Annotated in this window: 54 protein-coding genes, 1 tRNA gene and 1 pseudogene (1 of these 56 running past the window's edge); 28 read left to right on the forward strand and 28 right to left on the reverse strand. The window is 69.2% G+C overall.

Annotated elements, in window-relative coordinates:
- Nucleotides 1–71 precede the first annotated feature (71 nt).
- Together MUN33_RS10075 and MUN33_RS10080 are read right to left on the reverse strand one after the other, a co-directional pair.
- The gene (locus MUN33_RS10075; RefSeq protein ID WP_244804784.1) at nt 72–290 is read right to left on the reverse strand and encodes a type II toxin-antitoxin system antitoxin; all 219 of its coding nucleotides are present in this window, start codon (nt 288–290) and stop codon (nt 72–74) included.
- Nucleotides 280–1,275 (reverse strand): SPFH domain-containing protein, encoded by a 996-nt coding sequence (locus tag MUN33_RS10080; RefSeq protein WP_244804785.1) that lies wholly within the window; start codon nt 1,273–1,275, stop codon nt 280–282. The genes MUN33_RS10075 and MUN33_RS10080 overlap by 11 nt, the downstream gene beginning before the upstream one ends.
- Before the next feature lie 151 nt (nt 1,276–1,426).
- On the opposite strand from MUN33_RS10080, the gene lysS reads away from it, so the two are divergent.
- The 3 genes from lysS to MUN33_RS10095 all read left to right on the forward strand — a co-directional run bounded on the left by lysS (nt 1,427) and on the right by MUN33_RS10095 (nt 5,972).
- On the forward strand, nt 1,427–3,058 hold the full coding sequence (gene lysS / locus MUN33_RS10085) for a lysine--tRNA ligase (RefSeq protein WP_244804786.1): 1,632 nt from the start codon (nt 1,427–1,429) through the stop codon (nt 3,056–3,058).
- A 261-nt stretch (nt 3,059–3,319) separates the two neighbouring features.
- Nucleotides 3,320–4,729 carry an acyl-CoA dehydrogenase family protein gene (locus tag MUN33_RS10090; protein ID WP_244804787.1) on the forward strand — a complete coding sequence of 470 codons (1,410 nt, stop codon included), beginning with the start codon at nt 3,320–3,322 and terminating at the stop codon, nt 4,727–4,729.
- 34 nt (nt 4,730–4,763) lie between these two features.
- Nucleotides 4,764–5,972 (forward strand): acyl-CoA dehydrogenase family protein, encoded by a 1,209-nt coding sequence (locus MUN33_RS10095; RefSeq protein WP_244804788.1) that lies wholly within the window; start codon nt 4,764–4,766, stop codon nt 5,970–5,972.
- A 304-nt stretch (nt 5,973–6,276) separates the two neighbouring features.
- Here the strand turns inward: MUN33_RS10095 and MUN33_RS10100 are convergent, their stop codons facing one another.
- On the reverse strand, nt 6,277–6,444 hold the full coding sequence (locus tag MUN33_RS10100) for a hypothetical protein (RefSeq protein ID WP_244804789.1): 168 nt from the start codon (nt 6,442–6,444) through the stop codon (nt 6,277–6,279).
- A 160-nt stretch (nt 6,445–6,604) separates the two neighbouring features.
- Entirely contained in the window at nt 6,605–8,371 is a 1,767-nt protein-coding gene (locus MUN33_RS10105; protein ID WP_244804790.1) for an AMP-binding protein, read from the reverse strand.
- Between the two features lie 336 nt (nt 8,372–8,707).
- Here MUN33_RS10105 and MUN33_RS10110 point away from each other — a divergent pair.
- Nucleotides 8,708–11,237: pseudogene (locus MUN33_RS10110) on the forward strand (ATP-dependent Clp protease ATP-binding subunit); the annotation flags it as partial.
- Nucleotides 11,238–11,402: 165 nt separating this feature from the next.
- Here MUN33_RS10110 and MUN33_RS10115 read toward each other — a convergent pair.
- A complete protein-coding gene (locus tag MUN33_RS10115) occupies nt 11,403–12,401 on the reverse strand; it encodes an iron-sulfur binding domain-containing protein (protein ID WP_439647852.1) in 999 nt (332 codons plus the stop codon).
- Between the two features lie 165 nt (nt 12,402–12,566).
- On the opposite strand from MUN33_RS10115, the gene MUN33_RS10120 reads away from it, so the two are divergent.
- Together MUN33_RS10120 and MUN33_RS10125 are read left to right on the forward strand one after the other, a co-directional pair.
- Nucleotides 12,567–13,169: a carbonic anhydrase gene (locus tag MUN33_RS10120; RefSeq protein WP_244804891.1), complete on the forward strand. Its 603-nt coding sequence runs from the start codon at nt 12,567–12,569 to the stop codon at nt 13,167–13,169.
- A gap of 91 nt (nt 13,170–13,260) precedes the next feature.
- Nucleotides 13,261–13,977 carry a hypothetical protein gene (locus MUN33_RS10125; RefSeq protein WP_244804902.1) on the forward strand — a complete coding sequence of 239 codons (717 nt, stop codon included), beginning with the start codon at nt 13,261–13,263 and terminating at the stop codon, nt 13,975–13,977.
- Here MUN33_RS10125 and radA read toward each other — a convergent pair.
- On the reverse strand, nt 13,964–15,358 hold the full coding sequence (radA, locus tag MUN33_RS10130) for a DNA repair protein RadA (RefSeq protein ID WP_244804792.1): 1,395 nt from the start codon (nt 15,356–15,358) through the stop codon (nt 13,964–13,966). The genes MUN33_RS10125 and radA overlap by 14 nt on opposite strands.
- Nucleotides 15,359–15,445: 87 nt before the next feature.
- Nucleotides 15,446–16,045: a hypothetical protein gene (locus tag MUN33_RS10135; protein ID WP_244804793.1), complete on the reverse strand. Its 600-nt coding sequence runs from the start codon at nt 16,043–16,045 to the stop codon at nt 15,446–15,448.
- Nucleotides 16,046–16,318: 273 nt separating this feature from the next.
- Here MUN33_RS10135 and MUN33_RS10140 point away from each other — a divergent pair, with 273 nt between their 5' ends.
- The 9 genes from MUN33_RS10140 to MUN33_RS10180 all read left to right on the forward strand — a co-directional run bounded on the left by MUN33_RS10140 (nt 16,319) and on the right by MUN33_RS10180 (nt 23,272).
- Nucleotides 16,319–16,909, forward strand: coding sequence for a CarD family transcriptional regulator (locus tag MUN33_RS10140; RefSeq protein ID WP_244804794.1), 591 nt, complete (start codon nt 16,319–16,321; stop codon nt 16,907–16,909).
- 5 nt (nt 16,910–16,914) lie between these two features.
- Nucleotides 16,915–17,811: an IspD/TarI family cytidylyltransferase gene (locus MUN33_RS10145; RefSeq protein WP_244804795.1), complete on the forward strand. Its 897-nt coding sequence runs from the start codon at nt 16,915–16,917 to the stop codon at nt 17,809–17,811.
- Nucleotides 17,808–18,290 (forward strand): 2-C-methyl-D-erythritol 2,4-cyclodiphosphate synthase, encoded by a 483-nt coding sequence (gene ispF, locus MUN33_RS10150; RefSeq protein ID WP_244804796.1) that lies wholly within the window; start codon nt 17,808–17,810, stop codon nt 18,288–18,290. The genes MUN33_RS10145 and ispF overlap by 4 nt, the downstream gene beginning before the upstream one ends.
- A 258-nt stretch (nt 18,291–18,548) precedes the next feature.
- A complete protein-coding gene (locus MUN33_RS10155) occupies nt 18,549–19,601 on the forward strand; it encodes an intradiol ring-cleavage dioxygenase (protein WP_244804797.1) in 1,053 nt (350 codons plus the stop codon).
- A 92-nt stretch (nt 19,602–19,693) separates the two neighbouring features.
- Nucleotides 19,694–19,933, forward strand: a complete 240-nt coding sequence (locus tag MUN33_RS10160; RefSeq protein WP_244804798.1) for a twin-arginine translocase TatA/TatE family subunit — start codon at nt 19,694–19,696, stop codon at nt 19,931–19,933.
- Entirely contained in the window at nt 19,930–20,736 is an 807-nt protein-coding gene (gene tatC, locus MUN33_RS10165; protein ID WP_244804799.1) for a twin-arginine translocase subunit TatC, read from the forward strand. Before MUN33_RS10160 ends, tatC begins: the two co-directional genes overlap by 4 nt.
- Before the next feature lies 1 nt (nt 20,737).
- Entirely contained in the window at nt 20,738–21,316 is a 579-nt protein-coding gene (locus MUN33_RS10170) for a twin-arginine translocase TatA/TatE family subunit (RefSeq protein ID WP_244804800.1), read from the forward strand.
- Complete coding sequence (locus MUN33_RS10175) at nt 21,303–22,601, forward strand: sensor histidine kinase (protein WP_244804801.1); 1,299 nt, start codon at nt 21,303–21,305, stop codon at nt 22,599–22,601. The genes MUN33_RS10170 and MUN33_RS10175 overlap by 14 nt, the downstream gene beginning before the upstream one ends.
- Entirely contained in the window at nt 22,598–23,272 is a 675-nt protein-coding gene (locus MUN33_RS10180; RefSeq protein WP_244804802.1) for a response regulator transcription factor, read from the forward strand. The genes MUN33_RS10175 and MUN33_RS10180 overlap by 4 nt, the downstream gene beginning before the upstream one ends.
- A gap of 171 nt (nt 23,273–23,443) precedes the next feature.
- Here the strand turns inward: MUN33_RS10180 and MUN33_RS10185 are convergent, their stop codons facing one another.
- Nucleotides 23,444–24,337 carry a fumarylacetoacetate hydrolase family protein gene (locus tag MUN33_RS10185; protein ID WP_244804803.1) on the reverse strand — a complete coding sequence of 298 codons (894 nt, stop codon included), beginning with the start codon at nt 24,335–24,337 and terminating at the stop codon, nt 23,444–23,446.
- Between the two features lie 28 nt (nt 24,338–24,365).
- Here MUN33_RS10185 and cysS point away from each other — a divergent pair, with 28 nt between their 5' ends.
- Nucleotides 24,366–25,784, forward strand: coding sequence for a cysteine--tRNA ligase (gene cysS, locus MUN33_RS10190; RefSeq protein ID WP_244804804.1), 1,419 nt, complete (start codon nt 24,366–24,368; stop codon nt 25,782–25,784).
- A gap of 6 nt (nt 25,785–25,790) precedes the next feature.
- Here cysS and MUN33_RS10195 read toward each other — a convergent pair whose 3' ends face one another.
- Nucleotides 25,791–27,176 (reverse strand): MFS transporter, encoded by a 1,386-nt coding sequence (locus MUN33_RS10195; RefSeq protein ID WP_244804805.1) that lies wholly within the window; start codon nt 27,174–27,176, stop codon nt 25,791–25,793.
- Between the two features lie 69 nt (nt 27,177–27,245).
- On the opposite strand from MUN33_RS10195, the gene rlmB reads away from it, so the two are divergent.
- Nucleotides 27,246–28,196 carry a 23S rRNA (guanosine(2251)-2'-O)-methyltransferase RlmB gene (rlmB, locus tag MUN33_RS10200; protein ID WP_244804806.1) on the forward strand — a complete coding sequence of 317 codons (951 nt, stop codon included), beginning with the start codon at nt 27,246–27,248 and terminating at the stop codon, nt 28,194–28,196.
- A 268-nt stretch (nt 28,197–28,464) separates the two neighbouring features.
- On the forward strand, nt 28,465–28,992 hold the full coding sequence (locus MUN33_RS10205; protein ID WP_244804807.1) for a hypothetical protein: 528 nt from the start codon (nt 28,465–28,467) through the stop codon (nt 28,990–28,992).
- On the opposite strand, the gene MUN33_RS10210 is transcribed toward MUN33_RS10205, so the two are convergent.
- Genes MUN33_RS10210 through MUN33_RS10220 form a run of 3 tightly spaced genes read right to left on the reverse strand, consistent with a single transcriptional unit; the run spans nt 28,971 to nt 31,594 of the window.
- On the reverse strand, nt 28,971–29,855 hold the full coding sequence (locus MUN33_RS10210) for a metal ABC transporter permease (protein ID WP_244804808.1): 885 nt from the start codon (nt 29,853–29,855) through the stop codon (nt 28,971–28,973). The two genes, MUN33_RS10205 and MUN33_RS10210, sit on opposite strands and share 22 nt — an antisense overlap.
- Nucleotides 29,852–30,556: a metal ABC transporter ATP-binding protein gene (locus MUN33_RS10215; protein ID WP_244804809.1), complete on the reverse strand. Its 705-nt coding sequence runs from the start codon at nt 30,554–30,556 to the stop codon at nt 29,852–29,854. The genes MUN33_RS10210 and MUN33_RS10215 overlap by 4 nt, the downstream gene beginning before the upstream one ends.
- Nucleotides 30,557–31,594 (reverse strand): metal ABC transporter solute-binding protein, Zn/Mn family, encoded by a 1,038-nt coding sequence (locus MUN33_RS10220; RefSeq protein ID WP_244804810.1) that lies wholly within the window; start codon nt 31,592–31,594, stop codon nt 30,557–30,559. It lies immediately after the preceding gene.
- Between the two features lie 77 nt (nt 31,595–31,671).
- On the opposite strand from MUN33_RS10220, the gene MUN33_RS10225 reads away from it, so the two are divergent.
- A complete protein-coding gene (locus tag MUN33_RS10225; RefSeq protein ID WP_255806743.1) occupies nt 31,672–32,853 on the forward strand; it encodes a LacI family DNA-binding transcriptional regulator in 1,182 nt (393 codons plus the stop codon).
- On the opposite strand, the gene otsB is transcribed toward MUN33_RS10225, so the two are convergent.
- The 5 genes from otsB to thrE form a co-directional block, all read right to left on the reverse strand.
- Entirely contained in the window at nt 32,795–33,748 is a 954-nt protein-coding gene (gene otsB, locus MUN33_RS10230) for a trehalose-phosphatase (protein WP_244804812.1), read from the reverse strand. The two genes, MUN33_RS10225 and otsB, sit on opposite strands and share 59 nt — an antisense overlap.
- 58 nt (nt 33,749–33,806) lie before the next feature.
- Nucleotides 33,807–34,388 (reverse strand): hypothetical protein, encoded by a 582-nt coding sequence (locus MUN33_RS10235; RefSeq protein WP_244804813.1) that lies wholly within the window; start codon nt 34,386–34,388, stop codon nt 33,807–33,809.
- On the reverse strand, nt 34,385–35,947 hold the full coding sequence (locus MUN33_RS10240; RefSeq protein ID WP_244804892.1) for an alpha,alpha-trehalose-phosphate synthase (UDP-forming): 1,563 nt from the start codon (nt 35,945–35,947) through the stop codon (nt 34,385–34,387). Before MUN33_RS10240 ends, MUN33_RS10235 begins: the two co-directional genes overlap by 4 nt.
- Before the next feature lie 130 nt (nt 35,948–36,077).
- Nucleotides 36,078–36,443, reverse strand: a complete 366-nt coding sequence (locus tag MUN33_RS10245; protein WP_244804814.1) for a hypothetical protein — start codon at nt 36,441–36,443, stop codon at nt 36,078–36,080.
- A 52-nt stretch (nt 36,444–36,495) separates the two neighbouring features.
- Nucleotides 36,496–38,073: a threonine/serine exporter ThrE gene (thrE, locus tag MUN33_RS10250; protein WP_244804815.1), complete on the reverse strand. Its 1,578-nt coding sequence runs from the start codon at nt 38,071–38,073 to the stop codon at nt 36,496–36,498.
- Between the two features lie 219 nt (nt 38,074–38,292).
- Here thrE and MUN33_RS10255 point away from each other — a divergent pair.
- Nucleotides 38,293–38,365 (forward strand) — tRNA-Thr (locus MUN33_RS10255).
- A 1,414-nt stretch (nt 38,366–39,779) separates the two neighbouring features.
- On the opposite strand, the gene MUN33_RS10260 is transcribed toward MUN33_RS10255, so the two are convergent.
- The 3 genes from MUN33_RS10260 to MUN33_RS10270 form a co-directional block, all read right to left on the reverse strand.
- The gene (locus tag MUN33_RS10260; protein WP_244804816.1) at nt 39,780–39,968 is read right to left on the reverse strand and encodes a hypothetical protein; all 189 of its coding nucleotides are present in this window, start codon (nt 39,966–39,968) and stop codon (nt 39,780–39,782) included.
- Nucleotides 39,969–40,249: 281 nt separating this feature from the next.
- A complete protein-coding gene (locus MUN33_RS10265) occupies nt 40,250–40,603 on the reverse strand; it encodes a type II toxin-antitoxin system PemK/MazF family toxin (protein WP_244804893.1) in 354 nt (117 codons plus the stop codon).
- Nucleotides 40,603–41,019, reverse strand: a complete 417-nt coding sequence (locus tag MUN33_RS10270) for a hypothetical protein (RefSeq protein ID WP_244804817.1) — start codon at nt 41,017–41,019, stop codon at nt 40,603–40,605. Before MUN33_RS10270 ends, MUN33_RS10265 begins: the two co-directional genes overlap by 1 nt.
- 258 nt (nt 41,020–41,277) lie before the next feature.
- On the opposite strand from MUN33_RS10270, the gene MUN33_RS14095 reads away from it, so the two are divergent.
- Nucleotides 41,278–41,409, forward strand: coding sequence for a hypothetical protein (locus tag MUN33_RS14095; protein ID WP_255806744.1), 132 nt, complete (start codon nt 41,278–41,280; stop codon nt 41,407–41,409).
- A gap of 166 nt (nt 41,410–41,575) precedes the next feature.
- On the opposite strand, the gene MUN33_RS10275 is transcribed toward MUN33_RS14095, so the two are convergent.
- Nucleotides 41,576–42,811: a Fic family protein gene (locus MUN33_RS10275; RefSeq protein ID WP_244804818.1), complete on the reverse strand. Its 1,236-nt coding sequence runs from the start codon at nt 42,809–42,811 to the stop codon at nt 41,576–41,578.
- A gap of 247 nt (nt 42,812–43,058) precedes the next feature.
- Here MUN33_RS10275 and MUN33_RS10280 point away from each other — a divergent pair, with 247 nt between their 5' ends.
- A complete protein-coding gene (locus MUN33_RS10280) occupies nt 43,059–43,337 on the forward strand; it encodes a hypothetical protein (RefSeq protein WP_244804819.1) in 279 nt (92 codons plus the stop codon).
- A gap of 24 nt (nt 43,338–43,361) precedes the next feature.
- Here the strand turns inward: MUN33_RS10280 and MUN33_RS10285 are convergent, their stop codons facing one another.
- The 3 genes from MUN33_RS10285 to MUN33_RS10295 form a co-directional block, all read right to left on the reverse strand.
- Nucleotides 43,362–43,778 carry an RNHCP domain-containing protein gene (locus tag MUN33_RS10285; protein WP_244804820.1) on the reverse strand — a complete coding sequence of 139 codons (417 nt, stop codon included), beginning with the start codon at nt 43,776–43,778 and terminating at the stop codon, nt 43,362–43,364.
- Between the two features lie 22 nt (nt 43,779–43,800).
- Entirely contained in the window at nt 43,801–44,172 is a 372-nt protein-coding gene (locus MUN33_RS10290; RefSeq protein ID WP_244804821.1) for an RNHCP domain-containing protein, read from the reverse strand.
- A gap of 300 nt (nt 44,173–44,472) precedes the next feature.
- Nucleotides 44,473–45,717: an MFS transporter gene (locus tag MUN33_RS10295; RefSeq protein WP_244804822.1), complete on the reverse strand. Its 1,245-nt coding sequence runs from the start codon at nt 45,715–45,717 to the stop codon at nt 44,473–44,475.
- Between the two features lie 199 nt (nt 45,718–45,916).
- Between MUN33_RS10295 and MUN33_RS14245 the strand changes: the two genes are divergently transcribed.
- On the forward strand, nt 45,917–47,041 hold the full coding sequence (locus MUN33_RS14245) for a DUF418 domain-containing protein (RefSeq protein ID WP_244804823.1): 1,125 nt from the start codon (nt 45,917–45,919) through the stop codon (nt 47,039–47,041).
- Here the strand turns inward: MUN33_RS14245 and MUN33_RS10305 are convergent.
- A complete protein-coding gene (locus MUN33_RS10305) occupies nt 47,014–48,120 on the reverse strand; it encodes a glycerol dehydrogenase (RefSeq protein ID WP_244804824.1) in 1,107 nt (368 codons plus the stop codon). The two genes, MUN33_RS14245 and MUN33_RS10305, sit on opposite strands and share 28 nt — an antisense overlap.
- Before the next feature lie 167 nt (nt 48,121–48,287).
- Between MUN33_RS10305 and MUN33_RS10310 the strand changes: the two genes are divergently transcribed.
- Nucleotides 48,288–50,021: a dihydroxyacetone kinase family protein gene (locus MUN33_RS10310; RefSeq protein WP_244804825.1), complete on the forward strand. Its 1,734-nt coding sequence runs from the start codon at nt 48,288–48,290 to the stop codon at nt 50,019–50,021.
- Nucleotides 50,022–50,050: 29 nt separating this feature from the next.
- Here MUN33_RS10310 and MUN33_RS10315 read toward each other — a convergent pair whose 3' ends face one another.
- Nucleotides 50,051–50,329 carry a hypothetical protein gene (locus MUN33_RS10315; protein ID WP_244804826.1) on the reverse strand — a complete coding sequence of 93 codons (279 nt, stop codon included), beginning with the start codon at nt 50,327–50,329 and terminating at the stop codon, nt 50,051–50,053.
- Nucleotides 50,330–50,623: 294 nt separating this feature from the next.
- Here MUN33_RS10315 and MUN33_RS10320 point away from each other — a divergent pair, with 294 nt between their 5' ends.
- Nucleotides 50,624–51,070: a hypothetical protein gene (locus tag MUN33_RS10320; RefSeq protein WP_244804827.1), complete on the forward strand. Its 447-nt coding sequence runs from the start codon at nt 50,624–50,626 to the stop codon at nt 51,068–51,070.
- Between the two features lie 10 nt (nt 51,071–51,080).
- A complete protein-coding gene (locus MUN33_RS10325) occupies nt 51,081–51,581 on the forward strand; it encodes a GNAT family N-acetyltransferase (RefSeq protein ID WP_369414954.1) in 501 nt (166 codons plus the stop codon).
- 4 nt (nt 51,582–51,585) lie between these two features.
- Here the strand turns inward: MUN33_RS10325 and MUN33_RS10330 are convergent, their stop codons facing one another.
- Nucleotides 51,586–52,935, reverse strand: a complete 1,350-nt coding sequence (locus MUN33_RS10330; protein WP_244804828.1) for an MFS transporter — start codon at nt 52,933–52,935, stop codon at nt 51,586–51,588.
- Nucleotides 52,936–53,001: 66 nt separating this feature from the next.
- Here MUN33_RS10330 and MUN33_RS10335 point away from each other — a divergent pair, with 66 nt between their 5' ends.
- Both MUN33_RS10335 and crtI read left to right on the forward strand, forming a co-directional pair.
- Nucleotides 53,002–53,940, forward strand: coding sequence for a squalene/phytoene synthase family protein (locus tag MUN33_RS10335; RefSeq protein WP_244804829.1), 939 nt, complete (start codon nt 53,002–53,004; stop codon nt 53,938–53,940).
- 8 nt (nt 53,941–53,948) lie between these two features.
- Nucleotides 53,949–55,562, forward strand: coding sequence for a phytoene desaturase family protein (gene crtI, locus MUN33_RS10340; RefSeq protein ID WP_244804895.1), 1,614 nt, complete (start codon nt 53,949–53,951; stop codon nt 55,560–55,562).
- On the opposite strand, the gene MUN33_RS10345 is transcribed toward crtI, so the two are convergent.
- Nucleotides 55,550–55,757, reverse strand: partial view of a GNAT family N-acetyltransferase gene (locus MUN33_RS10345; RefSeq protein ID WP_244804830.1) — the end only. 326 nt of this gene lie beyond the right edge of the window; 208 of the gene's 534 nt are visible here — the last part of the coding sequence; its start codon lies off the right edge, out of view — the gene reads right to left on this strand; it ends in the stop codon at nt 55,550–55,552. The two genes, crtI and MUN33_RS10345, sit on opposite strands and share 13 nt — an antisense overlap.

Consider the following 55,757-nt stretch of genomic DNA (forward strand, 5'->3'; position numbering starts at 1 on the left):
GCTGCACGGCGACAGACTTATCTCGGCGGCCTCCCCGGCGGAGTCCCCGGAGCAGGACCCGGCCCGCGCCGTCAGCCGGCCGTGTCGTCCCCGGGAGAGGACTGTTTCGGCGGCCGTCCACGTCGCGGCAGGCTCCCGGTGCTCTTCGGTAGCCGTCCTGCCTGGCGCAGTTGGTCACGCAGCATGACCTCGATCTGGGCGTTGACGCTGCGCAGGTCGTCATGGGCCCAGCGGGCGATCGCGTCGTAGACCGCCGGGTCGATGCGAAGTGGAACGTTCTTACGCGCCATGGAGACCACCGGTGTTGATCACCGGTTGGGTCGAGGAGTCGGAGCACAGGACCACGAGCAGGTTGGAGACCATCGAGGCCCGGCGTTCCGGGTCGAGGTCGACGATGTCACGCTCCTCGAGCTGGTCGAGGGCGGTCTGGACCATCGACACCGCGCCGTCGACGATCTGCTCACGGGCGTCGACCACGGCCTGTGCCTGCTGGCGCTGCAGCATCGCACCGGCGATCTCGGGGGCGTAGGACAGCGCGGAGATCCTCGCCTCGACGATCTCGAGGCCGGCGACGGCGACGCGCGCGGCGACCTCGTCGGCGAGCTCCTGCGAGACCACGTCGGTGGAGCCGGCCAGGCTGGTCGCGGCGGCACCGGTGGTGCCGTCGGCGTTGATGCGTCCCGGCACGGAGTCGTAGGGGTGGGTGGTGGCGACGTGGCGCAGCGCGGACTCGGACTGCGAGTGGATGAACTCCTCGACGTCCTCGACGGAGAAGGTGGCCTTGGCGGTGTCGGACACCTGCCAGACGACGATCGCGCCGATCTTCACCGGGTTGCCGTTGAGGTCGTTGACCTTGATCTCGTTGGTCTCGAAGTTGCGGACCCGGACGCTGACCTTCCGGCTGGTGGCCAGCGGCGGGACGAGGGTGAGCCCGGTGGTGCGGTTGGTGCCCAGGTAGCGCCCGAAGAACTGGACGACCTGGGTGTGCCCCGGGTTGATGACCCGCAGCATCGCCAGGACCACCACGGACAGGAGGATCACGACGACCCCCACGCCGATGAGCGTCCCCCCGGTCCCGGCGGCGAGCTTCTCCGTCCCCATGCCGACCGAGGACCAGACGATGAGGGCGACGGCGGCGAGGAAGGCGACGATCCCGCCGAGGAGGGCGAACACCGCGAGCCCGGTGGATCCCGACCACGCGCGGTGTTCGCTGATGTTGACGTTGGTGCCGTCGTGGCCGACGGGTGTCCCGGCGACGGCGGTCTCGGTTGCCATGGTGTCCTCTCCGTTCCCGGCGTCTCCGGAAACTGATATCACTTAACAGTAAAGTGATATCAGTTTGATGTCAACGGTGGGCCGTCCCCGCGGGTCGGCCGGTCAGGCTCGGGGCAGGTCCGTGCGCGGCCATGCAGTAGGCTGGGGCACCGTGACTGACGCGAAGAACTCCCCCCAGAATGCATCTCAGGTCCCCCCGGAGGTTGACGGCGGTGACCTCCCCGAGCAGGTGAAGGTGCGCCGCGGCAAGCGTGACCGTCTCCTCGCCGAGGGCCGGGACCCGTACCCGGCGGAGGTCCCCCGCACCCATGCACTCAAGGAGATCGTCGCGTCCTACGCGGTACTGCCGAAGGACGAGGACGAGGCCGCCGCGGTGGAGCGCGCCGGGGGCGTCACCTACCTGGAACCGGGCGAGGAGACCACGGAGCCCGTCGGCATCGCCGGCCGCGTGATCTTCGTGCGCAACACCGGCAAGCTGGCGTTCGCCCGCATCCAGGACGGCGACGGCACCCAGCTGCAGGCGATGCTGTCGCTCGCCGAGGTGGGGGAGGACGCGCTGGCGTCCTGGAAGTCTGACGTGGACCTCGGCGACTTCGTCTACGTCCACGGCCGTGTCGTGGCCTCGAAGCGTGGCGAGCTCTCCGTGATGGCGGACTCCTGGTCGATGGCCTCGAAGTCGCTGCGTCCGCTACCGGTCGCGCACAAGGAGCTCAGCGAGGACACCCGCATCCGGCACCGCTACACCGACCTGATCATGCGTGAGCAGGCGCGGACCAACGCGGTGACCAGGATCAAGGTCATGCGCGCCCTGCGCCACGCCCTGGAGCGGCGGGACTTCCTGGAGGTCGAGACCCCGATGCTGCAGACCCTCCACGGTGGTGCCGCGGCACGTCCGTTCGAGACGCACTCCAACGCCCTGGATATCGACCTCTACCTGCGCATCGCTCCGGAGCTGTACCTCAAGCGCTGCGTGGTCGGCGGCATCGACCGGGTCTTCGAGGTCAACCGCAACTTCCGCAACGAGGGCGTGGACTCCTCGCACTCGCCGGAGTTCGCGATGCTGGAGACCTACCAGGCCTACGGCACCTACGACACCGGTGCGACGATGATCCGCGAGGTCATCCAGGAGATCGCCGAGGAGGTGTTCGGTTCCACCACGGTCACCCTGGTGGACGGTACCGAGTACGACTTCGGCGGTGAGTGGCGGACCATGGAGATGTACCCCTCCCTGAACGAGGCGCTGCACCGCAAGTTCCCCGACCAGGACGTGGTGGACGAGGTCACCGTGGACACCTCGGTCGAGGACCTCAAGGCGCTGGCCGCCGTGGTCGGGCTGCCGGTCCCGGAGAAGGGTGGCTGGGGCCACGGCAAGCTCGTCGAGGAGATCTGGGAGGTGCTGTGCGAGGACCAGCTGTACGGCCCGGTCTTCGTCCGGGACTTCCCGGTCGAGACCTCGCCGTTGACCCGTCAGCACCGCAGCAAGCGGGGTGTGACGGAGAAGTGGGACCTCTACGTCCGCGGGTTCGAGCTGGCCACCGGGTACTCCGAGCTGGTGGACCCGGTCGTCCAGCGTGAACGCTTCGAGGACCAGGCGCGCCTGGCCGCCGGCGGCGACGACGAGGCGATGGTGCTGGACGAGGACTTCCTGGCGGCGATGGAGCAGGGCATGCCCCCGACGTCCGGCAACGGCATGGGGATCGACCGGCTGCTGATGGCACTGACCGGACTGGGGATCCGGGAGACGGTGCTGTTCCCGATGGTGAAGCCGGAACGCGACAGCTGAGCCGGCGGCGGGGACTGTAGGGGTCACTACGGGGGTGGGGTCCGGGGGTGCAGGGCAGGCGTTTCACCTGCCCTGATCTAATTGTTTCCCCGGGTGACTGTGTGACGGTCGTCGAATTCCGTCATTTGTGACGCGGATCATGGTTCGTGGTTATGATGTAATCATTATCTGTCCGACCCAACTCCATGACTGTCAATGACTGTCCGTCCGCCGGTGACCACCGGGGCGACAACGAGTACAGCGAAAGGTAGCTGCCTCATCATGAGTGACCGAAGCAAGCGGAACGACTCCACGCCGGGCCTCAACACCATCAAGCGTGATGCCATCGGCACCGCGATGCGTGTCCTGACCCGCTTCACCGGATCCGACCTGGCCGTCAAGTACGGGCTGAACGAGAAGGTCGACCGTGTGGCCTACGAGTCCACCAAGGGCGGGATGCGCACCCTCGGTGCCATCAACCGCCAGTTCAAGAAGTCCAAGGGCTCCGGGAAGCCGGTGCGCCTGGAGGCCCAGGGCGGCGAGGGCGACGCCACCACCGAGCCGAAGAAGCCGGCGAAGGCGCTCTTCGACCTGACCCCCACCGAGGACCAGGAGATGCTCGCCTCCGCCGTCCGCGAGTTCGCCGAGGAGCAGCTCCGTCCCGGTGCCCACGACGCCGACGAAGCCGCCGAGACCCCCAAGGAGGTCCTGGACAACGCCGCTGAGCTGGGTATCTCCCTGGTCAGCCTGCCGGAGGAGTACGAGGGCCTGGCCTCCGAGTCCGCCTCCACCACCTCCGCCCTCGTCGCCGAGGCCCTCGCCTTCGGTGACATGGGCCAGGCCGTCGCGATCCTGGCTCCCGCCGGTGTCGCCACGACCCTCACCAACTACGGCGACGACGCGCAGCAGAAGACCTACCTGCCGGAGTTCGCCGGCGAGTCGGTGCCCCAGGCCGCCGTGATCGTCAACGAGTCCCGTGCCCTGTTCGACCCCTTCGTCCTGCAGACCACCGCCAAGCGCGAGGGCAACGACATCGTCATCAACGGTGTGAAGACCCTGGTTCCCAACGCCGGTTCCGCGGAGCTCTTCGTCGTCGCCGTCGACCTCGACGGGGTGAACACCTTCGCCATCGTGGAGTCCTCCACCGAGGGTGTCGTCGTCGAGGCCGACCCGTCGATGGGTATCCGCGCCGCCGGCCTGGGCCGCGTCCTGCTCAAGGACGTCAAGGTGCCGGCCGCCAACCTGCTGGGCGGTGCCGACCTGGACACCGAGACCCGCACCGAGAACTACGCCGAGATCATCCGCCGTGCCCGTCTGGGGTGGGCCGCCCTGGCCGTCGGCACCTCCGAGGCCGTGCTCGAGTACGTCAAGCCCTACGTCAAGGAGCGCGAGGCGTTCGGCGAGCCCATCGCCCACCGGCAGTCCGTCGCCTTCATGGTCGCCAACATCCGCATCGAGCTCGACGGCATGCGCATGATCATGCTGCGCGGTGTCTCCCGTATCGACCAGGGCCTGTCCTTCAACCGTGAGGCGGGGCTCGCGCACCGTTTCGCCGCCGACCGTGGCATGCAGATCGGTCTCGACGGTGTCCAGCTGCTCGGCGGGCACGGCTACACCAAGGAGCACCCGGTGGAGAAGTGGTACCGCGACCTGCGTGCCATCGGTGTCGCCGAAGGCGTCGTGGTCCTGTAAGTCCCGTCAGTAACAACATCGAAGGAGCACTGAAATGATCAACCTCGAACTCCCGAAGAAGCTGCGCGGGACCATCAACCAGGCACACCAGGCCGCCGCAGAGATCTTCCGCCCGATCGCCCGCAAGTACGACCTCGCCGAGCACGAGCGTCCCATAGAACTCGACACGATGTCCTCGCTGGTCGAAGGCATGAGTGACGGCGGCGGAAACGTCGGCGGAGCATCCGGCGGCCGCGCCGACAGCAAGAAGAAGTCCGAGGGCGTCCGCAACGGCGGTAACATGACCTCCCTGCTCAACGTCATCGAGACCTGCTGGGGCGATGTCGGACTGACGCTCTCCATCCCCTACCAGGGCCTCGGGAACTCCGCGATCGCCGCGGTCGCCACCGACGAGCAGCTCGAGCGCTTCGGCAAGGTCTGGGCCGCCATGGCGATCACCGAGCCGCAGTTCGGTTCCGACTCCGCCGCCGTCGCCACCACGGCCCGGTTGGACGGTGACGAGTACGTCCTCAACGGCGAGAAGATCTTCGTGACCGCCGGTGACCGGTGCACCCACGTCGTCGTCTGGGCCTCGGTCGACAAGTCCGCCGGTCGCGCGGCCATCAAGTCCTTCGTCGTCCCGCGCGATACCCCGGGCTTCGAGCTGGCCCGTCTGGAGCACAAGCTCGGCATCCGCGCCTCCGACACCGCCCACTTCATCCTGGACAACGTGCGCGTCCCGAAGGAGAACCTGCTGGGTTCCCCCGAGGTCGACACGAAGAAGGGCTTCGGCGGCGTCATGGCGACGTTCGACAACACCCGTCCGCTGGTCGCCGGCATGGCCGTCGGTGTCGCCCGCGCCTCCCTCGAGAAGCTGCGGACGATCCTCACGAAGGCCGGCCTGGAGATCGACTACGACGCCCCGAGCTGGAACCAGCCCGCGGCCGTGGCCGAGTACATCCGCCTCGAGGCGGACTGGGAGGCCGCGTACCTGATGACGCTGCGCGCCGCCTGGATGGCCGACAACAAGCAGCCGAACAACAAGGAAGCCTCCGAGTGCAAGGCGAAGGCCGGCCGTATGGCCACCGAGCTGACCCTGCGCGCCGTCGAACTCGCCGGCACCTACGGCTACTCCGAGCGCTCCCTGCTCGAGAAGTGGTCGCGCGACTCGAAGATCCTGGACATCTTCGAGGGCACCCAGCAGATCCAGCAGCTGGTCGTCGCCCGCCGTGAGCTGGAGCTGTCCTCCGCACAGCTGAAGTAGCAGGTCACGCCGTTATCGCGGCCGTCGGTCACCATGACCGGCGGCCGCTTTCGTCGTCGCTGCCGCCGTTCCATCCTGCCTGCATCCCGCTTCCATCCCTTATGCGTCCCCCCGTGGGAGGGGGCGACGCCATTACATGGAAACTATTTTCGTTAGGATTGGCCGGGCGCTTCCAGTCTCATGGTTGCGCTCTGTGGAACGTCCCCGGCGTCGGCCGACACTTACGCCGGGGACCGTGCGGTGACGCCGCCTGTCGTCGTCACCGCGGTGACCCCCGTCGCACTGGCGTGAGGACGGGGGCTCATCACATCCGGAGCACCAGCGAGAGAATGAACAGCGCGGTGAACACGCCTCCCGGGACGGCGAGGAGGACGAGCACGACGCCGCCGATGACGAGCAGCGCGCGGGGAGGCGACTTCCGGTCGTCGGGGCTGTCTGGGGTGCCTGGGTTGCCTGGACTATCTGGGGCCATCGTGACCTCCGGCGGGGAGAGGTGGATTTGTGGTGTTGTCCACGGAGAATACCCCGCTGCAGGGCAGATGGGCCGCGACCCGGCACACGACATGACAGCGGCCCGCAGACGGGGTCTGCGGGCCGCTGTCGGGACGCGGAGGGGGTGGGGCGGCGCGGCTTTACGCGGCGTCGTCCTCCATCCCGTTGTTCACGGAGGGGAGCTCCCGGGGGACGATCTTGCCCACCGCGTTGCGGGGCAGGACGTCCATGAAGACGAAGTAGCGGGGGACGTTGTGGCGCGCGAGCTTCGCCTTGACGGCGGCCTTCGCACGTTCCTCGAAGCCTTCGCGGTTCTTCTCCTCGTCGGTGAGCACGACGTAGGCGGCGAGGGCCTGGCCGAAGTCGGGGTCGGCGACACCGTGGACGGCGACCTCGTAGACCTCGGGCATGTCCGAGATGACGTCCTCCGCCTCCTGCGGGTACACGTTCTCGCCGCCGGAGACGATCATGTCGTCGCTGCGTCCGGCCAGGTAGAACAGGCCGTCCTCGTAGTAGCCGAGATCGCCGGTGGAGACCAGGCCGTCGATGTTCTCCTTGTCCACACCCGGGCGGGTGTAGCCCTCGAACAGCAGGTCGTTACCCACGAAGACGCGGCCGACGACACCTTCCGGGACGTCGTTGCCGTCGTCGTCGACAATCTTCAGCACGGTCGCCATCGGCGGCTTGCCCGCGGTGGTCGGGTGCTCCTCGAGCTCGTGGGGCTGGGCGATCGAGGCCCAGCTGATCTCGGTGGAGCCGTAGAGGTTGTAGAGCACCTTCCCGAACTTCTCGTGCGTGTCCCTGATGACCCGCGGCGGGAGTGCCTCGCCGCAGGCCACGATGGACTTGACCCCGGGGCTGAAGTTCTCCGGCACGGCCTCGAGGAGGCGGCGCAGCTGCGTGGGGACGATGGCGATGTTCGCCGGACGGTTCGCCTCGATGAGCTTGACGGCCGCACGGGGGGAGAACTTGCGCTGCAGGATGAACGTCGCGCGTAGTGCCAGCCCCAGCTGGATCTGGCAGAACCCCCAGAGGTGGAACATCGGCGCAGGCACGTAGTAGCCGCGGTGGTGCTTCAGCGGGATCCTGGACATGATCGAGGACGCCGGGAGGTACGTCTTCGGCTCCGGACGCCGCGCGCCCTTCGGGGTGCCGGTCGTGCCCGAGGTCAGGATGATCGTGCGGCCGCGGCGGGGACGTGCCGGGATCTTCGACTCGGCCGGGCCCGTGCGCAGGACCTCGGTCAGCGTCGGCCAGTCGGGGTTCCTGGTGGCGTGGTCCTCGTTCTTCTGGGCGTCGGCGACGTTGCTGGCGTACTCGATGTCCGCCGCCTGCGCCTCGCGCTCCTCGGGGGTGAGGGGTGCGGCGGCGGTGTCCTGGTTCTCCTCCCAGTTGACGACCACCGGGCAGTCGTCGAAGCCCTTGGGGAGCAGCGGGATGAACTCCTCGTCGATGAAGAGCAGGTCGATCTTCTGCTCCTTCATCACGGCGCGGGTCTGCTCCGCGGACGCACCGGTGTTGAACAGCACGATGTCGGTGCCGAGACGTCCGTGGGCGCACAGGGTCATGATGAAACCGCGGTGGTTGCGGCTGAGCATCCCGATCTTGTCGCGCTCCCGGACCCCGGTGCGGTACAGGGCCTCGGCCAGTTTGTTCGTCTGGTCGTGGAGTTCGCCGTAGGTGATGGACCCGGCGTCGTCGAGGATCGCGGTGTGGTAGGGGTCCTGTGCCGCGCCGATCGCGAGCAGGCCGGCGGGCGTGAACGACCACTGGACGATGGCCTTCAGGGCCTTGCCCATGGCCACGGGGCTCATCGCTCCGAAGACGCCGGACTTGACCAGCGGGATCGCTCCTTCGGCGAGCTGCGGAAGTTGTTTCAGCGTGACTGCGGGTTCGGATCCGCTCATGGTTCTCCTTCGTGTTCGGCGAGGCTGCGACAGTGATGTGACAGACCATGCAGGGGGCTGGCTCGTGTAAGACAGGTTACAGATAAAAATGGTTCGTTTCGCCGGAATAGCCGGATGGGGTCGGGACGGTCCGGGAAACGCCTGTTCGCTGACGGCGTACAAGGCCGCGGATGTCCGCGAAAATGGTCGATGACCTGCATGTATAAGGGGTCGTGGGGGTGGTGTCGCCCGGGGAACAAGTTCAGGAGGGTCACCGTTGTACAAAGTGACTCAACGTGGCGACGCCGAATCACTAAGGTGGTCCCCACATCCGGACCTTGAAGCGAGGGAGAGCAAATGTTCGAGAGGTTCACCGACCGTGCGCGACGGGTCGTCGTCCTGGCGCAGGAAGAAGCCCGCGCGCTCAACCACAACTACATCGGCACCGAGCACATCCTGCTGGGGCTGATCCACGAGGGTGAGGGCGTCGCCGCCAAGGCTCTCGAATCCATGGGCATTTCCCTGGAGGCGGTGCGTACCGAGGTCGAGGACATCATCGGCACCGGTGGGCACCCGCCGAGCGGGTACATCCCCTTCACCCCCCGGGCCAAGAAGGTCCTGGAGCTCGCCCTGCGCGAGGCGCTGCAGCTCGGCCACAAGTACATCGGCACCGAGCACATCCTGCTCGGGCTCATCCGCGAGGGCGAGGGCGTGGCCGCACAGGTGCTGGTCAAGCTCGGCGCCGACCTGTCCCGGGTGCGTCAGCAGGTCATCCAGCTGCTCTCCGGTTACGAGGGCACCGAGCCGGAGGCGGCTCCGGACGAGCCCGCCACCGCGGGTGTCGGTTCGTCCTCGGACTCCGCGTCGGCCGGTAAGCCGGGCCAGAAGTCCAACTCGCTGGTCCTGGACCAGTTCGGGCGCAACCTGACCCAGGCGGCCAAGGACGGCAAGCTGGATCCGGTCGTCGGCCGTGAGAAGGAGGTCGAGCGCATCATGCAGGTGCTCTCGCGCCGCACGAAGAACAACCCCGTTCTCATCGGTGAGCCCGGCGTGGGCAAGACCGCCGTCGTCGAGGGGCTCGCGCTGGACATCGTCAACGGCAAGGTGCCCGAGACCCTCAAGGACAAGCAGCTCTACTCGCTGGACCTGGGGTCACTGGTCGCCGGTTCCCGGTACCGCGGTGACTTCGAGGAGCGCCTGAAGAAGGTCCTCAAGGAGATCAACCAGCGCGGCGACATCATCCTGTTCATCGACGAGATCCACACCCTCGTCGGCGCGGGTGCCGCCGAGGGGGCGATCGACGCCGCCAGCATCCTGAAGCCGAAGCTGGCCCGCGGCGAGCTGCAGACCATCGGTGCGACGACCCTGGACGAGTACCGCAAGCACATCGAGAAGGACGCCGCCCTCGAGCGTCGTTTCCAGCCGGTGCAGGTGCCGGAGCCGAGCGCCGAGATGACGATCGAGATCCTCAAGGGTCTCCGTGACCGCTACGAGGCGCACCACCGGGTCTCCATCACCGACGGCGCCCTCGCGGCCGCCGCCCGGCTGTCGGACCGCTACATCAACGACCGGTTCCTGCCGGACAAGGCCGTCGACCTCATCGACGAGGCCGGTGCGCGCATGCGGATCAAGCGCATGACCGCCCCGAAGGCGATCCAGGACGTCGACGACCGGATCGCCGAGGTCCGTCGGGCCAAGGAAGCGGCCATCGACGACCAGGACTTCGAGAAGGCGGCCTCCCTGCGCGACGACGAGCGCAAGCTCACCGAGGAGCGTGCGGAGAAGGAGAAGCAGTGGCGCGCCGGTGAACTCGACGACGTCGCCGAGGTCGGCGAGGAGCAGATCGCCGAGGTGCTGGGCACCTGGACCGGTATCCCGGTCGTCCGCCTCACCGAGGAGGAGTCCACCCGGCTGCTGCACATGGAGGATGAGCTGCACAAGCGGATCATCGGCCAGGAGGACGCGGTCAAGGCGGTCTCCCGGGCGATCCGTCGTACCCGCGCGGGGTTGAAGGACCCGAAGCGTCCGAGCGGTTCGTTCATCTTCGCCGGCCCGTCCGGTGTCGGTAAGACCGAGCTGTCGAAGGCGCTGGCGGAGTTCCTCTTCGGCGACGACGACTCGCTGATCCAGATCGACATGGGCGAGTTCCACGACAAGTTCACCGCGTCGCGTCTGTTTGGTGCACCCCCCGGATACGTCGGCTACGACGAGGGCGGCCAGCTGACCGAGAAGGTCCGTCGCAAGCCGTTCTCCGTGGTCCTCTTCGACGAGATAGAGAAGGCGCACTCGGAGATCTACAACACCCTGCTGCAGGTCCTCGAGGACGGTCGTCTCACCGACGGCCAGGGCCGGATGGTGGACTTCAAGAACACCGTCCTGATCTTCACCTCGAACCTGGGCACCAGGGACATCTCCAAGGCCGTGGGCATGGGCTTCTCCGGTGCCGGTGAGGCAGACGAGGAGGCCCAGTACGACCGGATGAAGTCGAAGGTCAACGACGAGCTGAAGAAGCACTTCCGCCCGGAGTTCCTCAACCGTATCGACGACATCGTGGTCTTCCACCAGCTGACCCGTGAGCAGATCGTCCAGATGGTCGACCTGCTGACCGGTCGGGTGCGTAAGGCACTGGCGGAGAAGGACATGGGCCTGGAGCTGTCCGAGAACGCGAAGAACCTGCTCGCCGTCCGTGGCTTCGACCCGGTGCTGGGCGCCCGTCCGCTGCGTCGGACGATCCAGCGGGAGATCGAGGACCACCTGTCCGAGAAGATCCTGTTCGGCGAGCTGGGTGCCGGCGAGATCGTCACCGTGGACGTCGAGAACTGGGACGGCACCGGCAAGGGTGAGGGTGCGAAGTTCGTTTTCGGCTCCCGTCCGAAGCCGCTGCCGGAGATCGCGGTAGAGCCGGGTGTCGACGCCGGGGACGCGCAGGAGAACGTCATCGAGGCGGCGACCGACGACGGTGACCTGCCCGAGACCCAGGACGTCACCGCCGGGGAGCACCGCGACTAGCTCCCGGGGCTGGACCACACAGGGCGCCGGTCCCGGCGGCCCGTTACCGGGGTAACCGGTACCGTGCCGTCGGGCCGGCGCCCTGCTGCGTCACGAGTCCGTCGGCGACCAGCGAGGTCAGTGCGCGGGCCCGCTGGTCGGCGTCCTCACTGGTGGCGGTGAGGTCGTCGGCGGTGACCTCGGTGGTGCCGTCGGCGCGCAGGATCGCCATGATCCGGCCGCGCACCTGGCGGTCGGTGCCCTCGAACTTCTGGACCCTCTTCTTCGCCGCGGCGGACTCCGCCGCACTGGGGGCGGGGCGCCCGAGGGCGACCCAGCGGCAACGGTCCGACACCGGGCAGGCGTCGCACCGCGGGGACCGTGCGGTGCAGACCGTGGCACCGAGCTCCATCAGCGACGCGCACATCCCCAGCGCCTCCCCGTGGGCCCGTGGGTCGTGCCGCGGATTGCGGTACCCGCGCTTGAGCAGCGCAGGGTCCTCGTCGACCCAGGGCATCAGGTCGGCGACGTCGGCCAGGTCCCCCGCCTTCGCCGGGCCCTGCAGGAACTCGCCGCGGGCGAGACGACGCTGGACACGGCGGACGTTCGTGTCGACGACCGGTACCGCCCGGCCGAAGGCGAAGGCGGCGACGGCGCGGGCGGTGTAGTCGCCGATTCCGGGCAGCGCGACCAGCTCGGCCACGGTGTCCGGGACCTGTCCGCCATGCTCGGCGACGACGGCACGTGCGCACTCGCGTAGCCGCAGTGCACGCCGCGGGTAGCCGAGGTTCGCCCAGGCGCGCAGGATGTCGTCGGTGGGGGCCTCGGCCAGGTCGGCGGGGGTCGGCCACCGCTCCAACCAGGCGGTCCAGAGGGGGATCACCCGGGCGACGGGGGTCTGCTGGGACATGATCTCGCTGAGCAGGACGGCCCACGGGGTGGTGTCCGGGTCCCGCCACGGTAGGTCGCGGGCATGGTCGTCGTACCACCGGTTGAGCACCGACCCCAGTGAGGCCGGACTGTCGGTGGGCGTAGGCGTCGCCTGGTTGTCGGGGGTCGTCACGGTGTCCACTGGACCCTACTGTGCCGTACGGACGGGCGTGCGGCAAAAGGCGGTGGCAGAATAGTCGGCATGACTTCTGACCACACCACTGCGAACGGCGGCACTGCCGGATACGGCGACGGCGACCGGGGCCACCTGACCCCCCAGGAGGCCGTCGAGCTGCTGATGGCGGGCAACCGCCGCTTCATGGACGAGGACTCCGCGCACCCGAACCAGGACCGCGGACGGCGCGAGCTGCTCACCGGCGGCCAGCGTCCCAACGCGGTCGTCCTCGCATGTTCGGACTCCCGTGTCCCCGTGGAGATCGTCTTCGACCAGGGCCTCGGCGACCTCTTCGTGATCCGTACCGCCGGGGAGATCACCGACCTGTCGGTGCTGGCCTCCCTGGAGTTCGCGGTGGTGTCCCTGGGTGTCCCGTTGGTCGTGGTGCTCGGGCACGAGAGTTGTGGTGCGGTCGCGGCCGCACAGACCGCACTGGCCACCGGCAGCATGCCCCCGGGGTTCCAGCGCGTGCTCGTCGAGAAGGTCACCCCGTCACTGCTGGCGGCCCGGTCGCAGGGCGCGGACACCGGGGAGGACTTCGAGAAGCACCATGTCGTGGAGATCGCCAACCACATCGTCGACCGTTCACCCGGGATCATGGAGCGACTCCGCGAGGGGCTCTGCGGTGTGGTCGGCATGCGGTACCGCCTGTCGGATGGCCTGGCGGAGCCCGTCGCCAGCTACGGGCTCGACATCGACGGGGTCCCCGCCACCGAGGTTCACTGACGGCCGTGTCTGACCGCCGTGTCTGACGGGGTGTCACGACGTCGGGGTGTCATGACGTCATGGCGTCGTCGGTGCTGGTTACACTGGTTGTGTGAGTCAGCGTAATGATCCCCGGCCGTTGCCCCCGGAAATCTACCAGCGCCGTCGTATCACGGCGGTGGTGGTTCTGGTCGTGGTCGTCGCGTTGTTGTGGTGGGTCATCAGTTCGCTGACCGGAGGGGACGACGCCCAGGACCAGGTCGCGCAGACCTCGGAGTCCACCGCCGCGACGACGGCGGGGTCGACGGCGGCGGCGTCGGGGTCGGCCGAGAGCAGTGCGACCTCGACGGAGGCGTCCCGGTTGGCCTCCCCGTCGGCGTCGGCTGAGCCTTCGGAGCCCCGTGGGGTGCCTGACGAGGTCGCGTCGAAGACGACGTGCGAGCTCGACGACCTCCAGCTGTCCGTGCGTCCCGGGGCCCCGACGTTCCGCGACGGCCAGCAGCCGAACTTCTTCCTGGAGGTCACCAACCCCACGTCCGGGGAGTGCGACATCGACCTGGGGGAGAATGAGCTGAAGTTCGAGGTCTTCACCATGGACTCCGGGTACACCCGGGTCTGGGGTGACACCGACTGCAACTCGCCGACGTCGACCGGGCGGCTGCGGCTGGACGCGGACCAGTCCCGCACCTTCGAGATGACCGCATGGTCGCGCACCACTTCCTCCCCGGGTTCCTGTGCGGACCGTCAGCCCGTCGGTAGCGGCGCGTACATGGTCTACGGCCACATCGGTGACAATACCTCGGAGTCGCAGACGTTCAACCTCGCGTGAGGCCGATCTTCGCCACCGCCTCCTGCACGGTCCCCACGGCGATGACCCGGAGGCCCGCGGGCGGGGTGGTGCGGTCGGCACCCCGGGTGGAGTCGGGGACGACCGCGGTGGTGAACCCCAGCCGACGCGCCTCCGCCAGGCGCAGGCGCAGGTCCGGGACCCGGCGTACCTCCCCGCCCAGGCCCACTTCGCCCACGGCCACCAGTCCGGTCGGCAGGGCCGTCCCGGAGGCGGTCGAGGCCAGGGCCAGGGCGAGGGCCAGGTCCGCACCCGGCTCGTTGATCTTCATCCCGCCGACCGTCGCCGCGTAGACCTCGTGGCCCATCAGGTCGACCCCGGCACGTTTGGCGAGCACGGCCAGGACGACGGCGACACGGCTGGCGTCGATACCGGTGACCACCCGCCGCGGCGTGTGCATCTGGGTCTCCAGGGCGAGGGTCTGGATCTCGCCGAGCATCGGCCGCCGGCCGTCCATCAGCACCGTCACGGCCGTTCCCGCCACCGGTTCGTCCCGGTGGTGCAGGAACAGCCCGGACGGGTCGGCGACGGCGCGGATGCCGTCGGAGGTCTGCTCGAAGCACCCGACCTCGTCCGTCGCCCCGAAGCGGTTCTTCTGGCCGCGCAGGAAACGCAGTGAGCTGCGCCGGTCGCCCTCGAAGTTGAGGACCACGTCCACGAGGTGTTCGACGGTGCGGGGGCCGGCGACATTGCCGTCCTTGGTGACGTGCCCGACGAGCAGGACGGGGACACCCGTGGACTTCGCCAGGGTCGTCAACGTCGCGGCGACGGCGCGGGTCTGCGCCACACCGCCGGCCACGCCTTCGACACCGGAGGCGTTGAGCGTCTGCAGCGAGTCGACGATGACCAGTTCGGGCTGGACGGCGTCGATCTGCCCGAGCGCGGTCTCCAGGTCGTGCTCGGCGGCGAGGAACAGCGACGGGCAGAGCGCGCCGGTCCGTTCGGCACGGTGACGCACCTGGCCGACCGACTCCTCCGCGGTGAGGTACAGCACGCTGCGGTCCTGCCGCGCCCACCGGTTGGCGACCTCGAGCAAGAGGGTCGATTTACCGACGCCCGGCTCGCCGGCGAGCAGCACGGCACTGCCGGGGACGACACCGCCGCCGAGGACCCGGTCGAGTTCCCCGATGCCGCTGGGGCGGTGCTTGGCGATGGTGGGGTCGATGTCGGTGACCGCTCTGGCGGGTGACGTCGGGGTGAGCCCGGTCGGGGTGGAGGTCCCGGTGGTGGGGGCACCGAGGGCGTCCATGGTTCCCCACTCGTGGCAGGAGGGGCAGCGGCCCACCCATTTGGACACCTGGTGGCCACAGGATGAGCAGCCGTAGGTGCTACGGGTTTTGCGGTTCGTGGTTTTCGTGGCCATGGCTCACAGACTAGTAGCGGGGTCGGACATGAAAAACGCGCATCGCCCCGGGGGAGGGGGATGCGCGCTCGGCGTCGGGGCGCGGGATCAGCGGATCTCTGAGCCCTCGTGCTCGCCGTCGATGGCGTCGGCGCCTTCGCGGTTGACGCCGTCCTGGTGGCGGTAGGTCTGGCCCGCGTCGGCGTACCAGGCCACGATCGGTGCGTTGACCTCGATGTCGCCGTTGTCGAAGGTGAAGGTCACCGTGCGGGCGGCGCCGTTGTAGAAGTTCTCGCCCTCCACCGTGGTCTCCAGGTACTGGGTGCAACCCACGGTGGCGTCGGACGGGTTCATCTCCGCGATGGCGGCCGACGAGTCGGCGACCACCGAGCAGTCCGGGGCGAGGGTGACCCTCTTGCCGAGGTCCACCGACGCGTCCTGCACCGACACGCTCTGCAGGGTGACGTCCTCGCCGTCGATGCCCTGGTTGGAGGCGTTGAACTTCAGTGCGACCGAGTTGTCCTCCTGGGTGACCAGGGTGACGTCCCGGACGACGGCGTCGCCGAGTTCGCCGTTCGTCCCGTTGACCGCGGCGACCTGGTTGGCGGTCTGGGAGACCTGGCCCGCACCGCAGGCGGACAGGGCCAGGGCCGCGCAACCGGCGGTGACGGCGAGCAGCCGACGAGCGGCGGGCTTCCGGTTCTTCACTGTGGTTCTCCTCCATCTGAGCCCCGTCCGGGGCCGTCAACTGCAGATGATATGTCCCGACACGTGTCAGGGCGGCGGGTTTCGTCGAGTCCACATTAACCCCTCAGGGGGCAGGACACCTAGTTCGCCCCACCCCTGATGGGCCCATACGGGGTGGACTGGGGCGGGCTGGGGTGGGGTTGAGGTCGGGTCGGGACGGATCGGACAGCGTGACCGGCACAGGAGTGCAGGTATGCGGCGAGGGCAGGTGCGGGGGTGCTAAACTGGCTCGTCATGGAGTTCAACATCGGGGACGTCGTCGTTTACCCCCACCACGGTGCAGCAGTGATCGAGGGAATTGAGCAGCGCGTTTTCAAGGGGGAGCCGGTCGACTACCTCGTGCTCCGGGTGAACCAGGGGGATCTGCTCGTCCGCGTGCCCGCAGCCAACGCCGAGACGGTGGGCGTCCGCGATGTCGTGGGTGAGGAAGGCCTGCTCAAGGTGTTCTCCGTCCTGCGTGAGACCGACGTGGAGGAGGCCGGCAACTGGTCCCGCCGCTACAAGGCGAACCAGGAGCGACTGGCGTCCGGTGACGTGAACCGTGTCGCCGAGGTCGTCCGTGACCTGTGGCGTCGTGACCAGGACCGTGGCCTGTCCGCCGGCGAGAAGCGCATGCTGGCCAAGGCGCGTCTGGTGCTCGTCGGCGAGTTGGCGCTGGCCGAGGGGGTGGACGACGAGAAGGCGGACGCCACCGTCCGCACGATGGAGGAGACCATCGTGCGGCACCGTGAGGAGTCCGCCGCCCGTCGTGCCGCCGGTGTCGCCGAGGAGGATGCGCCGCAGTCCGTCGATCTCGACGACGAGCTCGGCGAAGACGAGGACTGACTCCGGTGACCGGGCCAGGGGACGTGGCCGTGGACAGTCCTGACCGGGTCGTGGCCGTCGTGGCGGCGGCCGGTAGCGGGACCCGGCTGGGGGAGGTCCTGCCGAAGGCGTTCGTCGAGGTCGCGGGGCGCAGCATCCTGGAGCGGTGCCTGGACGGTCTCGCCGCCTCCGCGGCGGTGGGCCACACGGTGGTGACGGTCTCCACCGACATGGCCGACCATGCGAACGCGCTGGTGGACAACCAGATCGGCCTGTGGGCACCGATGGGGGTGTCCGTGGTCCTCGGGGGCACCGACCGCGCGGACTCCGTCCGGGCGGGCCTGGAGGCGGCGCGGGGGCGTTTCCCCGGCACCGGGGACGACCCGGATAACCCGGACGATCACGACGGCCAGGACGCAGGCACCGTGGGCGTCCTCGTCGCCGTCCACGACGCCGCCCGGTGCCTCACGCCTCCGGAGATGATCCGTGCGACGATCGCCACGGCCGCCGAGGGGGTCGCCGAGGGGACCTGGGCCGGTGTGGTGCCGGTCGTGCCGGTGACCGACACCGTCAAGGTCGTCGAGACCGAGCCCGGCGGGGCACTCGACGGCGCGGAGGTCATCCGCTCGACCCCGCAGCGCCGTACCCTGCGCGCCGCGCAGACCCCGCAGGTCTTCGCACTCGACCGGCTGCTCGCGGCGAACCGTATGCAGCAGGCGCGCGAGGAGCTGGATTCCGCGCACCCCACCGGTGAGCCTCCGTCGGCGCTGGCGCCGGTGGACGTCACCGACGACTCCTCGCTGATGGAGATGGCGGGGGAGACCGTCGTGGCGGTCGCCGGTGATCCACAGGCGTTCAAGATCACGCTGCCGGAGGACCTGGCACGGGCCCACCGGTTGGTCGGCGACGGGAGGACGGCATGATCATTCCGCGAGTAGGGGTCGCCACCGACGCCCACCAGGTGCAGGCCGGGAAACCGTGTTGGATGGCGGGCCTGTTCTTCGAGGGCGCCGACGGGTGTGAGGGGCACTCCGACGGCGATGTCGTGGCACACGCAGTCGTCGACGCCCTGCTGTCGGCGTCCGGGCTCGGCGACCTCGGTTCCTTCGTCGGGGTCGGACGTGACGAGTACGCCGGGGTCACCGGCGCCCGGCTGCTCACCGAGTGCCGGGACCTGCTGGAGTCCCACGGTTTCACCATCGGCAATGCGGCGGTGCAGATGGTCGGAAACCGCCCGAAGATGGGGCCGCGGCGGGAGGAGGCCGAACGGGTGCTCTCCGGGCATCTCGGGGCACCGGTGAGTGTCTCGGCCACCACCACCGACCACCTGGGGTTCACCGGCCGTGGTGAAGGTGTCGCGGCGGTGGCGACCGCCGTGGTGTGGCAGGACCAGGCCTCCTAGCGTAAGGCTCAGGAGCGGGATGGGTGGGGGCCGGCCGGGTAGGAGGGGCCCTGGCCGAGGCGATGTGCCCGGAGTCGGTGGTGACCGGGCAGTCACCCGGCAGTGTACGGCCGGTGTCGTAGCGGCGTATACCGCGGACGGGGTACACAGGTGTCCGCGTACGGGGGACGCGCCGGGCCGCGCGGTCGACGAGAGTTGACGGGGTCACCACCGCGGTGACGGATAGCCACCGCGGTCCCGCCAACCAAGGAGACCATCATGGCCACCCGTGTACCCGAACCCACTTCCACCCCCGACGGCCCCGCCTACGAGGGCCGCCTTCTCGACCGCCCGGACGAGGAGGTCGTCGACCAGGGTGTCGGCTTCGACCTGCGCACCCTGGTGAGTCGTCGCATGTTCATCGGCGCCGGCATCGCCGGTGCCGGGGCCGTCGCCCTGGCGGCGTGCTCGGACGGTTCCGGTTCATCCTCCGGCGGCGTCACCACCACCGCGGGGAGCGTCGACTCCGCGGACCTGCCGGACGCTGAGATCCCCGACGAGACCGCCGGACCCTACCCGGCTGACGGGTCGAACGGCCCGGACGTCCTGCAGGAGTCCGGCATCGTGCGCAGCGACATCCGTTCCAGTATCGGGGCCGACGCCCCGGTGGACGGTGTTCCGTTGGAATTCACCTTCACCGTCACCGACATCGCCGACGGGGACTCCCCGTTCGCCGACGTCGCCGTCTACGCCTGGCACTGCGACGCCCAGGGGCGGTACTCCATGTACTCCGAAGGGGTCGAGGACGAGACATGGCTGCGCGGTGTGCAGGTCGCCGACGCCGAGGGCAGAGTGACCTTCACCTCCGTGATGCCGGGCTGCTACACGGGACGCTGGACCCACATCCATTTCGAGGTCTACCCGGACGTCGACTCCACCGACGACTCGGCAAACGCCGTCGCCACCTCCCAGATGGCGTTCCCGCAGGACGTCCTGGACGAGGTCTACACCTCCGCGGTGTACGACGGCTCGGCGGACAACCTCTCCCGGATCACCCTGGCCACCGACAACGTCTTCGGTGAGGATTCCGCGGAACTGCAGATGGCCTCGGTCATCGGTGACGCGGACAAGGGCTACACCGCCGCGCTGACGGTACGGGTGGACACCACCACCGAACCCACCGGCGGTGGGGCCCCGGGTGGCGAGGGCGGTCCGGGCGGTGAACCGCCCAGCGGCGGCATGCCGGACGGCGGAATGCCCGAGGGCGGTGCACCGGACGGTGCGCCCGGTGCGCCGGGAAGTTCGGGGACCTCCGGCGAGACCGCGTCCTGACACCACCTGACCCCAGCTGACCCCACCAGTCCCCCCGACACAACAAGCCAACCCACCTGCCACACCGCTGGCACCCACCTAAGGAGTACGTCATGCTGCAGAACCTCACCGGAATGCACGCCCTGGTCATCCTCGCCGTCATCCTTCTGCTCTTCGGCGCAGCGAAGCTACCCGCCCTGGCCAAGAGCCTCGGCCAGTCCGTCCGGATCCTGAAGACCGAGGCGTCCGACCCCGCACCGGCCGGCGCACCGGCCACCCCGGTCGCACCGGACGCCGGACAGGCACCGGCGATGCACACCGTGGACGGCGTGGAGCGGAAGCTCACGTCATGACGCCCGCGACCGCAGGGCCGACCGGCATGCCGTTGTCCGGCCACCTGCTCGAAGGGCGCAGGAGACTCACCCGTGCCACGGCAGCCCTCGTGGTCGCGGCAGTCGTCGCCTACCTGCTCTCCGACCAGGTACTGGAGGTGCTGCGGGCACCGGTCGTCGACATCGCGCAGACCCGTGCCGCCGCCATCAACTACGACAGCGTCACCGGCGCCTTCGACCTGAAACTCCGCATCGCCCTGTTCGGCGGAATCGCCCTGGCCAGTCCCGTCTGGCTCTACCAGATCCTGGCCTACGTGGCTCCCGCGTTGATCGGCCGGGAGAAGCACCACGCCTTCGGCTTCCTCGCCGCGGTGATCCCCCTGTTCGTCGCCGGGTGCGCGGCCGGTGTGGCGGTGTTTCCCCGGATCGTTGAGCTGCTCGCCGGATTCGCGTCCGCCGACGACAGCACGCTGCTGCAGGCCTCCTACTACTTCGACTTCGTGCTCAAGCTCGTGCTCGCCGCCGGTGTGGCATTCACCTTCCCCGCCTTCATCGTCCTCCTCAACGTCCTGGGGGTGCTGCCGGCCCGGACGGTCGCCCGCAGCTGGCGGGGGATCACCGTGAGCATCGTGGTCTTAAGCGCCCTGGTGACCCCGTCGGCCGACCTGCTGTCGATGTTCCTGATCGCCGTCCCGATGGCGGTGCTGTTCGGGGTCTCACTCGGCATCGCCTGGATCCACGACCGGCGGCACCCCACCGGCACCACCGGACCTGCCGAACGGCGGGTGGACAACCGGACGTCCAGTCTTGAAGGAGTGTGCTGACATGTTCGGACTCAGCATCGAGAAGATCATCGTCGTCGGCATGGTGGCGGCCGTCGTCATCGGCCCGCAGCGGCTGCCGCTCTACGCGGAGAAGCTCGCCACCGTCATCAGGAACTTCCGCAGCTTCACCGAGTCGACGAGACGACGGGCCGAGGAGGAACTGGGCGTCCCCGTCGCCGCGATGGACCCCACGACATGGAACAACAGGTTCCGGGCCTACGACCCGCGCCGGATCGTCCGCGACGCCCTGGACAGTGACGGGACAGAGCGCACACCAGAGCGCACACCAGAGCACACACCAGAGCACACTGGGGGCGGTGTGGCGGCCGCCGCCTCCCCGGAGAGCGGCCCCGTCCCGGAACCTCTCCGGGAGTACCGGGAACGCTGGGTCGTGGTCGGCGGTTCCTCCGGGCACCCGGTCCGCCGCAGGATTGTCGAACCCGTCCCTCCGGACTCCGACGTTCCCGACATTGCCGACGTTGCCGATCCCGTCGGCGTCCAGGAACACTCCGTCGACGAGCGCACCGCGAGCGTCGGGCGGGGCGCCGATACTGCACAATGGCGTCATGACCCGGCCTGAAACCCGCACCCCGCCCAACCGTGAGCGACCCGCGCGGATCCCGGTGTGGGTCGGGGATCTGGCGGTCATCGTGCTGGTCCTCGCCTCCGTCGCCGTGCCGGGCCCAGGCCCAGGGACCGGACCCCTCGGGCCTTTCGGTCCAGGCGGCCCCGGAGATCCCGCCGGGCAGACGGGAGGGATGCCGGACCACCGTCTGGACCTCGTCGTCACGGGCGCGGTGGTGCTGGCCGCGGCGCTGATGCCCCTGCGTCGTCGCTGGCCGTTGACGGTCCTCGCGGCCTGCCTGGCGGTGTACGTGGGCACCGTCCTGCTCGGCGTGCCGACCCTGGGGCCGGGTGTCGCTGCGATCGTCGCCGCATTCGCCGCGGCGACCGGCGCCCCACGTCGTGTGGCCCTGGGCTGCGGTACGGCGGGTGCGGTCGTGGTGGCGGTGCTGAGTCTGTTCACCGACGACCGGCTGACCCTGGACCCGCAGGTCTTCCAGATCGCCGCGGGCATCGCCGTCGCCACCGCCCTGGGAGACAGTTTCCGGTCCCGACGGGAGTACGCCCGGGCGGCCACCGAGCGTGCCGAACGTGCCGAACAGACCCGTGAGGCGGAGGCCCGGAGGCGGGTGGCAGAGGAACGGCTACGCATCGCCCAGGACCTGCACGACACCGTCGCCCACCGGATCTCGGTGATCAGCCTGAACGCCGGGGTGGCGTCCAGCTCGCTGGACTCCCGGCCGGACAAGGCGCGCGACTCACTCGGCAGGATCCGGGAGGCCTCACGCGAGGTGCTCGGCGACATCGGTGTACTGCTGCGCTACCTTCGCGCCGGGGACCCAGGGGACCCAGGCGATGACGGAGCCCGCGGGGCCGTGGAACTCCCGCAGCCGGGTGTGGAGGACCTGGACGACCTCGTGGCCTCCGTCGCCGCGGCGGGGCTCACGGTGCACCGGTCCTCCGACGGGGACCTGTCGACCGTCGACGACACCACCGGGCGGGTCGTCTACCGCGTGGTGCAGGAGGGGCTGACCAACGCGCACAAACACGGTTCGGGCAACATCGCGGAACTCGCGACCGGCGTCACCACCGGTCCGGAGCGGCGCGTCGTGTCTGTGCGGGTCAGCAACCCGGTGTCCCGGGACGGGCGCAACCAGCCGGACGCCCCGCACGGCTTCCTGGGGCTCACCGGACTGCGTGAACGTGTGGCGGCGGTGGGAGGGTCCGTCACCGCCGTAGAATCGGACGGGACATTCACGCTCACCGCTGAGCTGCCGCTTGCCAGGGAGGAACACCCGTGACCACCGTGCTCGTCGTCGACGACCAGGTCCTGATCCGTCAGGCCGTCGTCGACATCCTGTCCAGTACCCCGGACACCGAGGTGGTCGGTGCGGCGGCCGACGGGCTGGAGGCCGTGTCCATGACCGCCGAACTGCACCCGGACGTGGTACTGACGGACATCCGCATGCCCCGTCTCGACGGCATCGCCGCCACCGAACGCATCTGCTCGGACCCGGCGAACGCCGACAGCCGCGTCCTGGTCCTCACCACCTTCGAGGAGGACGAGTACGTCGTTGCCGCCTTGCGCGCCGGGGCCAGCGGGTTCATCGGCAAGGGGGCGGAGCCGGAGGAGATCATCCGTGCCGTCCACGCGGTCGCGGACGGCGACGCACTGCTGTCACCGGCGGCGACGCGCGGACTCATCGCCCGGTGCGTGACCTCCCCGGGGCCCCGTCCCGCCGTGTCGGACGCGGCGGCGCAGGCGCTGGCCCAGCTGACCGACCGGGAACGCGAGGTGCTCGAACTGGTCGGGCGCGGACTGTCGAACCAGCAGATCGCCGAGACGTTCGTCATCTCCCCGCACACGGCGAAGACCCACGTGAACCGGATCATGACCAAGGTCAGGGCGCATGACCGTGCCCAGCTGGTGATCCTGGCCTACGAAGGCGGACTCCTCGTCCCCGGAGAGTGAGTGGCCCGCGGGAACTGCTACTTGTCCCCGAAGGGGACCGGGACCGCGGTGATGTCCGCGAACGGGAGAGTGGAGGCGTGGTCGGTGATCCGGTTCACCGAGCAGGCGGTGAGGCCCAGGGCGAGGACGGCGGCGCGCCGGTTCGGACGGGTGGTGCGGGTGCCGGAGCCGCTACATCCGCACGGTCGACTCCACCGCGCCGAGCCCGTCGACCTCGATGCGCACCACGTCACCGTCGGCGAGGAAGCGTCCCGACCCCGCGCCGACGCCCTCGGGGGTGCCCGTGACGATCACGTCGCCGGGCTCCAGTGTGGCGAAGTTGGAGATGTAGCGGACCAGGTCCACCGGGGGGAACACCAGGTCGGCGGTGGAGTGGTCCTGGCGCAGTTCGCCGTTGACCCAGGTACGCAGGGACGCGCCCTCGGCCACCGGGTCGTAGTCGTCGGCGAGTGTCATCCACGGGCCGAACGCCGAGGAACGGTCGAGGTTCTTGCCCTGCAGCCACTGCTGGGTGCGGTACTGCCAGTCGCGCTGGGAGAAGTCGTTGAACACCGCGTAACCACCGATGGCGGCACGTGCCTCCTCCTCGGAGGCGCCGCCGCGGGCACCGGCCAGCCGTGAGCCGATGATCACGGCGAGCTCCCCCTCGTAGTCCGCCTTGTCGGTCATCCCGGCGGGCACCGTCACCTCGGCGTAGGGGGAGGTCAGGGCGGAGGGGTACTTGACGAACAGCGTCGGGTGGTCGGGGATGGGGTGGCCCATCTCCTCGATGTGTTCGCGGTAGTTCAGGCCCACGCAGAAGATCTTCGACGGGGAGGTGATCACCGGGAGCAGGTCGGTCAGGGGGACCGTCACCTCGTCGCCGTCGCGTCGGAGGCCGGACTCCACGGCACCACGGATGCCGGTGGGGTTCGCCGTGAGCAGGGCCCCGAGATCACGTCGGTCGACGATACGCCCGGTGACCGAGCCTGCCTGCGGGGAGTCACCGGTGCCGGCCGGGTCGTCGATGCCGTCGACGTGGATGGTGCACCGTGTGCCGTCGATCCGGACCGTCGCAAGTTTCATGTGGTCTCTCCCGTCTAGACTGTCTGTTGTGACTCTGCGATTCTTCGATACCGCGACCCGTGAACTCCAGGACTTCGTCCCGCTGCAGGAAGGACACGCGTCGGTCTACCTGTGTGGTGCGACCGTGCAGTCCGTCCCGCACATCGGGCATGTGCGCTCCGGGGTGGCGTTCGACATCCTCCGCAACTGGCTCGAGGCTAAGGGACTTGATGTCGCTTTCGTTCGCAATGTTACAGACATCGACGACAAGATCCTCACGAAGTCCGCCGAGCACGGGCGTCCCTGGTGGGAATGGGCGGCCACCCACGAGCGCGAGTTCACCCGCGCCTACGACCTGCTCGGGGTCGCACCGCCGTCGGTCGAGCCGCGGGCCACCGGGCACATCCCGGAGATGATCGCCTACATCCGCCGCATCATCGACGCCGACCTCGCCTACGCCACCGAGGACGGGTCGGTGTACTGCCGCACCGCGCGCGTGCCCGGCTACGGTTTCCTGTCGCACCAGAAGCTCGACGAACTGGACCAGGGCGAGGACGCGGCCCCGGGCAAGGAGGACCCCCGCGACTTCGCGATGTGGAAGGCGGCGAAACCCGGCGAGCCGGGGTGGGAGACCCCGTGGGGGTACGGCCGTCCCGGCTGGCACATCGAGTGCTCCGCGATGTCCCGCAAGTACCTCGGCGCGGAGTTCGACATCCACGCCGGCGGGATGGACCTCCAGTTCCCGCACCACGAGAACGAGGCGGCCCAGGCGCATGCCGCCGGTGACGGTTTCGCACGCCTGTGGCTGCACAACGGGTGGGTGACGATGTCGGGCGAGAAGATGTCCAAGTCGCTGGGCAACGTGCTGTCCGTGCCGAACATCCTCACCCAGGTCCGGCCGATCGAGCTGCGGTACTACCTGGGCTCGGCGCACTACCGGTCCATGCTGGAGTACTCGGAGTCCGCGCTGCAGGAGGCGGCCGCGGGGTTCCGGCGGATCGAGAAGTTCCTGGCCCGTGCCGCCGAGGTCCTCGGCGACGTGGAGACCGGTGCCTGGCTTCCCGCATTCGAGGAGGCGATGGACGACGACCTGTCCGTCCCGCAGTCCCTGGCGGTCATCCACGACGCCGTGCGGGAGGGCAACAAGGCCCTGGAGTCCGGTGACCGGGAACAGCTGGCGCAGATCGCCGGGGCGGTCCGGGCGATGACCGGTGTGCTCGGTGTCGACCCGATGTCGGTGACCTGGTCCGGCCCGTCCGCGCAGGGGCGGGGACTGGGGATCGGTTCGGACGCCTCGGACGCGGCGATGTCGGCGTTGGACGTCCTGGTCCGCGCGGAGCTGGACCGTCGTTCCGCCGCGCGGGCGGAGAAGGACTACACCACTGCGGACGAGGTCCGGGACCGGTTGAAGGAGGCCGGCGTCGTGGTCACCGACACCCCGGACGGTGCCATCTGGTCGGTGGAGTAACCGGGACTACCGCTCCGCCAGGCTCGTCCCCCTGAGCTCGGGAAGTGACAGGGCGGCGAGTGCGGCGACGGCGAAGGCCGCGCCGAACAGGGCGAACAGGACCGGCATGCCACCGACGACCAGCAGCGGCGGCACGATCAACGGGGCGATGATCGACGCGATCCGTCCGAAACCGGTGGCCGCACCGGTGCCGCGGCCCCGCATCGTCGTCGGGTAGAGCTCCGGCCCGACCGCGTAGAGCGCGCCCCATGCGCCCAGGTTGAAGAAGGACAGCAGGCAGCCGGCGGCGATGATCTGCCACTCGACACCGGCGAACCCGTACAGGCCGGCGGACACCGCGGACCCGGCGAGGAAGGTCGCCAGGGTGCTGCGCCGTCCCCACCGCTCGATGAGGAACGCGGACACCGCGTAACCGGGCAGCTGCGCGAGCGTGATGACCAGGGTGAAGGTGAACGACTTCACCAGGGTGTAGCCCTGGTCGACCAGGATGGACGGGATCCAGGTGAATGCGCCGTAGTAGCTGAGGTTGATGCAGAACCAGATCGTCCACAGTGCCGCGGTCCGGCGGCGTAGCGCCGGCGACCAGATCCCGGACGCCGCCTGGGCCGCCTGGGCCGCCTGGGCCGGCTGCGCCGCTGGTGCATCGGGCCCGTCCCCCGCCCTCCCGGTGGCTGCGGTACCGAACCGGAAGCGCGCCGGTGAGGACTCCTCGAAATCGACGACGATCCGCTCCGCCTCGTCGTGACGGCCCTTCGACTCCAGGTAACGCACCGATTCCGGCAGTCTCATACGCACGTACAGGGCGTACACGGCAGGCACCATGCCCAGCGCCAGCGCCCAGCGCCATCCGTCGTCGGACAGCGGGATGACGAAGGCGCCGATCACGGCCGCGGCGAGCCAGCCCAGGGCCCAGAACGCCTCGAGGATCACGACCATCCGGCCGCGCACGGAGCGTGGCGCGAACTCGGAGACCAGGGTGGACGCCACCGGCAGTTCCGCACCGAGCCCGAGGCCCACCACGAAGCGCAGGACGATCAGGACCGCCAGCCCGCCGGCGAGCGCGGAGGCACCGGTCGCCAGACCGTAGACCAGCAGTGTGACTGCGAAGACGCTGCGGCGCCCGATGCGGTCGGCCAGCAGGCCACCGAACGTGGCGCCCAGGGCCATCCCGACGAACCCGGCGGACGCCAGCCACGAGGTCTCGGTGTGGCTCAACCCCCAGTGTGTCGTCAGCGCCGCCATGATGAAGCCGATGAGGCCGACGTCCATCGCGTCCAACGCCCAGCCGACACCGGAACCACCGAGCAGTCTGACGTGACGTCGGGTCACCGGCAGGGAGTCGAGACGTTCGGTGCGGGACGTGGGCGTGCCCACGGGATCCGGAGGGGTCATAACCAGCAGAGGATACCGTGCGGCGACAGTGTTGGGAACACGGCGAACCTGCAGGGTAGTCTGGTCGCCATGGCAGGAAACGACAAGCGCCGCGGCGCGGTACGGAAGACGGCGCGCAAGGGCTCGGACAAGGGCTCGGGCGGCCACCGGCGACGGGGGCTCGCCGGCAAGGGGCCGACACCGAAGGCCGAGGACCGCGTCTACCACGCGAAGTACAAGGCGAAGAAGGCCCAGGAGCGCCGTGACTCGGGTCGGCAGCGGCCGCGGGACCTCGACGACCAGCCGGAACTCGTCGTCGGACGGAACCCGGTGATCGAGTGCCTGCGGGCGGAGGCCCCGGCGACGGCGCTGTACGTCGCCGTCGGCACCGGCAACGACGAGCGACTCGCCGAAGCGGTGCACACCTGTGCCGAGCGTGGTATCGCCGTGCTCGAGGTCAGCCGGGACGAGCTGGACCGGATGACGGGCAACGGCATGCATCAGGGGATCGGCCTGCAGGTGCCGCCGTACAAGTACGCCGAGGTCGAGGACCTGATCGACGCGGTGCAGACCTCGGGCCGTCCCGGCCTGATCGTGGTGCTCGACAATATCACCGACCCCCGGAACCTCGGGGCGGTGATCCGCTCTGTCGCGGCGTTCGGTGGGCACGGTGTGGTCATCCCGGAGCGACGGTCGGCGTCGGTGACGGCTGTGGCGTGGCGGACCTCCGCCGGGACCGCGGCGCGGCTGCCGGTGGCGCGGGCGACGAACCTGGTGCGCTCCCTGAAGCAGTTCCAGCAGTCCGGGTACCAGGTCGTGGGCCTGGACGCCGGCGGTCAGCACACCCTGGACACCTACGACGGTACGACCCCGGTCGTCGTCGTGGTGGGCTCCGAGGGGAAGGGGTTGTCGCGCCTGGTGGGGGAGACCTGCGACGACATCCTGTCGATCCCGATGGCGGCGAGCGTCGAGTCGCTCAATGCGTCAGTCGCCGCCGGCGTGGTGCTCAGCGAGTTCGCCCGTCAGCGTCGGGTGGGGTAGCAGGCCGATCCCCGGGAGGTCGGGGGTCGGGGGATGGTGGTGGATGGTGGTGGATGGTGCGACGCCGGATCGGCTTTCGCACCCCATCGCCGACTTAAGCGAAACTGACCTGGGCTTTTGTCTGCATTAGTATCTTATTGAGTCCGATAGTTGGATACCCATGGGCCGGGACCCCACCGCGGGGCTCCGACCCGGCACGCTAACCCGGCGACCCCGTGTGGCGATAGGGCAGATACGCACCGTCCTGAGCGTCCCCGAGGAGGCCGTCATGGTGACCGTATCCGCCCCAGTGCACCGTCCGACGGGCACTGCCGCCCGCAGGATAACCGCGGCAGGTGCGGTGGCCGTACTCGCGTTAGCCGTGTCGTCCTGCTCCGGGGAGACCCCGACCGCCCCGGGGTCGGTCACCCCGGTCCCCACGCCGACCCTCACCACCGCGACCGCCCCGGTGTCCACCCCGGTGCCCGACCCCACGGTCGTCACCCCCGTCCCCACGCCGGCGCCGACCACTCCCTCGACCGCCCCCGCCCCGGAGCCGTGCACCCTGGAGTCACTGCACCGGACCGCGGGGATGGAGGCGTTGGACGTGCTGATCTACTGCGACGGCACCTGGATGCGCGCCGGACAGTGGCAGACCGACCATCTCCGGAACCTCACCTGGGACGGTGACATGTGGGTGGAGTACCCGCCCGACGGGCACACGGACCTCAGCGGCTACCCCTGCTACGACGCCGACCGCATCGCACAGGACGGCGTCCCGCCGGCCGTGCGGGATCAGCTCACGCTCTGTGGGTGATCCGGTCCGCCGACCGGTTCGGCCGGGGAGGGCCGCTGCCGCGTCTCGTCGCGGATCACGCGGCGTCCCCGCGCCCACCCGATCCCGCGGCACACCAGGTAGATGGTGAAGCTGATGGTCGTGACGAAGGGGCTGACCGGGAGCCCCGGTTCCAGGGAGAGCACCAGACCACCGGCGGCGGCGGTCGTGGCGAAGACGGCGGACAGCACCACCGCCATCAGCGGGTTGGACGTCACCCGGACGGCGGCGGCACCCGGGGTGATCAGCAGCGCCAACAGCAGCAGCGCCCCGACGATCTGCACCCCCTGGGAGGCGACGATACCGATCAGGACGGCGAACGCCGCGGCGAGGAGCTTCACCGGCACACCGGACGCCGCGGCCATGACCGGGTCGACCGTGGCGAACAGCAGCGGTCGCCACAGCACGGCGACGGCGCCGACGACGAGGACGGACATCAGGGCGAGCACCCCCAGCGAGGCGCCCGACACCCCCACGATCTGCCCGGTGAGCAGGGCGTAGGCCTCCGACGTCCGACCGGGGTACAGGTAGATGAACAGCACGGACAGGCCCATGCCGAAGGCGAGGACCACCCCGACGGTGGCGTCCTGTTCCTTCAGCCCCAGCAGCGCGAGCACCACCGCGGCCAGGACGGCGCCCAGGACGGCCCCGGTGGTCACGCTGACGCCGAACAGCAGTGCGGCGGCGGCGCCCATCAACGCCAGCTCCCCGGTGGCGTGGGCGGCGAAGCTCATCTTGCGCATCACGATCAGCGGGGCGAGCGCCCCGGAGACCAGGCCGAGGAGCAGGGACGCGACCAAGGCGTACTGCACGAAGTCGACCTGCAGCAGGTCCCAGGTGTTCACACGACCACCATCCGTCCGTTGACCTCGGCGACGTCGACCTCGGTGCCGTAGAGCCGGGACAGCACCGGACCGGTCATGACCTCGTCCACCGTGCCGGTGACGTGGCCGTCCGGGCCGAGGTAGAGCACCCGGTCGGTCACCCCGAGCACGGGGTTGATGCTGTGGGTGACGAAGACGACGGCGGTGCCGTGTTCCCGTCGGCGCCGGTCCAGGAGCTCGACGGCGGAGCGTTGGGCCGACAGGTCCAGGCTCAGCAGCGGCTCGTCGCAGAGCAGGAGCTGGGGGTCGGAGGCCAGCGCCTGGGCCTGCCGGACGAGTTGCTGTTGGCCGCCGGAGAGGGTGCCCACCCGCCGGTCCGCCAGGCCCGACGCGCCGACCTCGGCGAGGGCGGCGTCCACGGTGGCGCGCCGGGGGCGGCGTCGGGACAGGACGCCGTGCTCGATGGACAGTCCGACGAGGTCGCGGACGCGGATCGGCAGGTCGGTGTCGAACATGCGTTGCTGGGGGATGAACCCGATCCGGTCGGGGGTGCTGACGCTGCCTGAGGACAGCGCGCGGGTGCCCAGGACGGTGTTGAGCAGCGTGGATTTCCCCACGCCGTTGGGGCCGAGGACGGTGAGGAACTCCCCGGTCCCGATGCTGAGGTCCAGGTTGTGCCAGAGCGGGTCGACGCTGGCGTCGGTGAAGGTCAGGAGAGCCATCTAGCTGAGCGCGTCCTCGAGGTCGGTGATCACGCCGTCGACGTAGTCGGCGTAGGTGTCGTCGGCGCCGGGGGTCTCGGTGACGTTGACCACCGGCACGTCGGTGTCCTTCGCGGCGTCGGTGAGCTGGCGTGAGGACTGGCTCTCGGACTGGGTGTTGGTGATCAGCGCGTCCGCCTCGCCGCCGGTGACGAGGTCGCGGGTGGTCGAGAGGTCCGCGACGGAGGGCTCGCCCTCGTTGAGGACGGACCGGGCGAATCCTTCGGGGGTGACGTCGTGGATCTCCGAGCCGCGTAGCAGCAGGCCCGCGACGGGCTCGGTGAGCACCACGTGGGCGTGCGGGAGGTCGGCGATCCGCTGGCGGAAGCCGTCGGTCATCTCGTGGACCCCGCTGGCGTCGGTGGGGAAGCTGGGGTCGAGGCTGTTGATGTGGGCGGCGAGGGCGTCGGCGAAGGCACTGACGCGGTCCATGTCGAACCAGACGTGCGGGTTCTCGTCGCCGGTGAGGATGTCGCCGCCGTGGTCGTGGCCGGCATGGTCATCGCCGTGGTCCCCGTGGTCCCCGTGGTCCCCGTGGTCCCCGTGGTCATGGTCGCCGTGGTCGTCACCCTCGCCACCGTGGGTGTGACCTTCGGCCAGCGGGGCGGCGGTGATGACCTCGGCGTCGTCGCCGGCGTTGTCGGTGAGCCAGTTGTCGTAGCCGGCGCCGTTGCCGACGACGATGTCGGCGTCGCGGATCGTGGAGATGTCCCGGGCGGTGGCCTCGTACTCGTGGGGGTCGTCGTCGGTGCCGGTGAGGATGGTGTCCACGGTGAAGTCGTCGGCGTTGACGGCGTCGTCGGACTCGGCGGCGTCGTCGACGACCTGCTGGGCGATGTCGCCCCAGGTCGAGGTGGATGCGACGATGCGGATGCCCCCGTTGTCGGCGGGGTCGCTGTCCGCTCCGCCGGCGCAGGCGGTGAGTCCCAGTGTGAGGGCGGTGGCGGTGGCCAGGGCCAGGGCTGCGGAGGTGCGGGCGGTGGGGCGACGTCGTGACATGGGGACGACACTAGTCCTTGTTGGGAATGCTTGCCAATTAGGGTTGCGTCAGTCACCGGGACAGGGCGTCGACTAGCATGGTCGTCGTGAATCGCTCCAGCAGCAGGGCCTCGAACGGTGCCCCGGGCCGACCAGGCAGACAGAACCGGCGCGGCACCCTGGCCTCTATCGCGGCGGAGCTGGGGGTGTCCCGGACAACGGTCTCCAACGCCTACAACCGTCCCGAACAGCTCTCCGTCGAACTGCGTGAACGCATCATGCGCACCGCGGACCGGATGGGCTACTCCGGCCCGGACCCGACGGCACGGTCCCTGCGGACCCGTCGGGCCGGTGCGATCGGCGTCCTGCTCACCGACGACATGACCTACGCCTTCGAGGACCAGGCGTCGCTGGAGTTCATGTCGGGTGTCTCCGAGGCCTGCGTCGGTATGGACACCTCCATGCTGCTGATCCCCGCCGGTGCGGAGACCGCCGAGGAGGACAGGCCGGCCTCACTGGTGAACCAGGCCGTGGTGGACGGCTTCATCGTCTACTCCGTCGCCGCCGACGACCCGTTCCTCGCCTCGGTGACCAGCCGCAACGTCCCCACCGTGATCTGTGACCAGCCGGCCGACGACCACGGGGTGAACTTCGTGGGCATCGACGACCGGGAGGCGATCCGCCCGGCGGCCCAGGCACTGGTCGACGCCGGTCACCGCCGGGTGGGGATCCTGTGCATCCGTCTGGACCGTCACCCCAACAACGGTCCGGTCAGCCCGGAGCGCCTGGAGAAGGCGCAGATGCACGTCCAGAAGGGCCGGGTCCTCGGGGCGCTGGCCGTGCTGGAGGACGCCGGTGTCGACCGCACGGACGTCCCGGTCATCGAACGCCACATCAACAACCCGGACACCGCCCGGAGTGCGGCCGCCGAGTTGCTGGAGGGGCACCCCGAACTCACGGCGGTGATCTGCACGACGGACAGCCAGGCGCTCGGTGTGCTCGACTACGCCGCCGACGTGGGGATCGACGTGCCCGGGGAGCTCTCGGTGGTCGGGTTCGACGGGATCGCCCGTGCCCGTGATCGGGGTCTGGCCACCGTGGAACAGCCGAACCGCGAGAAGGGGTTCACCAGCGGAAACGTCCTCGCCGCGCTGATCGGCCGCAACACCGAGGCCACGCGGCGGGAGCCCGCGACCGAGTGGGCGGAGCCGGAGCCGAGGATCATCCTGCCGACGCACTACCTCCCTGGCCGGACCGTGGCTCCTCCCGCAGCTCGCTGAGTGCGGCCACCGAGGCGGCGTCGACGACCCCGCCGTCGCGGTCACCCTGGCGCAGGAGCCTCGCTTCGGCGAGGCGCGACAGGGTGGCGGCCACCGCATCCGGGTCCGGCAGGCGACGGTGCGCGGCGGTGTCGCCGTCGCCCACCCGGATGCCCAGGTCAGGACGGCCCGGGTAGCTGTCGCCGGACGGGGACAGCCCCTGCTGGTCGAGCACCCGCAGCGCGGTCTCGTCGGTGACGTCGTCGCCGGCGAAGATGACGGCGTCCGGCTGGTCACGGTCGATGTAGGCCTGCAGGTAGCTGCCCTTGGTCACCGGTGACACCGACACCTCGACGATGTCCTTGCCCGGGGTCACGGTGACCCCGTCGAGTTTCTGCACGGCCAGACGGAACTCCTCGTAGGCGGTGAGGCCGGTCCGGCGGTCCGCGGCGCCTCGGATGTGGAGCCCCACGGCGAAGGGTTTGCGCTCCACCCACATCCCGGGATCGAGGGTGGCGTAGGCGTCGGCCTTCTCGGCGAGTGTGGCGAGCAGGGTCTGCTGGTCTTCGTCGAGTCCGGAGCCGGCGGTGTCGGCGGGTTCGGCACCGTGGCTGCCGACGAGCAGGATGTCGCCGGGTGACGGCGAGGAGACGGCGGTGACCTCGGCGACGGGTTCGAGGATCTCGAGGTTACGTCCGGAGAGCAGCATGACCGTGGTGCCGGAACACCCCGCGAGCCGGTCGATGGCGGCGCGGGCGCCGGGGACCATGCGTACGGACAGCGGGTCGGTGGAGAACCCGGCGAGGGTGCCGTCGAAGTCGAGGGCGACGAGCAGGTGGGGGACCTCGGCGAGGTACTGGATGTCGTCGGTGGAGACGCTGGGCAGGGGGCCGGTGGTGACGTGGTCGTCGGTCATGCCGTCCAGCGTAGCGACGACGGGGCCCGGCAGGGGCCCGGCAGGGGCACAGCCGGGGTCAGGGGGTCGCGAGGAACTCGACGAACCGTCCGGTCTGCCAGTTGGACGGGTCGTCGTCGGTGCGGGTCAACCGCAGTTCGTCCTCGGCAGGGGTGCTCCACCGCAGGACCGGGGCACCGCCGTCGCTGCCGTCGCCATTTTCGCCGTCGTCACCGTCGCTTTCGCCGAGCAGCGTCACGAGACGGTCGGCGAGGGAGGAGTCGTTCGGCAGGCAGTCCGTCCCGCCGGGGTCACCGCTGATGTCGCGGGCCGTGAGACCGGGGAACCGGACCCGGTCGTTGTCGAGCCACTCGACGTCGCCGCTCAACGCCATGCACCCGGCGGCACCGGTGATGGTGCTGCCGCCGAGGGCGATCCAGGTGCGGGCCTGGTCTGTCTGGGACAGGGACGAGGCGACGGCGGTGCCGGAGTCGACGAGGGCGGCGTCCTCGACCCGGCCGACCTGCCAGCGGATGTCCGCGAGCTCGCCGGGGATGTCCGAACCACAGGAGGCGAGCAGGACGCTGCCGGCGAGGACGACACCACCGAGGGCCGTGCGGAGGACGGGACGGTGGGTCGTTCGGGTCGTACTCCGGTTCACTCGTCCACCGTGCCTGTGGTCGACACCGGTCCCGCGGGGTCCAGTACCGCCAGGAAGCGGCGGGCCCACCCGTGGACGTCGTGGGAGCGGACCTCCTCCCACATCTCCTGCATGCGGGCCTGTTTGTCCTCGTCCGGGGACTCGATGGCCTTCATGATCGCCGCCGCCGTCGACTCCACGTCGTAGGGGTTGCACAGGAACGCGTTCGGCAGTTGCGTGGCCGCACCGGTGAACTCACTGAGCACCAGGGCGCCGGAGCCGTCCGAATGGCTGGCCACGTACTCCTTGGCCACGAGGTTCATCCCGTCCTTCAGGGCGGTCACCAGCATCACGTCCGATGCGGCGTAGAGCGAGACCAGTTGCGCGAACGGCATGCTCGCGTGCGAGTAGTGCACCACGGTGTGCCCGAGGCTGCCGTAGGCGCCGTTGATGCGCGACACGGTGCGTTCGACGTCCTCGCGGGTCCGGGCGTAGGAGTCGAGACGTTCCCGGGACGGGGTGGCCACCTGGATCAGGCAGACCTCGTCCGGGTTCAGCAGGCCCTGGCTGAGCAGCTGCTCGAGCGCCTTGAGCCGCTGGTGGATGCCCTTGGTGTAGTCCAGGCGGTCCACGCCGGCGAGCAGGATCTTCGGCGAACCGACCCGACGACGCAGGGCACTGGCGGCGGACACGGTCTCCGGGGCGGTGGCCTTGGCCTGGACACCCTCGGCGTCGATCGAGATCGGGAACACCCCGACCTTGACCTCGCGTCCGTCCTCGGTGCGTACGGTGCCGGCCACCGCGTCCCGCCGCGGCAGGCGGGCGCCGCGGATGTAGGACACCCCCGACTCGTCGGTGCCGGCAGCGCCGTCGTCGGTGAACGTCCCCTCGCCGTCCGCCCCGCAGGCGTCGCCCTCGCCGACCTTGCTGAAGGTCACGTCGCCGCCGAGGGCGCGCAGCGTGTACAGGAAATTCCACGCGGAGTCAGGGGTGTGCAGCCCGATGAGGTCGGCGCCCAGCGTCCCCTGGAGGACGTCCCACCGCCACGGCAGCTGGCGGAACAGCTCCGGCGCGGGGAAGGGGATGTGCAGGAAGAAGCCGATCTTCAGGTCGGGGCGCATCTCCCGCAGCATGCCCGGTACCAGGTGCAGCTGGTAGTCCTGCACCCAGACGGTCGCCCCGGGGGCGGCGGCCTCGGCCGCGGCGGCCGCGAAACGTTCGTTGACGGTGCGGTAGGCGCGCCACCACGACCGGTGGAACTCGGGGTGGACGATCAGGTCGTGGTACAGCGGCCAGAGGGTGTCGTTGGAGAAACCCTCGTAGTAGGTCTGGAACTCCGAGGTGGTGATGTTCACCGGAACGAGGGTGACGCCCCCGTCCATCTCCGGGAGGTCGGAGACGTGCACCTCCTCCTCCGGGGAGTCGGCGGTGGCACCGGGCCAGCCGACCCAGCTGCCCTGGCTGCTTTCCAGGACGGGGCGCAGCGCGGTGACCAGCCCGCCCGGGCTGGGGGACCAGGTCACCGACCCGTCCTTGCCGACGGACCGGTCGACCGGCAGCCGGTTGGCGACCACGACCATGTCACTCGGGGGGACGGTCCCGGTCGACAACTCTCCGTCAGCGTAGGTTCGGTCATCTCCGGCAGTCACGGCGTCGTCTCCCTTTGAGGATGCTCGAGGGTCGGTGTATCTCGGTTGTACGACCGCCAGACTACTCGGTGGTGGTCTTCTTCGCGGCTGCGGACTTCGTGGCCTTCGTCGCCTTCTTGGCCGTGGTCTTCTTTGCGGCGGCCTTCTTCGCCGGCGCCTTCTTCGTGGCCTTCTTGGTCGCCTTCTTCGTGGTCTTCTTCGCGGCCTTGGGGTTCTTGGCCTCCTCCGCGGCGGCGGCGTCCGCGGCGACCTTGCGGTGGATGAGGCCCTCCGGCTCGACACCGAGCATGCACATCAGCGTCGCGGCATCGAGGAAGTCCTCGGCGTAGGTCGCGACGATGCGCTGCGCGGCCTTCGCGGTCTCCTCCTCCACGGTGTGCAGGGACTCTGCGCTGGTGGTGTGGTTGTCGCTGACCTTCGGCGGCACTGATTGCTCCCTTACAAGATGTTGTTCGGCCTGAGACCCGTAAGCCCTCAGTCTAACCCGAGGAACTGTCCTGTGCACTTTCCCGGTCACGCTGCCTCTGGCGGGAGCGACGAGGGTCCGGGAGCCACGGGGTGCCGCCCCGACGCTGACGCAGGATGCGCCAGTGCGTCGGCGCGGCGGTCCCGTCGGGACGGCGTTCCTGGGGCCGACGTTCCTGGGGACGCCGGGGCTTCGGGCGCCGCAGGTCGTTGTAGCGGTAGAGGATCCGGGGACGACGCAGCCGCCGCGCGACCCACTCGCCGAGCACCACCCCGGCAGCCAGCGCCGTGGCCGTCGCCAGCGCGATACCGAGGTTCGAGATGCCGACGACGAACTGGTCGGTCAGCATCGAGTACATGCCGCGGTACAGCGCGAGACCGGGGAGCAGCGGGGTGATGCCCACGATCGCGGTGATCTGCGGGGGAATGAGGTAGCGGCGGGAGAGCAGACCACCGGCCAAACCGACGAAGGTGGCCGTGATGCCCGCGGCGGTCACGTCGCCGGTGTCGAGCTGGACCTGCAGCAGACGGTACAGGGAGTAGGCCACCAGGGCGGTGAACGTCGCGACCACCAGGGCGCGGCGTTCGCAGAACGAGGCGACGGCGAAGAACATCGCCGCCCCGACACCGCCGAGGATCTGCAGGGCCGCCCCGCCGAACGTCCCCTGCGTGGTGGACGTGTCGATCGGGGGCAGGGTGACCCCCAGCCGGCTGGTGAGCATCAGCCCCATCGCGATGCCGGAGATGATGCCGCCGGTCATCAGCACCGTCTCGAAGAACCGTGCCGAGGAGGTGACCGGGGCGCCGGTGACCCCGTCCTGCAGTGCCTGGACCAGCGTCAACCCGGCGAGCATGGCGACGATGCACGAGGCGATGACCAGTGAGGGGGACAGGTAGTGGTCCAGTGCCCGGGCGAAGCTGAACGTCAGCGCCGCGGGGATGGTCGCGATGATGCCGCCGGTGAAGTTCTGGAAGAACACCGGCAGGGACTTCGACCCCAGCCACACGTTCGTCGCCATGATGATGATCGAGGTGATCGTGGCGATGAGCGCGACGAGCGGCTCACCGCCGAGCATCAGTGCCACCGCGCCGGCGAAACCTCCCCAGGCCAGCGTCGCCCAGCGGATGCGGTAGGGCGGGGGACTGGTCTCGATGTCGGTGAGGATCTTGCGGGTGAGTTCCAGCCCTGTGGCGCCGTTGACGATCGACCGGATCAGCCGGTCCACCTCGGTGAGACGGGAGAAGTCGCTGTTGAGCGAATGGACCACCCGGAAGGTGCTGATCGGCCTGGTGGAGTCCGTCGACGGGGAGTAGATCGTGATCGTGTTCAGGGTGATGTCGACGTGGCAGCCGTAGAGGCCGTAGGCGGACGTGACGGCCTTGACCTGTGCCTTGGCGTCGGTGTTGCCGGTTCCGGCGGCGAGCAGGAGGTCGCCGATACGTGCGGCGGTGTCCATCACCAGGTGGACCTGCGCGGTGTCCGTGAGGTCCACCGGCGCCAGTGGCGAGGGCGGCGGCGCGGTACGGATCGTGTCGATCGTGGACCTGTTGCCGCTGAACAGCATCGCGGACACCTTGTTCCTCAGTGCCATGTAACCCCGGTGGGTCCTGCCGTCCTCACTGCTCACTCGACTCCCCGTTTCTCTGGCGGTCTACCGATGTCTGCCGCTGCCTGCCGGCCGCTGTCTGCCTGCCGGCCACACTCTACGGTAGATGATCCTGATTCGATCAGTGGCCTGCGCTGCTGATAGAGTCGTCGGCTGAAACCCGGTGGCGACACCGAGAGCGGTGCCCGTGCACCGTCGGTTTCCGCTGGAGTGGCGCAATCGGTAGCGCAACGGTCTTGTAAACCGTAGGTTGCGAGTTCAAGTCTCGTCTCCAGCTCTGTGAGCAGGGGAATGCTGCGATCCTGGAGACTCGAGTTCCGGGATCGCTAGTTTAGCGCTGGTTTTGCGTCGCTCCGGCGTCCCGACGGCGTCGCAGGATCGACGCCTCCTCGACCTATACCGGCACTGTCGGGCGTGGTCATGGCTCGCGGGTGTCCACGGCTCTGACGGTCCCCGTGGAAGCATACGGTGGGGAGCCACAGGGATGCCTGATGAGGCGATGTCGTGTTCGGTTCGGCCGAACGTTCGGTTGAATCGAACGTTCGATTCAGTTGGACGTCGGAAGAATCCTGGATCGGCTACGCAGCGACACTGGCCCGGTTATCAGCTCGGTGGAGGGCACGGGGCATGCCCGGAATATGGAGTCCGACAGGTGTCTGGAGTTTCAACTCCCTGCGGGTGTCTTACGGACCCAGTGCAGCTCGAGGTCAGGCCACATCTCCGGATGTCGGACCTCGAGCGACTGGAGAATGCCGGGGAGGGCGGAATCCACCGGCTCGTGGTCTCCGACCGGGTGACCCCGATGATCGGGGATCGGCTCTGGTTCCATTTGGGAACCTGGAGGACCCGCCTGGTCATATTCGGGGGGGATCGGTGGTGGTGAGCCCCTAAGGGATGGACGTCTCGGGGGCACGGCCGCGTCTTCTCGACCGTGGATGAAGTGGTGATCGATGGTGTCGGAACCCTGAAGATACTCACGATGGCTGGATTCGCCTTGCTGAATCTGTTCGCCTGGCTGGACCGCGGCGGATTCACAAGGATGGGCCCGATCTCAGCCTGATCCTGTTCTGGTACTACGCGGACATCCTGGAGACTTCCTTCCGAAGGGTCGCTAACTGTGATCGTCGACGGACGGTAGATGGTGAGGAATCGGATAGTTCAGCTCGGCAGCGCTGGGCTCTACAAGTTTTTCACAGTGGTTAAGGGCCGGGAATCGAACAGATCCGGCGGGTCTACGGGATCGTCAGGCTACGGATCCTGGTGACCGCATCGAAACGCATCGTCAACGCCCGGGGTGTGCCGGGACACCACCGCCGCGATGGAGCCGAGCCTCGCCCGGCAGGTCTTCGGTTCCTACATCCACCAACGTGTCCGGCTGGTCGGCCTGCGTTAGTTCTTCGGGTTGCCGTCGAGGTCGTCGCCGAGGCTGTGGTGGCGGCCCGCCGCGGGCTCGCTCGTAGCTGAGCGGTATTACGTTCGGGCGCCGGGGCGCCGAGCATTCCCAACCAGTGGGCCAGGCATCCGGCGAGTATCACTGTCTTACACCTGATGTGGTTGGCGTCGTCGCGTTGTCCGAGGCGATCACCGGATGCTTGAGGTCCTCGGGCAGGGTCGACACCAACGTGCCGATGCCCTGATTGACCGCGACGCAGATCCGAGAGCGGGCAGGGCACAACCCCGTCGCGGGCTGTTCAGCGCTGATTTCGATGGTTCCCTCGTTGCGGGCGGCTCGCCACCACCCATAGTGCGACCGCCAGTGCCGCCAGTGCCATCGCCCAGCCCGCGGCAGGCAGCCAATCGGGACCGACACCGGTGAGCGGCAGCAGGACTCCGGCGGCGGCCAGGAGGGTCAGGGGAACCACGATCTTGCGACTGTCCATGCTTCCTACGATACCGGCGAAGTTTCCGTGTCCCCTCGAACGAGGGCGCCGGGAGCGAGGCCCGAACCCGGCGAAACCCCGCCATGTTCCCGAGGGCTTGGTGGGGGGCTGCGGGGGCATGGGGAGTGGGGATGACCATCGCTGACCTCGCGACTCTTGCTGGCGCCTTCGTCTACAGGGCCGCCAGGGTGCAGGCGGGGAATGACACCACAAAACCCCCGGTACATTCAGGGGACAGCGATTTCACGCTGTGCCAGAACTGCCACGGTGACGGGATGGCATCATCTCCCAGAGTCGTTCATCCCCAACGCTGCCTGGAGCCCGCGCTCTACTGCACGCATCGCGGTGTTGGAGAGGGCACCCCATGTGTGTCCTGTGAAATCCTCGTCGTACAGGACATCGAGGTCGTCGCACAATGCCCACCCGTTCGCGATTTCCCCAGGCGGGAGGGCGACAACCGTTGGCAGGTGTGAGAACTTCGACGTCGTGGTGATCCGGACCCCGAGGTAAGTGCCCAGAGAACGGTTACGCCGGTTGGTCGATACGATCAGCCAAGGCTTCGGAGGGAGAACACCGCCGTTGCCGTCGGGGATCCCCAAGTCCACCGAATAGACGGTACCGCGGAGGATCGCCATCACCAGCGGTTACTTTTCACGCGTCGACCACTGCGGAGGAAAGCCCCTGTTTGGGATGATCGCCTACGCGACTTCTTGATGCGTACGCCACGTGGCTGGGACAACTGGCGTTGCCCCCTCTGTGGGGCAGTCTCCTCCTGCGCCTCTGCTTCGTGCAGGGCGAGTTCCCGTGCCGCCAGGTGCCGGTTCCTGCGTTCCCGCTGTTGGCTGCGGTAAGGTGCCTGGGCCGCCGCCATCTCGGCGTAGGTTTCCTCGATCACCTGGTCCTCGAAGGATTGGACGCCGCGCTCAATAAGCGTCCGCAGGAGTTCCGAGGTGCTGGGGGTGCCCACAACCTCCTCGGGGAGGGCCTGAATGCGCTGGCGGGTGTCGTCTGGGATGGTCAGGCTGGTTCGCTGCGGCAGTGGCATGCTCATGCACCAGATTCTATCAGAATGTGGTGCGCATAAAAGCCCGTTTCTGCATCAGTGAGACGACGCCTCGCAGCCGACCCACTCGAATCGTACGAACGCCCCGCCGGGGACGACGTCGGTCTGGCGGATCACGCCAGCAGACTGTGGGGCCTCCAGGATGGCCCCGACTCCTAGAGAAAAGCTCGGAGCGCCTGTCTCCCGGAATCAGAGGTGCGCCACTGCCGGAACATTCGCGTCCGACATCTGCGGTATGATGGGCCCATGTTCACCGCCCTTTTCATCGCCTGCGGTCTCGGTTCGTACGCCGCTGGCGGCAGTATCCTCTGGACCCCTGTCCTGTTCATCATGGGTGTCCTCATCGACCGCAACCGGCGCCGCCAGACATCAGTCTGACACACCGGTGTCCATGATCGACGATAGCGGGCAGACATCATGAACCCCGACGTGGACCTTGGTGGGCAATCCATCCTGTGACTGGTTGATTCCGGGACCGGCAGGTTCAGCTGCTGGCATCCCTGTCGATTAGGTCACACCGGCCCGGCAGCAGGTGGATGATGCCTTAAGCGGTGGCGAGGCCCAGTAGTGACCGTCCCGGACCGGTCAGCCGGAAACGCAGAGGTTTTCCAGATGTCTCTGCCACGAAGCCGCTGTCTACGAGGGCGATCGTCCTTTTGCGAGCGTACTGTTTGCTCTTGTCCGCGGTCCTGGCAATGGTGTCGAGGTCTACTTCGCCCCGTTCTCCGAAAAGTGATGCTTGTCCGATGACGGACAGAGTGGAAAGTGTCCCGGGAGGGGTGTCCGCCAGAGGTGATGTTTCGCTGCCCTCGAGATCGTTGATGTGATCGAATATCCTTTCGAGTTGTGTTTTCCTTAGTTCCAGGTCAGAACTCAGCCGCCCGAGTGCCTCGGCGATGATGCTCAGGAGCTCGGCGACGAAGACTGTCACGTCGCCCTTGTTCAGGGGATGTTCCGCGTTCTGGAATGCTCTGTAGTACCGGTCCTTGTTGTCGGCGATCGACGCAGAGAGGGAGAGCCACGCCACCGGGGACAAGCACCGGGTCAGGTCCAATGCCAGGAGATAGCGGCCGGTACGCCCGTTGCCGTCATAGAACGGATGGACATTCTCGAAAATGAAATGCGCCGCTACCACCCGGATCAGAAACGGGATCGTCTCGTCCCTGGACTGGCGTAGCATCTCCTGGAGACCTTTGTCGATGAGCTCCTCGGTCGGCGTGCCCTGGTGAATGACCTTCTGCCCGTCGAAAATCCGTACCGGGCCGGTCCTGAACCGTTCGCCGTCTGGTGCCTCCTCGCTGGTGATCTCACCGGCGGTCACCTCGTCGTAGACGGTGCGGAGGTCATCGAGATCTTCAGGAATGTCCGGCTTGCCGTCTGCCAGGGCGAGGTATAGACGCGCCATCTCACGGAACCGGCGTCGTTGTGATGCTCCAAGGCCGTTGGCCGCGTCCAGGACTTCGGCGATCTCTTGGCGAGTGGAGTGGATGGACTCGATTTCATTGGTGGCGTGGATCTCCTCGATGATCATCGAGCGGAGATAGTGGTGGTGTACTCCTCCGGGGAGCTGTCTCCAAAGCTCCCTGGCCCGGTTCTCGCGCAGCATGATCTGTTCGATCTGGGTCGCTATCTCCGGTGTGATCAGGCAGAACATGGTGTTCTCTCCGATGGGGAAGTCCCATTGGAGGGCGGCGGGAGAACCGCGACGAGCTGTTTCCTCGCGGTCGGCACTGGCCTGGTCCTTCTGGTGGAAGATCGACTTCAGCGTCCTGTACGCCATGCTTCCTCCCTCTGTGTCGTGGTGACCGCGCTGCCCTTCGTGGCCCTCTTGCCCCAGGCAAGTGATGTAGAGCGGTGCGGAGATGAAATAGGGACGCGTTGGCCGCTGCTAAATGATGTAGAACGGACTTTACATCACATAGGCCACCGTCCGGCGGCGGCTAACTGGTCCAGGCTGGCACCGGCATCACTTGGGCAGAGTAGATGATTTCCTCATGAAGATTATTTCGTCTGATAACGTTGGCACCATGTACTCCACCGCGTCCGGTCCGAGACCGTGGCAGTCGGGGAATCCGCTGTGGTTCATCGTCCCCGCCGTCGCCAGCGTCGTCGTGCTGCTCGCCGGACACCCGGGGTGGGCGCTGCTGCTCTACATCGCCTCGCTGGCGGCGGCGGTTGTCGCGCACCCGGAGACGCCGTACAGACGGACCGCGGTCGTGGTGCTCATCGCCGTCCCCGTGTTCGCCGTGCTGGTCGCCCTGCTCTTCCTGACGGCCGTCAGTGTGGGGCCCGCGACCCCCGCCTGAACCAGGTGGGGGCCGCCGGGTACGTCACAGGGTGAACAGGAGCCGACGTGCGTAGTGCGGGTCGGCGAACGGCCTGGTCGCGAGCCGGACCAGTGCCAACGGGTTGTCGTCACCGGCGACCCGGTTCGCGCTCAGCTCGCCGCACGACACGCAGTGGTGGATGATCACCCACTCACCGTCTGCGCGGGCGGACATGCACAACGGTTCCATGCGGCCGTGGCAGCGTCCGGCGCGGTCGCCCGGGATCCGCTGGTCCACGTGGCGGCTCGCCAGGCAGTGCGGACAGTGGTTGCGGTGGGCCGTCCCCGGCGCATCCAACGGGACGTCGAGCCGGCAGGACACGCACCGGAAGTCGTTGGACCGGTGCCCTCCGTGGGAGTGCAGGACGTCCTTCCTCCGCTGGGGGCGTCGGCCCTGGCCACGGTTGTTCTTGCGGGACATGGTGGTACTCCTTCCCCGGCTTTCAGAGCGTTCCGAACGCGTCGAGCGGGAAGGGTGGCTGGGCCAGGGGCCGGACAGCCATGCGCATCAGGATGAGCTGGTTGTCGTCGACCCGGGTCGGGGACGACGTGAGCTCATCGCAGCGGACGCAGCGGTGGACCACCATCCAGTCGCCGGTGCGCAGGACGGCGATGGCGATGGGGGACATCTTGCCCTCACAGTCGCTCGGCCCGCCGGTGACGTGGTCGTGGACGTGCTGTGAACGCAGACAGGACGGACAGTGGTTGCGCCGCGCGCCGTCCGGGGCGTAGTCGGACACGGTGAGCCCGCACCAGGTGCAGGTGAATGTGTCGAGATTGCGGGTGTGGTTCGGGGTAGGGGTGTGGTTGGACACCGGAATGCTCCTCACTGGGATCGATCATGACAGCAAGAGCAGGCCGAGTGGCCCCGTCAGGAAACCGTCCGACCACGCAGAGGCGGGGCGGACATGGTGGAATCACCGGATGACCCGTCCGGCAGCGTGTCAGCTACGGAGGGTTACACGGTCTGCCGAGGCGCACTCAGCACTGGCCGGAACATCAAACACCTTTTTTCCAGGGCCCGTGGGCCCGGCGGGAATCGACAACGATGGTCCGAGCATAGCGCCCGGAGCACCACTGTCAAGTCCACCACCGGGTCCCGGGACGCCGCGGCGTCAGGCGGCGGTCCGCCTGCCGTGGAGCACCCCGGCGAGGACGACGGTCGCCACCCCGGCCAGGGGGATGACCAGGAGTCCCACACGCAGACTCGTGGCGTCGGCGACCATGCCCACCAGTGGCGGGGAACAGAGGAAACCGATCCGCATCACCCAGGAGACGACGGTCAGCCCGGTCCCGGGGCGCAGACCGGGCAGCTCGCTGGCTGCCTGCATCGCGGCGGGGATCAGCGTGGCGACGCCGAAGCCGGCCGCGGCGAACCCGACGACGGTGCCCGGGACGGTGGGGAACGCCAGGGCGAGGCCCATCCCGACGGCGGCCACGGTGCCGCCGAGGCGCGCCACCGTCCGTTGGCCCATCCGGTCGACCATGCCGTCCCCGAGGATCCGGCCGACGAACTGTGCGGCGACGAGTGCCACGAACCCGGTGGCGGCGACGGAACCCGGCGCGCCGAGCGAGGTGATGTACAGCGATGCCCAGGACATGCCGGCGTCCTCGACGAGTGATCCGGCGACGGCGATGACCACCAGGGCGGCCAGGACCGCGACGACGCGTCCCGACAGCGGCGCGCGACGGCTGTGCCCCGATGCCGCCGGTGCCCCGGACGCCGCAGACGTCGCAGGTGTCGCGGCGGCGTCCTCGGCGACGGTGGGCGCGGCACCCGGCCCGTCGTCGGAGACCGGGAGGCAGTAGCGCGACGCGGTCACCGCGACGAGGGAGAACACGGCGGCGGAGATGCCGAGGTGGACCGGAAGAGGAAGGTCGACGGCGATGGCCGCTGCCGCCATCGCGCCGCCGAGCACCGCCCCGAGGGACCAGACCGCGTGGAAGGAGTTGATGATCGTCCGGCCGTACCGGCGTTGGACGCGCAGCCCGTGGTCGTTCTGTGCGACGTCGGTGACCGCGTCCATCGCCCCGCCGAGGAAGAGCGCGGCGACGAACAGCAGGAGCGTCGGGGACGCCCCGGCACCGAGCACCCCCAGGGCCGTGCCGACGGTGCCGGCGACGGCGACGGGGGCGGAACCGAACCGGCGGATCAGGGGTGCCGCGCCCAGGCCGGCGATGATCGCGCCGACGGGGAAGGCGATGACGGCGAGACCGTAGACGGCGTTGCTCATCCCGAGGTCGTCCTTGATCTCGGGGTAGCGCGGGACCAGGTTGGCGAGGACGGCGCCGTTGGTCAGGAAGAGTGCGGCGACGGCCCGGCGTGCCTGGCGGTCGGTCGTCGTGGGCGTGGTGGACATTGCGTCGTACTCTACAAGGTCCCGCGACTAGGTCCGCCGTACCCCGCGTCCCCTCCTGCCTGCCGGAATACCCGGGGTCATACCCGGGGTGGAGGCCGTGGCCTGCGCAGGATCAGCCTGTGGGCCGATGCCGTGGTGGTCGGCGCGGCATTACTCTTCCCACAGTCAGAACACCTCACTTCCTGTCAGGAGAACCCCTGTGACCACGCCAGACACCGTCACCCGGCCCGCGGCCGGCGACCGCCCGGGTCCCGCACCCGCGGCCCGGCCCGTACGCTACGGCTACCTCGACGTCCTGCGTGGCGTGGCCCTGTGCGGCATCCTCTTCGTCAACCTGCGCGACCTGCTCTACCGCTGGACGGAGGCGGTCGGCCCGCACCATCCCGTCTTCCGCTTCTACGACGTGGCGGTCCAGGGGCGTTTCGTCCCGGTCTTCGCGTTCCTGTTCGGTGTCAGCGCATGGCTGCTCTACAGCTCCTCGCAGAGCAGGATGCCGGTCCGGTCGGCGCGGTGGTTGATGGCCCGGCGCTTCGCCACCCTGTTGCCGGTCGGCCTGGTGAACCTGGCACTGCTGTACAGCGGGGACGTCCTGACGATGTACTCGGTCATCGCGTTGGTGCTGATCATGCCGGCGATGTTCCTTCCCCGCGGCCCGGTCCTGGCTCTCGGTGTCGTGGGGACGCTGGTGGCCTACTGGATGTGGGGGAACAGCCCGCTGATCGCCGCGACGCTGATCGTCGCCGGCTTCGGCGCCGCCCAGTTCGGGCTGCCGCAGTGGCTGGAGTCGCGGCGGCGTCGGGACGTCGTCGTCGCCGCTGTCGTGTTCGTGGTGTCGGCCGGCGCGGGCGTGGTGCTCAGCCTGATGCAGAACGCGATCCTGGACACCGACGCCTTGTCCGACCCGGACGTCCTCGACCGCGTGGACGGTTTCGCCGGCCTGTGCACCGCGGTGGCGCTCACCACCGGCCTGTCCCTGCTGTACCGTGCCCGCGGCGGCCAGGGTGACCACGGTGGCCAGGGTGGCCGGGGGACCGTGCTCAGTGCCCCGTTCTCCCTGCTGGGGCGCACGGCGCTGACCAACTACCTCGCCGCGTCCGCGGTGGCGCAGGTCCTGCTCCACCTGTTCCCGGACACGCAGCTGACCACCCCGTGGTGGCTGCCGGCGGCGACGGTCGCCATCCTGGTCGTGCAGGTCGTCGCCAGTGCCGTGTGGCTGCGGTTCTTCCGCTACGGACCGGTGGAATGGGTCTGGCGCTGCGCGACCCGCTGGCAGCGCGTGCCGCTCAGGAACGTCCCTCAGCGCTCCCGGAGTCCGCGCGCGTAGAGGTCGGCGGCCTTGATCGCCTCGACGACGTCGGTGGGCGTGTACTCGCCGGGCATCTGCCGGAGCGTCTCGCCCTCGGAGCAGGCCAGCTCGGCGATGCGTCGCAGGTCGTCGTCGGTGGCGTCGGCCAGGTGGATCTCAGCGAGGGTCGTCGGCAGGCCGACCGACTGGAGGAACCCGATGTAGCGGTCGGCGACGTCCTCCGGCGCCCCCTCCAGCATGAGTTGGACGCCGATGCCGAAGGCGACCTTCTCGCCGTGTGTCATGTGGTGGATGTCGCCGTCCAGGGCGGTGAACCCGTTGTGGATGGCGTGCACCGCAGCCAGGCCACCGTTCTCGAACCCCAGGCCGGAGAGCAGGGTGTTGGCCTCGCAGATGTTCTCCAGGGCGCGGCTGACCACGTGCGCCTCGTTGTCCCGGAGCGCCTGGTGGGCGTAGGCGAACAGGGTCTCCTCGCACTTCTCCGCCAGCGCCAGGCCGGCCAGCGTCGGACGTGCGGTGTCGTCCATACGTCGCGAGTTCGCCCGGTGGACAGCGCGTGCCTCGACGGACGTGGCGAGGGCGTCGCCGATACCGGAGCGCAGGGTGCGTACCGGGGCGTTGGCGATGACCCGGGTGTCGACGGCGACGAGGTCGGGGTTGCGGTCGTAGAACAGGTAGGAGTCGAAGACACCGTCGTCGGTGTAGATCACCGACACGCGCGCGGTGGGGGCGTCGGCGGAGACGGCGGTGGGGAACACCGCGACCGGCAGGGAGGCGTGGTCGGCGACGGCGCGTGCCGTGTCGATCGTCTTGCCTCCGCCGAGGCCGACGACCACGTCATTGCCGCCGGAGCGGGCCTGCTCCGTGATGCGGTCGATCTCGGTCATGGAGGCCTCGCCGCCGAAGATCTCGTGCGCCGGGGTGAGGCCGTCGGAGGCCAGGGAACCCTGCAGCTTCTCCCCGGCGATGCCCCAGACGACCTCGTCGGCGATGATCAGCGGGGAGGTGCCCAACGGGCGGAGGTAGTCGGCGGCACGGTCGATCAGGTCGATGCCCTGGACGTAGCGTGCCGGGCTGGTGAACATCTTGTCAGTCATGCGTGAATCCTTCTGGTGAGGTCGAGCAACGTCTGCATGCGTTCGGGAACGTGCCCGCGGTACGGGCAGTCCCCACCCTAGGCTTCTTCGGGCGCGTCGGTCGGAGCACGCGTGGCACTTCGCGTGACTCAGATGCAGCACAGGTGCGCCGACTACACTCGGCGGGCATGGCTGACTCGCAGATCCCTCTCCGCTCCTTCCGCAACCGGCCCTCGGACTTCCTCGCTGAAGCACTCGGCGGCGTCATCGCCTCCCACCCCGACGCAGAATGGCACGACACCGGCTTCGTCGGCCGTGCCTCGGCGACGACGACCGACACCGGTGCCCCGGCGGTCGCGGTGGTCTCCGGGGGAGGCTCGGGTCATGAACCGATGCACGCCGGTTTCCTCGGGGCGGGCATGCTCACCGCGGTGTGCCCCGGCCTGGTGTTCACCTCCCCGAACGCCGTGCAGATCGCCGAGGCGACCCGCTGGGCCGACCAGGGTGCCGGCGTGGTGCACGTGGTGAAGAACTACACCGGCGACGTCATGAACTTCACCGTCGCCAGGCAGGCGCTGGACGAGGTCGACACCCGGGTCGTCCTCGTCGACGACGACGTCGCGACCGACCTCGCCGGCAATGCCGACAACTCAGACAAGGCTGACGGTCCGGGACGGCGGGGGACGGGCGCCACCATCCTCGTGGAGAAGGCGACCGGTGCCGCGGCACAGCGGGGCGACAGCCTCGACCGCGTCGCCGAGATCGGCCAGTGGGTGGCGGACAACTCCCGCAGCATGGCCGTGGCACTGGCGCCGGGGCACCTGCCGACCAGCGGCCGCGACACCTTCGACCTCCCCGCCGGCAAGATGGAGGTTGGGGTGGGGATCCACGGCGAGCGGGGCGTCGACCGGGTCGACGCGGAGACCGCCGACAGCGTCGTCGCCCGTCTGCTCGCCGCGGTCGGCGACGCCCTGTCGCTGCAGGACGGCGCGGAGGTGGCCTGCCTCGTCAACGGGCTCGGCGGCACCACGCCGCTGGAATTGTCCCTGGTCTTCGGCTCCGTCGTGCGCCAGCTCGCCGACCGCGGCGTGACGGTCCGTCGGGCGTTGGTCGGGAGCTTCGTCACCTCGGTGAACATGGCCGGGGTGTCGCTGACCCTGACTTCCGTGGGCGAGGACACCGACGAGCTGGTGGAACTGCTGGACGCCCCGACCGCCGCGCCGGGATGGCCGCGGGTCCTCGGCGGCGTCGGAGCCCCGGTGACGTACCGTCCGGCGTCGATGAGTGTCGACGACGACCTGCCGGAGACCGGTGAACAGAACCGTTGGCTCAGCGACTTCGTCGGGCGTGTGCAGGGGGCCACCGACGAGCTCACGGAACTGGACCGGCTGGCCGGCGACGGCGACTTCGGCCAGAACATGGACGCCGCCTTCGGTGGACTGTCCCTGCCACTGCGCGGTACGGACGCCGAGGTGCTCGAGACGCTCGCGCACCGGCTGCTGATCCGGGCCGGCGGCACCTCGGGTGCGGTGCTCGGGACCCTGTTCCGGGAGATGGGGACGGCGATGGGCCAGGCGGACTCGCCGGTGGCCGGGCTTGCCGCCGGGCTCGCGTCCGCCCGCCGTGCGATCACCGACCTGGGCGGCGCCGAACAGGGGGACAACACCCTGGTCGACGCCCTGGTCCCTGCCGCGGAGGCCGCCGCGGGCCTGGACGACACGGAGACGGACTTCGCCGCGGCACTCGAGGCCTGCCACGCCGCTGCGGCGGAGGGCGCGGAGAGCACCCGCGGGCTGGTCGCGAAGAAAGGCCGCGCCAGTTATGTCGGCGCGGCCTCACGAGGCGTGGTGGACCCGGGGGCGATCCTCGTCTCGTGGATCTTCGGTGGCTCGGGCAACGTCGGTGACGTCACCGGGGAGTGACACCCCGGGAGCCGTCACCGGCGGGCAGGTCAGGAACCGAGCGGCGGCAGCTGGAGCCCGGAGGAACCGAGGTTCTGGTCACCGTTGCTGGAACCGAAGCTGGAGCCGAAGTCACTGGAACCGAGGTTCTGGTCGCCGAAGGAGGAGCCCAGGTTGGCGTCCCCGAACGATGAGCCGAGGTTCAGGGTGACGTCCCCGAACGACGGGGCCGGCGGCGGTGCGATGATCGGCAGGCCGGCGGAGATCTCGAGGTAGAGGTCCTTGATCGGACCCCACACGATTTCCTGGATTTCGAGAATGAACGACATGGGTCCTCCGTGGTGTCAGTGCAGGTGAATCTGTATCCCCGCGTGCCTTGAAGATAGCGGTTCTCCCGGGGAAAACGGTGACGACGGGCGGAGCATTCACCTGTTCGGGGGTATTCTGCGACACGGTGTCGGGCTGAGGGGCTGGTTGCGGTGTCCGGTCGCGGTGTCCGGTCGGTGGACCGGCTGCGTGTCCGCGCGGGGTGGTGTGCGAGTGCTGGCGGTGGGGAGTACAGTCAGCCGGGAAAGAAGTTGTCACATCAACTACATGAGCGATCAGTCTTCCAAAGGATTCCCATGAGCCTCTCGACCACCCTCCTCCGCGGCATCAGCGGCGCCTACTTCCTGCAGTCCGGCATCGGTAAGCTGAACATGCCCACGGAGGCAGCAGCGGGCCTGCAGCAGTTCGCCGCCACCGGTGTGCCCCAGGTGACCAAGCTCGCCCCGGACACCTTCGGCAAGTTCGTCTCCTACTCGGAGATCGGTGTCGCCGCGTCGCTGCTGGCCCCGGTCGTCCCCAACCGCCTGGCCGGTCTCATGCTGGGTGCGATCAACACCGGCTTCCTCTCCATCTACTTCCGCAACGACCAGATGACCCAGAAGGACGGGCTCCGCCCGTCCGAGGCGGGTACCGGCCTGTCGAAGGACATCTTCATCGCGGCGATCGCCGGTGCCCTCATCGCGGCCCCCACGGCAGCGAAGACGAAGAAGGCAGGCAAGGCAGAGAAGGCAGAGAAGAAGTAGCCTGTCCCGTGTGACTGAGATTAACATCCGGGCGGCCGTCGACGCCGACATCCCGACGATCACCGCCATCTACAACGACGCGGTGGTCTCCACTGTGGCCGTGTGGAACGACGACACCGTCGACGAGGACAACCGGCGGGCCTGGCTGCAGGCGCACCAGCTCCCGGGGACGTGCGCACTCGTCGCAGAGGACGACGCCGGGACGGTGCTCGGGTACGCCACCTACGGCGCGTTCCGCAGCTACGACGGGTTCCGTCACACCGTGGAGAACTCGATCTACGTCGACGGACGCCGGCGTGCCGGGGGAGTGGGGACGGCGTTGCTCACCGCGTTGGTTGACCATGCCCGCGACGCCGGCAAGCATGTGATGGTCGCCGCCATCGAAGGCGGGAACACCGCGTCCGTCCGGCTCCACGCCAAGGTCGGCTTCGAGGAGTGCGGCACCGTCCGTCAGGTCGGTACGAAGTTCGGCCGCTGGCTGGACATGGCCCTGATGCAGCTGGTCCTCTAGCCGTCTAGTTAGCACCGGCGCCGGTAGCGCGGGTCGCGCCCCGCACCTTGGTGAGTAGCAGCAGGCCGGCCAACAGCACCACCGCGATGCCCAGGATGCCGAAACGGTCGTCCCCGGTGATGCCGGTGAACAGGGCGAACGCCGCCGGGGCCAGCCAGCTTACGCTGCGTCCGGTGGTGGCGTACAGGCCGAACATCTGGCCTTCGCGGCCTTCCGGGCAGATGCGCGTCAGGTACGACCGCGAGGCACTCTGGGCGGGGCCGACGAACAGGCACAGCAGCAGGCCGAAGATCCAGAACATCATCGGGCCGTCGACGACGAAGAGCACGAACGCGTCGACGACCAGCAGGATCAGCGACACCATGATCACCGGTTTCGGCCCGACGCGGTCGTCGACGTACCCGCACACCAGTGCGCCGATGGCGGAGACCACGTTCGCCGCGACCCCGAACAGCAGCACGTCGGCCGGGCTGAGCCCGTACACCGACACCGCGAGCACTGCGCCGAAGGTGAAGACCCCTGCCAGCCCGTCACGGAACACTGCCGCGGCGACGAGGAACCACACCGAGGAACGGTCGGTGCGCCACAGCGAGGCGATGTCGCGGAACAGTCCCCGGTAGGACTCCGCGACCGAGGCCGTCGCCGCGTCGGGGTCCGGCGTGTTCTCCGGGACCTTGCGCATCACCGGGATCGCCGAGACCAGGAACCAGAGTGCGGCGATGACGGCGACGATGCGCACGTTCCACCCGTCCTCGACCGGCACCCCGAGGAATCCGCGGGTGTCGCCGTCACCGGCGATGAAACCGAGGTAGCAGACCAGCAGCAGGACGATGCCCCCGAAGTAGCCCATCGACCAGCCGAAACCGCTCACCCGCCCGACGTTGTCGCGGGTGGAGACCTGCGACAGCATGGCGAAGTAGCTGACCTCGGCGAACTCGAAGGTCACCGAGGCCACGCCCATGATCACGACGCCCGCCCAGAAGTACCCGGGGGCGTCGTCGCCGATGCCGACCAGGCTGAACATCAGCCCGACGGTGACCAGCGTCCACAGCGTCACGGACCTGCGGCGCGTCCCACGGGCGTCCGCGCGGCGTCCCATGACCGGTGCGACCAGCGCGATCGTCACTCCGCCGAGCGCCATCGCCCAGCCGTACCAGGTGGCCGGGCTGACCCCGTCGCCGGCACTGCCCTCGATGGCGCCGCCGACCGAGTCGGTGAGGTAGACGGAGAAGATGAAGGTCACCAGCACCGCGTTGAAGGCGGCGGAGCCCCAGTCCCAGAACGCCCAGGCAAGGGTGGGGCCGCGGTAGATGCCGGTGAGTCGGACGGAGTCGTCGCGTGTCGTGGTGGCCATGCCCTCAGACTATTGCCTCGGTGAACATACCGGGTACCCGGGTGCGGGCGGGTACTCTGTCAGTCGATGAACACTCGAACTCCCCGTCGCAGCACCGCCGCCGCCGGGATGTACGCGGCCCTCGCCGAGCGGGTCTCCGCAACCGTGATCGGCCGCTACTCCACGTCCTTCTCCCTGGCCACGCGTCTGTTGCCGGACGGGGTCAGGCAGGACGTCCGGAACCTGTACGCCGTGGTCCGGATCGCCGACGAGATCGTCGACGGGGCGGCGTCGGGGTGCGACGACCCGCGGGGCGTCCTGGACGCCTACGAGGCGCAGGTCCTCGCCGCCCCGGAGACGGGGTTCCACACGGACCTGGTGCTGCACGCGTGGGGTCAGACCGCTGCCCGGTGCCGGATCGACCCGGGGCACATGGCGGACTTCTTCTCCTCGATGCGCAGCGACATCGTCCGCGACGTGCACGACCGGGAGAGCATGGCCCGCTATATCCACGGCTCGGCGGAGGTCATCGGCCTGATGTGCCTGGACATCTTCCTCGCGCACTCCGCACCGGTACCGGAGGGCCACCGTGTCTGGCTGGAGGAGGGGGCGGCGGCCCTGGGGGCGGCGTTCCAGAAGGTGAATTTCCTCCGCGACCTCGGCGACGACGAGGATGTCCTGGGGCGTTCCTACCTGCCGGAACTGCAGGAAGGCCCGTTGACCGTGGCGGTCCGTGACCGGGTCCTGGACGACGTGGACGCCGGTATCGCCGCCGGACGGCAGCGCATCCCGTCGCTGCCGGGAGGGTGCCGGGCTGGGGTGGCCGCCGCCGCGGCACTGTACGAGGAGCTCTCCGCGCGGTTGCGTCGGACCCCGCCGGAGGAGATCCGGTACACCCGCGTCCGGGTCCCCGCCGCGGTCAAGGCGGCACTGACCGCCAGGGAGACGGCACGGGAGACAGCCCGCGGGTTCAGCCGGGGGTTCAGCGGCGGGTGCAGCGGCGGGTTCACCGGGAGCCGGCGTTGAGCGGGCGGGTGGGCGGCAGCGGGGAGGGCCACGCCGTCGTGATCGGGGCCGGGGCCGCGGGCCTGGCGACCGCGGGCCTGCTGGCCCGGCGTGGCTACGCGGTCACGCTGCTGGAGCGGGGGACGGCGGTGGGTGGCCGTGCCGGTTCCCTCACCGTCGACGAGGCCCCGGGGTTCCGCTGGGACACCGGTCCGAGCTGGTACCTGATGCCCGAGGCGTTCGACCGGTTCTTCTCGCTGATGGGGACCTCCACGCAGCAGCAGCTGGACCTGCAGGAGCTCTCGCCGGGCTACCGGCTCCTCCCCGAGGGACTGGACCCGGTGGACGTCCCGGTCGGCGAGGACGCCGTGGTGGAGCTCTTCGAGTCCCTCGAACCAGGCGCGGGGGAGGAGCTCCGGCGCTACCTCGCGGAGGCGGCCGACACCTACCGGATCGCGGTGGACCGGTTCCTCTACACGGACTTCTCCTCACCGGCGCCGTTTCTGGGGGCCGCGGTGCTGCGTCGCGCCGTCCGCCTGGTCCGGCTGCTGACGGGGTCACTGGAGAACCTGGTGGACCGGCGGTTCCGGGACCGGCGCCTGCGCCAGATCCTGAGCTACCCCGCGGTGTTCCTCTCCTCCCGCCCGTCGGCGACGCCGGCGTTGTACCAGCTGATGAGCTACACCGACCTGGTGCAGGGGGTGCGGTACCCGGCAGGCGGATTTGCCGCGGTGGTCGAGGCGTTGCGCCGGCTGGCGGTGGACCACGGGGTGAGCGTGCGGACCGGGACGGAGGTCACCGGCATCGTCACCGACCGTCGGCGGGCGAACCCGTTACGGCACGTCCCGGCGGTGGGACGTCTGACGGCGCGGTGGTCCTCGGCACGGGCGCAGGGAGTCACCGTGCGCACGGCCGACGGCGCCGGGGAGTTCCTCCCCGCGGACATCGTGGTCAGTGCCGCCGACCTGCACCACACCGAGACCGCGCTGCTGCCGCCGGGGTTGCAGACCTATCCGGAACGACGGTGGCGTCGGGCCGACCCCGGTGTCGGGGCGGTGGTGGTGATGCTCGGGGTCGACGGTCGGCTCCCTGAACTGGCGCACCATACGCTGATCTTCAGCGAGGACTGGACCGACGACTTCGCCGCGGTCTTCGACTCCGCGTCGGTGGGCGGACGGCAGGCGTCACGGTCGGTGTACGTGTCCCGGCCTTCGGCGACGGACCCGGACGTCGCCCCCGAGGGGCACGAGAACCTTTTCGTCCTGGTGCCGGTCGAATGCGACCCCCGCATGGACCGGGAGACCGTGGACGCGATCGCCGATGCGACGCTGGAGCTGATCGCGGAGCGTGCCGGGATCCCCGACCTCGTCGACCGCGTGGTCGTGCGCAGGACGCTGGGCCCGGCGGATTTCGCCGAACGCCACAACTCCTGGCGGGGGTGGGCGCTGGGGTTGGCGCATACCCTGACCCAGTCGGCGTTCATGCGCGGCACCAACCGGTCACGGGCGGTGGCCAACCTCTTCTACGCGGGGTCGACCACGACCCCCGGGGTCGGCGTGCCGATGTGCCTGATCAGTGCAGAAAACGCCGTGAACGCCGTGAACGGAGTAAACGCAGTGAAGGCCGCGGGTCAGTCGAAGTAGCGGACCATCACGTGGCAGTGGCCACTGGGGTCCAGCCCGCCGTTGGCGGTGCTGTCGACGAAACCCAGTTTGGCGTAGACATGGCGGGCCCGGTCGTTGCCCAGGTCCACGGCGAGGGAGACGGCGGGGAACCCGGCGGCCCGCGCCGTCTCCAGCATCTCGGACATCAGGGCGGTGCCGCGGCCGTGGCCCGAG

Source organism: Corynebacterium kalidii (assembly GCF_022869005.1).
In the GTDB taxonomy this organism is placed as follows: Bacteria; Actinomycetota; Actinomycetes; order Mycobacteriales; family Mycobacteriaceae; genus Corynebacterium; species Corynebacterium kalidii.

Bases quoted from the DNA above. Each gene is read 5' to 3' on its own strand.
- MUN33_RS10075 (WP_244804784.1), bottom strand. From the start codon at position 290: ATGGCGCGTAAGAACGTTCCACTTCGCATCGACCCGGCGGTCTACGAC.
- MUN33_RS10080 (WP_244804785.1), bottom strand. From the start codon at position 1,275: ATGGCAACCGAGACCGCCGTCGCCGGGACACCCGTCGGCCACGACGGC.
- MUN33_RS10090 (WP_244804787.1), top strand. From the start codon at position 3,320: ATGAGTGACCGAAGCAAGCGGAACGACTCCACGCCGGGCCTCAACACC.
- MUN33_RS10095 (WP_244804788.1), top strand. From the start codon at position 4,764: ATGATCAACCTCGAACTCCCGAAGAAGCTGCGCGGGACCATCAACCAG.
- MUN33_RS10100 (WP_244804789.1), bottom strand. From the start codon at position 6,444: ATGGCCCCAGATAGTCCAGGCAACCCAGGCACCCCAGACAGCCCCGAC.
- MUN33_RS10105 (WP_244804790.1), bottom strand. From the start codon at position 8,371: ATGAGCGGATCCGAACCCGCAGTCACGCTGAAACAACTTCCGCAGCTC.
- MUN33_RS10120 (WP_244804891.1), top strand. From the start codon at position 12,567: ATGGCGGGCAACCGCCGCTTCATGGACGAGGACTCCGCGCACCCGAAC.
- radA (WP_244804792.1), bottom strand. From the start codon at position 15,358: ATGGCCACGAAAACCACGAACCGCAAAACCCGTAGCACCTACGGCTGC.
- MUN33_RS10140 (WP_244804794.1), top strand. From the start codon at position 16,319: ATGGAGTTCAACATCGGGGACGTCGTCGTTTACCCCCACCACGGTGCA.
- ispF (WP_244804796.1), top strand. From the start codon at position 17,808: ATGATCATTCCGCGAGTAGGGGTCGCCACCGACGCCCACCAGGTGCAG.
- MUN33_RS10155 (WP_244804797.1), top strand. From the start codon at position 18,549: ATGGCCACCCGTGTACCCGAACCCACTTCCACCCCCGACGGCCCCGCC.
- MUN33_RS10160 (WP_244804798.1), top strand. From the start codon at position 19,694: ATGCTGCAGAACCTCACCGGAATGCACGCCCTGGTCATCCTCGCCGTC.
- tatC (WP_244804799.1), top strand. From the start codon at position 19,930: ATGACGCCCGCGACCGCAGGGCCGACCGGCATGCCGTTGTCCGGCCAC.
- MUN33_RS10170 (WP_244804800.1), top strand. From the start codon at position 20,738: ATGTTCGGACTCAGCATCGAGAAGATCATCGTCGTCGGCATGGTGGCG.
- MUN33_RS10175 (WP_244804801.1), top strand. From the start codon at position 21,303: ATGACCCGGCCTGAAACCCGCACCCCGCCCAACCGTGAGCGACCCGCG.
- MUN33_RS10185 (WP_244804803.1), bottom strand. From the start codon at position 24,337: ATGAAACTTGCGACGGTCCGGATCGACGGCACACGGTGCACCATCCAC.
- MUN33_RS10195 (WP_244804805.1), bottom strand. From the start codon at position 27,176: ATGACCCCTCCGGATCCCGTGGGCACGCCCACGTCCCGCACCGAACGT.
- rlmB (WP_244804806.1), top strand. From the start codon at position 27,246: ATGGCAGGAAACGACAAGCGCCGCGGCGCGGTACGGAAGACGGCGCGC.
- MUN33_RS10205 (WP_244804807.1), top strand. From the start codon at position 28,465: ATGGTGACCGTATCCGCCCCAGTGCACCGTCCGACGGGCACTGCCGCC.
- MUN33_RS10215 (WP_244804809.1), bottom strand. From the start codon at position 30,556: ATGGCTCTCCTGACCTTCACCGACGCCAGCGTCGACCCGCTCTGGCAC.
- MUN33_RS10220 (WP_244804810.1), bottom strand. From the start codon at position 31,594: ATGTCACGACGTCGCCCCACCGCCCGCACCTCCGCAGCCCTGGCCCTG.
- MUN33_RS10225 (WP_255806743.1), top strand. From the start codon at position 31,672: ATGGTCGTCGTGAATCGCTCCAGCAGCAGGGCCTCGAACGGTGCCCCG.
- otsB (WP_244804812.1), bottom strand. From the start codon at position 33,748: ATGACCGACGACCACGTCACCACCGGCCCCCTGCCCAGCGTCTCCACC.
- MUN33_RS10240 (WP_244804892.1), bottom strand. From the start codon at position 35,947: ATGGTCGTGGTCGCCAACCGGCTGCCGGTCGACCGGTCCGTCGGCAAG.
- thrE (WP_244804815.1), bottom strand. From the start codon at position 38,073: ATGGCACTGAGGAACAAGGTGTCCGCGATGCTGTTCAGCGGCAACAGG.
- MUN33_RS10260 (WP_244804816.1), bottom strand. From the start codon at position 39,968: ATGGACAGTCGCAAGATCGTGGTTCCCCTGACCCTCCTGGCCGCCGCC.
- MUN33_RS10265 (WP_244804893.1), bottom strand. From the start codon at position 40,603: ATGGCGATCCTCCGCGGTACCGTCTATTCGGTGGACTTGGGGATCCCC.
- MUN33_RS10270 (WP_244804817.1), bottom strand. From the start codon at position 41,019: ATGAGCATGCCACTGCCGCAGCGAACCAGCCTGACCATCCCAGACGAC.
- MUN33_RS14095 (WP_255806744.1), top strand. From the start codon at position 41,278: ATGTTCACCGCCCTTTTCATCGCCTGCGGTCTCGGTTCGTACGCCGCT.
- MUN33_RS10275 (WP_244804818.1), bottom strand. From the start codon at position 42,811: ATGGCGTACAGGACGCTGAAGTCGATCTTCCACCAGAAGGACCAGGCC.
- MUN33_RS10280 (WP_244804819.1), top strand. From the start codon at position 43,059: ATGTACTCCACCGCGTCCGGTCCGAGACCGTGGCAGTCGGGGAATCCG.
- MUN33_RS10285 (WP_244804820.1), bottom strand. From the start codon at position 43,778: ATGTCCCGCAAGAACAACCGTGGCCAGGGCCGACGCCCCCAGCGGAGG.
- MUN33_RS10295 (WP_244804822.1), bottom strand. From the start codon at position 45,717: ATGTCCACCACGCCCACGACGACCGACCGCCAGGCACGCCGGGCCGTC.
- MUN33_RS10305 (WP_244804824.1), bottom strand. From the start codon at position 48,120: ATGACTGACAAGATGTTCACCAGCCCGGCACGCTACGTCCAGGGCATC.
- MUN33_RS10310 (WP_244804825.1), top strand. From the start codon at position 48,288: ATGGCTGACTCGCAGATCCCTCTCCGCTCCTTCCGCAACCGGCCCTCG.
- MUN33_RS10315 (WP_244804826.1), bottom strand. From the start codon at position 50,329: ATGTCGTTCATTCTCGAAATCCAGGAAATCGTGTGGGGTCCGATCAAG.
- MUN33_RS10320 (WP_244804827.1), top strand. From the start codon at position 50,624: ATGAGCCTCTCGACCACCCTCCTCCGCGGCATCAGCGGCGCCTACTTC.
- MUN33_RS10330 (WP_244804828.1), bottom strand. From the start codon at position 52,935: ATGGCCACCACGACACGCGACGACTCCGTCCGACTCACCGGCATCTAC.
- MUN33_RS10335 (WP_244804829.1), top strand. From the start codon at position 53,002: ATGAACACTCGAACTCCCCGTCGCAGCACCGCCGCCGCCGGGATGTAC.